General features: G+C 40.3%; 44 protein-coding genes and 1 pseudogene. 25 read left to right on the forward strand and 20 right to left on the reverse strand.

Going from position 1 to position 43,659, the window contains the following annotated elements; translation table 11 throughout:
* The first annotated feature begins 201 nt into the window (after positions 1-201).
* Positions 202-507 carry a putative quinol monooxygenase gene (locus tag JZ787_RS17435; RefSeq protein WP_346312985.1) on the forward strand — a complete coding sequence of 102 codons (306 nt, stop codon included), beginning with the start codon at positions 202-204 and terminating at the stop codon, positions 505-507.
* 73 nt (positions 508-580) lie between these two features.
* On the opposite strand, the pseudogene JZ787_RS17440 reads toward JZ787_RS17435, so the two are convergent.
* Positions 581-1,299, reverse strand: a pseudogene (locus JZ787_RS17440) (SDR family oxidoreductase).
* A gap of 695 nt (positions 1,300-1,994) precedes the next feature.
* Between JZ787_RS17440 and JZ787_RS17445 the strand changes: the two are divergent.
* The 3 genes from JZ787_RS17445 to JZ787_RS17455 all read left to right on the forward strand — a co-directional run bounded on the left by JZ787_RS17445 (position 1,995) and on the right by JZ787_RS17455 (position 4,078).
* Positions 1,995-2,264: a YARHG domain-containing protein gene (locus JZ787_RS17445; protein WP_004697032.1), complete on the forward strand. Its 270-nt coding sequence runs from the start codon at positions 1,995-1,997 to the stop codon at positions 2,262-2,264.
* 30 nt (positions 2,265-2,294) lie between these two features.
* Entirely contained in the window at positions 2,295-2,708 is a 414-nt protein-coding gene (locus JZ787_RS17450) for an HIT family protein (protein ID WP_004697031.1), read from the forward strand.
* 272 nt (positions 2,709-2,980) lie between these two features.
* The gene (locus tag JZ787_RS17455) at positions 2,981-4,078 is read left to right on the forward strand and encodes a porin (protein ID WP_286407091.1); all 1,098 of its coding nucleotides are present in this window, start codon (positions 2,981-2,983) and stop codon (positions 4,076-4,078) included.
* A gap of 101 nt (positions 4,079-4,179) precedes the next feature.
* Here the strand turns inward: JZ787_RS17455 and JZ787_RS17460 are convergent, their stop codons facing one another.
* Positions 4,180-4,800, reverse strand: a complete 621-nt coding sequence (locus JZ787_RS17460; protein ID WP_346312986.1) for a YidB family protein — start codon at positions 4,798-4,800, stop codon at positions 4,180-4,182.
* A gap of 108 nt (positions 4,801-4,908) precedes the next feature.
* Complete coding sequence (locus JZ787_RS17465) at positions 4,909-5,376, reverse strand: DUF6231 family protein (RefSeq protein WP_004697025.1); 468 nt, start codon at positions 5,374-5,376, stop codon at positions 4,909-4,911.
* A 34-nt stretch (positions 5,377-5,410) separates the two neighbouring features.
* Here JZ787_RS17465 and JZ787_RS17470 point away from each other — a divergent pair, with 34 nt between their 5' ends.
* Complete coding sequence (locus JZ787_RS17470) at positions 5,411-6,280, forward strand: DUF2797 domain-containing protein (RefSeq protein WP_010326785.1); 870 nt, start codon at positions 5,411-5,413, stop codon at positions 6,278-6,280.
* Between the two features lie 81 nt (positions 6,281-6,361).
* Here the strand turns inward: JZ787_RS17470 and JZ787_RS17475 are convergent, their stop codons facing one another.
* From JZ787_RS17475 to JZ787_RS17485, 3 genes are all read right to left on the reverse strand, one after another.
* A complete protein-coding gene (locus tag JZ787_RS17475; protein ID WP_346312987.1) occupies positions 6,362-8,227 on the reverse strand; it encodes a SurA N-terminal domain-containing protein in 1,866 nt (621 codons plus the stop codon).
* A 131-nt stretch (positions 8,228-8,358) separates the two neighbouring features.
* Positions 8,359-8,631: an HU family DNA-binding protein gene (locus tag JZ787_RS17480; RefSeq protein ID WP_004697018.1), complete on the reverse strand. Its 273-nt coding sequence runs from the start codon at positions 8,629-8,631 to the stop codon at positions 8,359-8,361.
* A 168-nt stretch (positions 8,632-8,799) separates the two neighbouring features.
* Positions 8,800-9,267, reverse strand: a complete 468-nt coding sequence (locus JZ787_RS17485; protein ID WP_004984677.1) for a phasin family protein — start codon at positions 9,265-9,267, stop codon at positions 8,800-8,802.
* Between the two features lie 193 nt (positions 9,268-9,460).
* On the opposite strand from JZ787_RS17485, the gene JZ787_RS17490 reads away from it, so the two are divergent.
* The 8 genes from JZ787_RS17490 to fdx all read left to right on the forward strand — a co-directional run bounded on the left by JZ787_RS17490 (position 9,461) and on the right by fdx (position 15,649).
* The gene (locus JZ787_RS17490; protein ID WP_087013627.1) at positions 9,461-10,108 is read left to right on the forward strand and encodes a hypothetical protein; all 648 of its coding nucleotides are present in this window, start codon (positions 9,461-9,463) and stop codon (positions 10,106-10,108) included.
* 113 nt (positions 10,109-10,221) lie between these two features.
* Positions 10,222-10,695 (forward strand): Rrf2 family transcriptional regulator, encoded by a 474-nt coding sequence (locus JZ787_RS17495; RefSeq protein ID WP_004697011.1) that lies wholly within the window; start codon positions 10,222-10,224, stop codon positions 10,693-10,695.
* Between the two features lies 1 nt (position 10,696).
* Positions 10,697-11,914: an IscS subfamily cysteine desulfurase gene (locus JZ787_RS17500; RefSeq protein WP_004697009.1), complete on the forward strand. Its 1,218-nt coding sequence runs from the start codon at positions 10,697-10,699 to the stop codon at positions 11,912-11,914.
* Positions 11,915-12,018: 104 nt separating this feature from the next.
* Positions 12,019-12,405 carry a Fe-S cluster assembly scaffold IscU gene (gene iscU / locus JZ787_RS17505; RefSeq protein ID WP_004697007.1) on the forward strand — a complete coding sequence of 129 codons (387 nt, stop codon included), beginning with the start codon at positions 12,019-12,021 and terminating at the stop codon, positions 12,403-12,405.
* A gap of 36 nt (positions 12,406-12,441) precedes the next feature.
* On the forward strand, positions 12,442-12,762 hold the full coding sequence (gene iscA, locus JZ787_RS17510) for an iron-sulfur cluster assembly protein IscA (protein ID WP_004697006.1): 321 nt from the start codon (positions 12,442-12,444) through the stop codon (positions 12,760-12,762).
* 119 nt (positions 12,763-12,881) lie between these two features.
* A complete protein-coding gene (gene hscB, locus JZ787_RS17515) occupies positions 12,882-13,397 on the forward strand; it encodes a Fe-S protein assembly co-chaperone HscB (protein WP_004697004.1) in 516 nt (171 codons plus the stop codon).
* Between the two features lie 37 nt (positions 13,398-13,434).
* On the forward strand, positions 13,435-15,294 hold the full coding sequence (gene hscA / locus JZ787_RS17520) for a Fe-S protein assembly chaperone HscA (protein WP_346312988.1): 1,860 nt from the start codon (positions 13,435-13,437) through the stop codon (positions 15,292-15,294).
* Positions 15,295-15,310: 16 nt separating this feature from the next.
* Entirely contained in the window at positions 15,311-15,649 is a 339-nt protein-coding gene (gene fdx, locus JZ787_RS17525) for an ISC system 2Fe-2S type ferredoxin (RefSeq protein ID WP_004697000.1), read from the forward strand.
* A 75-nt stretch (positions 15,650-15,724) separates the two neighbouring features.
* Here the strand turns inward: fdx and JZ787_RS17530 are convergent, their stop codons facing one another.
* The 5 genes from JZ787_RS17530 to JZ787_RS17550 form a co-directional block, all read right to left on the reverse strand.
* Positions 15,725-17,188: an adenylate/guanylate cyclase domain-containing protein gene (locus JZ787_RS17530; protein WP_168159206.1), complete on the reverse strand. Its 1,464-nt coding sequence runs from the start codon at positions 17,186-17,188 to the stop codon at positions 15,725-15,727.
* A gap of 58 nt (positions 17,189-17,246) precedes the next feature.
* Positions 17,247-17,681, reverse strand: coding sequence for an HIT family protein (locus JZ787_RS17535; RefSeq protein WP_004696995.1), 435 nt, complete (start codon positions 17,679-17,681; stop codon positions 17,247-17,249).
* A 231-nt stretch (positions 17,682-17,912) separates the two neighbouring features.
* Positions 17,913-21,371 carry a transcription-repair coupling factor gene (gene mfd / locus JZ787_RS17540; protein ID WP_346312999.1) on the reverse strand — a complete coding sequence of 1,153 codons (3,459 nt, stop codon included), beginning with the start codon at positions 21,369-21,371 and terminating at the stop codon, positions 17,913-17,915.
* A gap of 140 nt (positions 21,372-21,511) precedes the next feature.
* Positions 21,512-21,877, reverse strand: coding sequence for a hypothetical protein (locus tag JZ787_RS17545; protein WP_346312989.1), 366 nt, complete (start codon positions 21,875-21,877; stop codon positions 21,512-21,514).
* 340 nt (positions 21,878-22,217) lie between these two features.
* Positions 22,218-22,364: a hypothetical protein gene (locus JZ787_RS17550; RefSeq protein ID WP_205630083.1), complete on the reverse strand. Its 147-nt coding sequence runs from the start codon at positions 22,362-22,364 to the stop codon at positions 22,218-22,220.
* 670 nt (positions 22,365-23,034) lie between these two features.
* On the opposite strand from JZ787_RS17550, the gene putP reads away from it, so the two are divergent.
* Positions 23,035-24,558 carry a sodium/proline symporter PutP gene (putP, locus tag JZ787_RS17555; RefSeq protein ID WP_346312990.1) on the forward strand — a complete coding sequence of 508 codons (1,524 nt, stop codon included), beginning with the start codon at positions 23,035-23,037 and terminating at the stop codon, positions 24,556-24,558.
* 63 nt (positions 24,559-24,621) lie between these two features.
* Here putP and JZ787_RS17560 read toward each other — a convergent pair whose 3' ends face one another.
* The gene (locus JZ787_RS17560) at positions 24,622-25,116 is read right to left on the reverse strand and encodes an Lrp/AsnC ligand binding domain-containing protein (protein ID WP_087528326.1); all 495 of its coding nucleotides are present in this window, start codon (positions 25,114-25,116) and stop codon (positions 24,622-24,624) included.
* 117 nt (positions 25,117-25,233) lie between these two features.
* Here JZ787_RS17560 and putA point away from each other — a divergent pair, with 117 nt between their 5' ends.
* From putA to JZ787_RS17585, 5 genes are all read left to right on the forward strand, one after another.
* A complete protein-coding gene (gene putA, locus JZ787_RS17565; RefSeq protein ID WP_346312991.1) occupies positions 25,234-28,989 on the forward strand; it encodes a trifunctional transcriptional regulator/proline dehydrogenase/L-glutamate gamma-semialdehyde dehydrogenase in 3,756 nt (1,251 codons plus the stop codon).
* 267 nt (positions 28,990-29,256) lie between these two features.
* On the forward strand, positions 29,257-30,339 hold the full coding sequence (gene trmA / locus JZ787_RS17570; RefSeq protein WP_346312992.1) for a tRNA (uridine(54)-C5)-methyltransferase TrmA: 1,083 nt from the start codon (positions 29,257-29,259) through the stop codon (positions 30,337-30,339).
* 243 nt (positions 30,340-30,582) lie between these two features.
* Entirely contained in the window at positions 30,583-30,807 is a 225-nt protein-coding gene (locus JZ787_RS17575) for a hypothetical protein (RefSeq protein ID WP_004984703.1), read from the forward strand.
* A 208-nt stretch (positions 30,808-31,015) separates the two neighbouring features.
* Positions 31,016-31,264, forward strand: coding sequence for a hypothetical protein (locus tag JZ787_RS17580; protein ID WP_346312993.1), 249 nt, complete (start codon positions 31,016-31,018; stop codon positions 31,262-31,264).
* Positions 31,265-31,462: 198 nt separating this feature from the next.
* A complete protein-coding gene (locus JZ787_RS17585; protein ID WP_078426565.1) occupies positions 31,463-32,002 on the forward strand; it encodes a lecithin retinol acyltransferase family protein in 540 nt (179 codons plus the stop codon).
* On the opposite strand, the gene JZ787_RS17590 is transcribed toward JZ787_RS17585, so the two are convergent.
* The 3 genes from JZ787_RS17590 to JZ787_RS17600 all read right to left on the reverse strand — a co-directional run bounded on the left by JZ787_RS17590 (position 31,996) and on the right by JZ787_RS17600 (position 35,287).
* Positions 31,996-32,457: an SRPBCC domain-containing protein gene (locus tag JZ787_RS17590; protein ID WP_058869690.1), complete on the reverse strand. Its 462-nt coding sequence runs from the start codon at positions 32,455-32,457 to the stop codon at positions 31,996-31,998. The genes JZ787_RS17585 and JZ787_RS17590 overlap by 7 nt on opposite strands.
* Positions 32,458-32,574: 117 nt before the next feature.
* Positions 32,575-33,486, reverse strand: a complete 912-nt coding sequence (locus JZ787_RS17595) for a bestrophin family protein (protein WP_346312994.1) — start codon at positions 33,484-33,486, stop codon at positions 32,575-32,577.
* Positions 33,487-33,568: 82 nt separating this feature from the next.
* Positions 33,569-35,287: a glutamine--tRNA ligase/YqeY domain fusion protein gene (locus JZ787_RS17600; RefSeq protein ID WP_346312995.1), complete on the reverse strand. Its 1,719-nt coding sequence runs from the start codon at positions 35,285-35,287 to the stop codon at positions 33,569-33,571.
* Positions 35,288-35,522: 235 nt separating this feature from the next.
* Here JZ787_RS17600 and JZ787_RS17605 point away from each other — a divergent pair, with 235 nt between their 5' ends.
* Together JZ787_RS17605 and JZ787_RS17610 are read left to right on the forward strand one after the other, a co-directional pair.
* A complete protein-coding gene (locus tag JZ787_RS17605; RefSeq protein WP_346312996.1) occupies positions 35,523-36,032 on the forward strand; it encodes a peptidylprolyl isomerase in 510 nt (169 codons plus the stop codon).
* Positions 36,033-36,121: 89 nt separating this feature from the next.
* Complete coding sequence (locus JZ787_RS17610) at positions 36,122-36,841, forward strand: UDP-2,3-diacylglucosamine diphosphatase (RefSeq protein WP_346313000.1); 720 nt, start codon at positions 36,122-36,124, stop codon at positions 36,839-36,841.
* Between the two features lie 62 nt (positions 36,842-36,903).
* On the opposite strand, the gene JZ787_RS17615 is transcribed toward JZ787_RS17610, so the two are convergent.
* Positions 36,904-37,131, reverse strand: a complete 228-nt coding sequence (locus tag JZ787_RS17615) for a transposase (RefSeq protein WP_346312997.1) — start codon at positions 37,129-37,131, stop codon at positions 36,904-36,906.
* A gap of 417 nt (positions 37,132-37,548) precedes the next feature.
* On the opposite strand from JZ787_RS17615, the gene nfsB reads away from it, so the two are divergent.
* Positions 37,549-38,202: an oxygen-insensitive NAD(P)H nitroreductase gene (gene nfsB, locus JZ787_RS17620; RefSeq protein ID WP_346312998.1), complete on the forward strand. Its 654-nt coding sequence runs from the start codon at positions 37,549-37,551 to the stop codon at positions 38,200-38,202.
* Between the two features lie 101 nt (positions 38,203-38,303).
* On the forward strand, positions 38,304-38,537 hold the full coding sequence (locus tag JZ787_RS17625; protein ID WP_346313001.1) for a hypothetical protein: 234 nt from the start codon (positions 38,304-38,306) through the stop codon (positions 38,535-38,537).
* Here JZ787_RS17625 and JZ787_RS17630 read toward each other — a convergent pair.
* The 4 genes from JZ787_RS17630 to JZ787_RS17645 all read right to left on the reverse strand — a co-directional run bounded on the left by JZ787_RS17630 (position 38,497) and on the right by JZ787_RS17645 (position 42,218).
* Positions 38,497-39,354 carry a DMT family transporter gene (locus JZ787_RS17630; protein WP_339401011.1) on the reverse strand — a complete coding sequence of 286 codons (858 nt, stop codon included), beginning with the start codon at positions 39,352-39,354 and terminating at the stop codon, positions 38,497-38,499. The two genes, JZ787_RS17625 and JZ787_RS17630, sit on opposite strands and share 41 nt — an antisense overlap.
* A gap of 89 nt (positions 39,355-39,443) precedes the next feature.
* The gene (gene fba, locus JZ787_RS17635) at positions 39,444-40,481 is read right to left on the reverse strand and encodes a class II fructose-bisphosphate aldolase (protein ID WP_004984718.1); all 1,038 of its coding nucleotides are present in this window, start codon (positions 40,479-40,481) and stop codon (positions 39,444-39,446) included.
* Between the two features lie 121 nt (positions 40,482-40,602).
* Entirely contained in the window at positions 40,603-40,878 is a 276-nt protein-coding gene (locus JZ787_RS17640; RefSeq protein ID WP_004696954.1) for a hypothetical protein, read from the reverse strand.
* Between the two features lie 149 nt (positions 40,879-41,027).
* Positions 41,028-42,218: a phosphoglycerate kinase gene (locus JZ787_RS17645; RefSeq protein WP_058869696.1), complete on the reverse strand. Its 1,191-nt coding sequence runs from the start codon at positions 42,216-42,218 to the stop codon at positions 41,028-41,030.
* Positions 42,219-42,357: 139 nt separating this feature from the next.
* Between JZ787_RS17645 and JZ787_RS17650 the strand changes: the two genes are divergently transcribed.
* The gene (locus tag JZ787_RS17650; RefSeq protein WP_004696950.1) at positions 42,358-42,744 is read left to right on the forward strand and encodes a DUF2237 domain-containing protein; all 387 of its coding nucleotides are present in this window, start codon (positions 42,358-42,360) and stop codon (positions 42,742-42,744) included.
* Positions 42,741-43,334, forward strand: coding sequence for a Maf family protein (locus JZ787_RS17655; protein WP_178927958.1), 594 nt, complete (start codon positions 42,741-42,743; stop codon positions 43,332-43,334). Before JZ787_RS17650 ends, JZ787_RS17655 begins: the two co-directional genes overlap by 4 nt.
* Positions 43,335-43,659 lie beyond the last annotated feature (325 nt).

The raw sequence follows: 43,659 nt of genomic DNA on the forward strand, positions 1-43,659 counted from the left end.
ATTTATTAATGCACTGTTATAAGAAGACCAATTGGTTGTACGATAGATTTTAGGTGTGGGCTTATTCATTTGAGAATTATATTGTGGAATAAGCCTTTATAGATAGGTTTGTGCAACAAAGCCGTAGAGCTCTATATACTCAATTAATTCAGTACATATACTTGTGTATAAAAAACGAATTAAATTTAGGATAAACAATTTATGCTCAAAGTCATTGCTCAGGATTTTATTAAATTAGAACATATTGATAGAGTCATGCCTTTATATCGCGAACTTGTAGAAAAAACAAAAGCTGAATCGAGATGTATATCCTACGACCTATTTATTGATCAGAAAGATGCTGGGCATTTTATATTTATTGAAGAATGGCCTGATCGAGCTGCGCTAGATGCGCATTGCGAAACGGAGCATTTTAAAAGACTAGTGCCGTTGATTGACCAATACCAAAGAGCTGCAGGAACGTATATATTGATGGATGAGTTTTCACACCAAAGCAGCTTCACCTAAATCGAATATGGTATCGAAAAATAAAACTATCCGATAAATACGTCCATGTAAAATTACAGCGAAACATCTTGATTTAAATATTTTCATCTTTCATTGCAGGCATGAGGATTTCTTTAACACAAGATGCATACTGGTAGAGATGATAAATTTTATGGCTAGAATGACATCAGATAAAGGAATTAAAGCATGATTGGTCTCTGCCAATACAGTTGCAGTTGGAACATCTACTTCATATTCTGTCGCCAAATACCCTAGATTTAAAACACTCACCCCAATCAGGTCGTTACGCAAAATCTCCCGCAATGATTGAGCAATTCCACGCAAAGCATATTTCGTTGCAGAAAAGACCAACTCTTTGCCATTATGATTATCTACACCCCACGTAGAACCAATCAATATGACTTTAGCGTTATCCGATAACTTTAAATTTTCTATCTAGGACTGAAGAGACTGAATACAAGTATTAATGTTTGTATTTAGAATGGTATTTAACTCGGCAGATGAAACCTCTTCAAAGTTATAATTCTCTGTAAAAGCATTATTTTCCCAGATTCCAACATTATAAATAAGAACATCTATTTTCTCAGCTGTGAGTGCTTTTTTTACTTTATCCACTGCCTCTTCAGGAGTAGATAAATCTGCACAAATCCAATTCAATTGAGCATTATTTTTAGGAATAGAACGGGAGACACCATAAACTTTGTCCTGAGCTTCAGGCACTAAGTTTACAATCGCTTTGCCTAAGCCTCTACTTGCGCCATAAATTAGAAATGTTCGACCTAAACCATTCATATTTTAATTCATCCTTTCATAACTAACTGCATAATGATTTAAACTTAAGTTAAGTGTAAAACAAGCTTTATTCGTCATTTTATATTTTACTCGATGGTTTATATTTAGCTCTTAAAGACTATAATTCTCTAATCCACAGAAAATAAACTACGTTTCCATAATTTATTTTCCACCCACTTATTTTGAGTAGATCATTGACACAAGTCATTAAAAAATAAAACAGTAATAAATAAAGCTTTTAGACTGTCTAAAATAAGCATGCAAAAGAGTCCATTTAAGACAGCAAAATATCATTAAACGATAATGATGCATAAGTACTTAATTCAGAAAAAATGAATAACTTAAAAAATTCATTGCTAATCGTATAAAAATGCCTGAAATAGAATTTGAGATGAGGCGAACATTAAAGGTTAAAAAAGCTGACGCACCGAAGCACTGTGTCCCTCTCAATGAAATTTAAAAATGTTAGAGCCTAAGAAAAGTTGTAAAAATAGACTAAATTACATAAAAAACTTAAATATCCATTTCTATCTGCCATTTTAAAAGCTATTGATATATATAAATTTTATGTATTATATGCAGTAATTATGAAGTAAAATTACAATTGAGTAAGAACTCACCATTGAATAAACAGAACAAACCCCTATAAAGTAATAGCGTGACTACATACAATGTTACAAACTGAGGAAATTCTCATGAAAAAGTTGACTGTAGCGGTTTTTGCCAGTCTTGCAACATTAATCGGGGCGCAAAGTTTTGCGGCATCACCTGAGCAAGAGTGTCAAAAATTAAAAGATGATCATGATGTCATTTATGCATCTAAAGGTTTCTGTTTTAAGGACCCTGAAGCGAAAGCAAAATTTGGCAATGATAATTGCTACACCACTAAACCGAAATTCTCTGAAAAAGAGCAACAACGTCTTGACGCGATTAAAGAACGTCAAAAAGAATTAAACTGTAAGTAAATCAGTTTAAGCGAAACTTAAGGAATAGACATGGCTTACGATGAGCAAAACATTTTTGCACGAATTTTACGTGGTGAACTTCCAGCCATTAAAGTATATGAAGATGACCAAGTTCTTGCATTCATGGATATTATGCCTCAAGCAGACGGTCATACTTTAGTCATACCCAAGACACCTGCGGTGACTTTACTCGACCTCCCTGCCGATGCTGCTGCCTACACCATTCAAGTGGTACAAAAAGTAGCAAAAGCCATTGAAGTCGGTTTGGATGCCCAAGGCATTGTCCTCATGCAACTGTCTGGAGCTGCTGCTGGCCAAACCGTTCCCCATGTACATTTCCACCTCATTCCGAGTTCGGTACATGAGCTAGGTAAGCATGCCTTACAAATGGGTGATCAAGAAAAAATCAAAGCACAAGCAGAAAAAATTCGTGCTGCTTTGTAATTCCACCTATTCAATCAAGGAGCTTCGGCTCCTTTTTTTAGGTCTAAAAGTAAATAGAATCAATAATCTAAGTTCTCAAAATAGATATTAACAATTTATCGCGGAAATGCATTTGACATTGAGTTGTTTAATATTTTTGTAATATTCCCTTAATATTAATGACTTATTTGTAATCAATAATGAGCGCCAAGAGACAGAAGTCTGATGAATAAAAAGACGACTGAATAACCTTTTATAGACGAATCAACAAAAAGTCTTTCTTGGAGCTACACATGAAAAAAACACTTTGCGCATTAGCAGTTGGGGCAACTTTACTTACACCAGCTTTAGCGATGGCTGCTGACGTAAAAATTTATGGCCGTGCGCATGTTTCTTTAGACTATCTGGATGATGGCGCTGACTATAACGAAATTGGAATCTCTTCAAACTCGTCACGCTTAGGTTTCAAAGTAGAGCAAGAACTTGAAAATGGCATGACTGTATTTGGGCAAATTGAGCAAGAAGTTAACTTCGCAAGCGGCTCTGCTGATGATAAAGGCGTAGATTTTGCAACACGTGATACTTTCGTAGGTTTAAAAGGTGACTTCGGTCAAGCACGTGTAGGTCGTTTTGACAGCCCATTCAAGGCTGCACGCGGTCCAATCAACTTCTTTGGTGACATGGTTGGTGACGTACGTAACGTAACACGTGTTGGTGATTTGAAGTTTGATGAGCGTAATGACAACACTATTGAATATAAATCACCTAAATTTGGTGGTGGCTTCAATGTACTTGCAGCACTTTCAATGCACAAGGGTACATCTATCGCTAAAGATGGAACAACAAAAGAAGGCGTTGAGGACAATAAAGCTTACGATCTAGCTTTAACTTACAAAGAAGGTAATGTCGACTTTGCAGCAGCATATGAGAAGTATGAAGATAACTCTGCAACGACATCGCAGAATGTTTCATCAACAGGAATTAAAGCTGAACGCGATGCTTTCCGACTAGCTGGTTCATACAAAATCACACCTGATTTTAACCTAGGTGCAATGTATCAAATTGCTCAATACGATCATGATGATCTAAGTGATTTTGATGCTCAAGTATTCGGTATTGCAGGTGAATACAAACTTACGCCAAAAACAGCTCTACGTGGTGAATACTTCTACCGTGATGTCGATGCTGATGATGCAAATTCAAGTTTAGTTGCAATTGGTGTTGAGCACCGCTTGGATAAAGCAGTACGCGTTTATGCCAACCTTGCAACCATGCTAAATGATAAAAATGCTAATCTTACGCCATGGAAAGAGGGTCGCTCATACTCTGTTAGTGGTGAAAAAGACGAAAATGCTACAGCACTTTCTTTAGGTTTCCGTTACGACTTCTAAGTTGTACTCCCCTAAAAATTAAAAAACACGCTTCGGCGTGTTTTTTAATTTAGAATTTCAAGTAATAAAAAGCCATTCTAGAATGGCTTTTTATTTCGGATTTAGCGCTTTAAGAAACCTGAAACCAAGTTTAATACCTGTTGAATATCCGCGTTGGCTTCTTGAGGGTTGGTTTGTCCTGCTTGCGGGGTGAGTGAATCAATAATTTGCGGTAACACTTGTGAAATAGCACTATATACATCTTGTTTAGGCGCATTCGCTTGCTCTGCAACCTGCTCCACCGCGGCATCATCAAACAAGTTTTGCACTTGCTCTGGATTTACACGGGCGTTTTCTCCTGGTCCTGTAGAAACCCAGTCCTCAACCTGACTGCTTAACCCTTGCCCTTTGAGTTTATCTAAAGCTGCCTGCAAACCACCTTGCTGTTGAATCCATGCCAAAATCAAAGGCAATACCGCAATCAATAAACTTTTTCCACCGCCTGCGAATCCTGAGTTCTGTGAATTTGGCACTTGCTGCGACTGCCCACCAGTCAAACCACCCAACACTGAACCTAAAATATCGCCCAGACCACCCTGTTGTGTTTGGCCCGTACTACCTGCTCCGAGTTGCCCAAGCACCGAACCCAAAATCCCGCCCAAACCACTTTGCTGGTTTGACTGTTGCTGACCGCCCATGGCCTGCTTTGCCAAAATTTCTATAATATTATTAAGGTTCGTCATCACTTTATTCCATCTAGGTTTTTTAAACAGCATACGATGTTTAAAAAAACCCTATAGAGATAAATTGTTAATTTTTGCTATGAATGAAAAAATAGAGTCGTAGTTGAATCACCAACGGAATTTATTCCAGTTTTCAGGATTCGCCCAAAATTTTGAATTGAACCAGTCAGGCACGTGCTTATAGGTCAAAATATTAAATTGCCATAAAGCAAAGTCTTTACCATGCGTCGTTTTATCGATCAGTTGAGTAAAACCTAAAGCACGAAGCAGTTGTTCATCCTGCAATTGACTCACCACCACAATACGCTTTGCCATCAAATCTCTTAAACGCACCAATAGTTGTGATTTTTGTTGTGAGCTTATATTTTGCATTTCTGCCGTGTCAAAAAGCACAAAACCTAAATCATAGCGCTGGGTAAAAGGCAGACTTAAAAAGTCAGATACGCTAAAATATTGCCATTGAATAGATTGATGATGATTTGGGCTGAGATCCTGCCCAATGCACAATGCAGTTGAAATAGGCTGTTCTTGAGATAAATCGTCTAGCATAGAAGTAATGACGTTCAGTTCAGCCATAACCGCATCCTTAATATTGAGTGAGTAATTCTGTATGGAACTTCAAGGCATTTGCCATAAAATGCATGCAGGTCTTAAGGACCTTAGTGTAACTGATCAACATACACACAAGGCAAATGTTGAATATAAATTCATCCTAGATCGTTCAGAAGTTGACCTTCCTTTTAACTTGGGTCAAGAAATCGAGATTGAATGGACTGGTAAAATCTTCTGTGTTTCATGTGGTGCTAAAACATCTAAATCGTTTTCACAAGGCCATTGCTTCAAGTGCTTTAAAACCAAAGCCTCTTGTGACATGTGCATCATGAAACCTGAAACCTGTCACTACCACTTAGGCACCTGCCGAGAAGACAGCTTCGCGCATGAAGTTTGCTTTCAGCCTCATATTGTTTATTTAGCCAACTCAAGTGCCCTAAAAGTTGGGATTACAAGGATTAGCCAAATGCCAACCCGTTGGCTCGATCAAGGTGCAACCCAAGCCCTTCCAATTATGAAAGTCGGTTCGCGCCGTCTTTCAGGCCAGCTCGAAATTATGTTTGGCACACAAGTGGCAGACAAAACCGATTGGCGCAAATTACTCAAAGGCGAAGCTGAACCACTCGACTTGATTGAAGTTCGCGAACAACTCATCGAAGAATTTGCACCTAAAATCCAAACCATTCGTGAGGAATTTAGTCAAAATCTTGAATTCAATGAAACAGTTGACCTTTTGGAAACTGAACTGCCACGCGAGTTTGTTTATCCAGTTGAGCAATATCCTGAGAAAATTAAATCCCACAATCTGGATAAAACCCCAGTTATTCGCGGTAAGTTACAAGGGATTAAAGGTCAGTACCTGATTTTAGATACGGGTGTGATTAATATTCGTAAATATTCAGGTTATGAGCTCAAAATCCGTGCCTAAAGCTACTTACCCTTAAGTAGAATTTGACTATCTCTATACATAAAAAAACCTGCACGAATGCAGGTTTTTTATGACATGTGATTATTTAATTTTCGCATGTGCTTTTAAGTATTGCACATAATCTTCAGCTTCTTGCTGACCACGAAGTTGTTGATATAACTTCGAAAGCTCAGCCAACTGCTCATCCGTCAACGCACTAGACGTCGTCTTGTTTACGTTTGATACCGCGACTACCACCATTTCTGTTGGCAATAATGCTGTTGTTACAGACCACTGTCCTGCTTTTGGTGCCGCTTGGCTAAACGCCGCACGCTCAACTGCACGTGGTAAGCCTTGTGAACGAATAAACACTTGCGGTGCAGTAAAGGTCAAACCGCTCTTGGAAACAACTGATACTGCTGGTTGAGTTTTAAAGTCTTTTAAACTTTGAGCAATTTTGGCTTTAGCAGCATCATAAGCTTTTTGTTCAACCAATTTTGCTTTCACACGTGGTGTTGCTTCTTGAAGCGTTTGGACACCTGCCGCATGATAATCACGTACTTTTGCCCAAACCACATCCCCATTTGGAAGTTGAATGCTGCTGGTCGCGTTACGATCACCGTTTTTCACATCATCATTAAACAGTTTCACTTTTACCGCAGCATTACTTAATACAGGATGCTGTGTAGATAAGGTCATACCTTTCACAGTTTGAACTTGTACACCTTTAACTTCTTGAGACACCACATCTAAAGCATCTGAGTCTACAACCAGTTCATTTAAGCTGTTTACAGTATCAGAGAATGCATTGGCTGTTTTATTCTTCTGAACTTCCGCAGTCAAACGTGCTTTTTCATTTTCAAAAGATGGCAACTTCACAGCTGGCGCATCAGTTTCAATGACATGGTAACCAAATTCAGTTTTTACAGGCGCTGACACTTGACCTGATTTAAGTGATGCTACAGCTTGGTCAAAAGCATCACCAAAAGTGCCTTTGTTGTAAACTGCTAAAGCACCACCATTCGCTTTAGATGCAGTATCTTCAGAGTATTGAGCCGCAGCTGCAGCAAAGCTTGTGCCTGCTTTAATTTTTGCCACAACTTCTTCTGCTCGTTTTTTCGCTTCAGCATCTGTACGTGCATCCGTCGTAATCAGAATATGTTTAACCAATGGCGCAACATTATCTTTTTGTGCTTCAACAAACTGTGTATAGGCTTGCTGTAACTCCGCATCTGTAACAGGTGAAGCAGCAGCAGGAACATTGGCTGGTGTTAACAACACATAGTCAACATCCACACTTGCCACTTGTTTAAACATAGCTGGGTGTTGCTTGTAATAGTTTTCAATCTCTTGTGCTGAAACCTTGACGTTCTTTTTATATTCATCAAGATTTACATTGGCAAACTGCACAGTACGCTGTTCTGTTTGTAAGTTAGCAATTTGTTGAATATCTAGTTTACTCACCAATGCATAATCAACAAAAGTCGAACGCATCATTTTTAATGCATGGTCTTGACGTAAGTTTGCAACGAGCGCATCACTACTCATACCCACAGACTGCAAATAGCTTGAATAACGCGTTTCTGAAAATTTCCCATTTTCTTGAAAACTTGGCTGTTGAGCAATCATCTGTTCAATTTGAGTATCACTGAGTGAAATGCCCAGCTTTTCAGCCTGTTGTAATAACAAAGTATTAGCAATCAGTTGGTTCATCGCTTTATCTTTAATAAAGCTTTGGTTGAGTAAAGTTTCATCCCCATTGGCATAAGCTAAGAATTGTTCTTTAAAGGAAGCGGTTAAGGTCTCTAATTCCTTTTCAGAAATATCTTGGCCATTGACTGATTTCACAGCGTCTTTTGATCCGCTACTAAAATATCCTTCAATACCTACAAGTGCTAAAGGGGTCAAAAACAAAATGAGCAAAGCCTTGCCCAACCAACCCTTAATAACTTTACGAAAAGATTCCATAAGTATTCCAATATTTTATTTGCCCGAGATTTTAACTGAAAAGCAGCAATGAATGAATGTGTTATCGACACATTTTCTAATGTTTAATAAAAAACGCGCCGAAAAGGCGCGTTTAGTATTTATTTAAAAGATTAAGCAACAGAATCTTTTAAACCTTTACCAGCTTTGAAGCTTGGTACTTTGCTTGCTTTAATTTCTAAAGTAGCACCAGTTTGTGGGTTACGGCCAGTACGTGCAGCACGTTCTTTCACGTTGAAAGTACCAAAACCAACAAGTGTAACTGTATCACCAGACTTAAGCGCTTCAGTGATTGAAGCAATTGTAGCGTCTAAGGCCTTACCAGCATCAGTCTTAGACAATCCCCCTTTCTCTGCAATTGCATCAATTAATTCTGATTTATTCATGTGGATCGCGTCCTCTTAATATCGTTTATTTAAGGTCCAAAAATTTAGTATAAATTACCGTAACGCCTTTATAGCAATGCTTTAGGTGAAAACGCAATACTCTGTATATGCTTTTTTGGAAAATAAATCACAAAAAAACGTTGAAAAAGGTACAAAAGCACAACCAGATCACTTTTTATTCACTTTTTCGTTTAACTTCTTATTTTCTTCAATCAAAACATCGATTTTATCATTCAGTTGAAGAATCAGGTTTTCTAAGTACTGAATGTCTTTCACTGTGACCAATCCAATGCGGTTTAAGGAGTGATTTACTCCACGATCCACGATCTTCTCAACCTTGTCTTTAGTATCTGTCACCGATTCACGTGCTTTCTCAGATACCTTTTCAACCGTTTGGTCAGCAATTTCAGTGGTTTTAGATTCTAACTCTTCGCCGACTTGGACCAAGGAGTCAAATAATTTATTCCCCTCTTCCTCTGCACGTGAAAAAGCACCCAAACCAGCTAACCAGATTTGCTTGGTATACTTTCTAAAATCCAAACTATTTTTACGGTGAAAATGATGCTTAGTTTTTGTTTTTTTTAGTGTTTCATCTTCTTGCGAAATATCATCTAACTCTATATCTGCTTTTTCCATTAGCACCATCTCCTGCATGATTTATGTGCAAAAACATCCAAAAAATCTTATAGATTGCACTATACTAGCAAATATTAGACTTGATCGATTTGTAAAACTGTTCTACAAAGCATCTTTATTACATTTTTATTTTTAAGTCTGAAGTTTTTGCGAGCAGGATGCTCATTTCAGGTCAGGATTTAGGTTACTACTTATGAGTGATTCTCAAAAAGAACACAATCAAACACATATGCTACTCACTATGGTAATGATTGTTCTTGAGACGATCTTTTCTCTTATTTTAAAACACGACCGCGTGGTTGCACTTCACTGTAAAAAGTTTGTTGAGCAAAATATTGCGATTAAAATAAATAGCTACCTGCCTTATTTTGACTTCTATATCACCTTTACCGCTCAAGGTGTTTTATTTGATGCCAAAGCACCTGAAAAACCGGTCGACCTAGATGTACGCACCACATTGATGGATTTAATTAAAATTTTCGTCTTTGGAAACCGTCGTAGCATTAAAACCATGCGTATTGATGGTGACATCACCTTAAAAGATGAATTCCGAGATTTAATTTTACATTTTAGTGCACCTAAAGTTCTTGCTGACTGGAAAAACTGGTTAACTGAACCAACTGATCCACAAAATGTCGTTGCATCCAAAAAACGTATTGCACCTCTTTTAGAGAAAATTGAAGAACAACGTTCTAAAATCAACACTCTACAAGTTGAAGTGAAACAATACAAAAATCGTATTCGCCGTATCGAGCAACGTCAAAAACGTATAAATGTCACATTTTTTGTGTTTTCTATACTTTTGATTAGCTTATTGGTATATAATATTTGGCTTGCATAACTACATAATATTTCAAGCAAATTAAATACGCACAATCCCTATTAAAAAAACTTGACTATTTTAGTCAGGATTCTTAAAATCGGCACATCTAGTCTAATCATGTGTATCGAATCATGCGCTTAACAACTCGCGGACGCTACGCAGTGACTGCTCTACTTGATTTAGCTTTGCAGCCAACTGAACAAACGATCACGCTTGCAGAAATTGCAGCTCGTCAAACTATCTCTGTTGCTTATCTTGAACAGTTATTTGCGAAATTAAAGCGCCACGGCTTAGTTTCTAGTATTCGTGGTGCCAACGGTGGTTACCACTTAGCTCGTCGCGCTGATGAAATTACAGTATTAGCAGTTATTGAAGCTGTAAACGAAACAGTTGATGCCACTCGCTGTGACCATAAAGGCAACTGCCAAAATGGCGCAATGTGCTTAACTCACGATTTATGGCAAGAACTCTCCCATCACATTGCCGACTATCTCGCTAAAATCACTCTTGCTGACCTTGTAGCACGTGACAACGTTCAAAAAGTTGCCATTCGCCAAAACACAGCACCTTCAGATTCAGCCCTTTTATCGGTAACAGGTATTTGACATGAAACGTCCAATTTATCTTGATTATGCAGCAACAACTCCTGTAGACCCGCAAGTCGCTGAACGCATGATGGAATGCCTGACATTTGACGGCACATTTGGCAACCCAGCATCTCGCTCTCATGCTTACGGCTGGCAGGCAGAAGAAAAAGTAGAATATGCACGTGAACAAGTTGCAAACTTGATCAAAGCAGATCCACGCGAAATCGTTTGGACCTCTGGTGCAACTGAATCAGATAACTTAGCTCTTAAAGGCGTAGCACAATTCTATGCCTCTAAAGGCAAGCACATTATTACAAGTAAAATTGAACACAAAGCTATTTTAGACACTTGCCGTGAGCTTGAGTCTGAAGGTTTTGAAATCACTTACCTTGAGCCACTTCCAAACACTGGCTTAATTACCCCTGAAATGGTTGAAGCAGCTATTCGTCCAGACACTATTCTTGTTTCACTTATGATGGTAAACAACGAAATTGGTTCTGTGACTGATGTTGCGGCAATTGGTGAAATTACTCGTGCACACAAGATCTTCTTCCATGTCGATGCGGCGCAAGCTGCAGGTAAAGTTGAAATTGACCTTTCAACTATGAAAGTTGACCTTATGAGCTTCTCTGCTCATAAAATTTATGGCCCTAAAGGTATTGGCGCACTCTATGTACGTCGTACTCCACGTGTTCGTTTAAAAGCGCAAATGCATGGTGGTGGTCATGAACGCGGTATGCGTTCTGGTACACTTGCAACACACCAAATCGTTGGTATGGGTGAAGCATTTGAACTTGCAGGTAAAAACTTAGCTTCTGAACAAGCACGCATTCGCGTACTTCGTGACAAGCTTTGGAATGGCTTACAAGACTTAGAACAAATTTTCTTAAACGGCCACCCAACACAAAACGTTGCGAACTACTTAAACGTAAGTTTCAACTTTGTTGAAGGTGAATCGTTAATGATGTCGTTGAAAGACGCTGCTGTATCTTCGGGTTCAGCTTGTACTTCAGCAACATTAGAACCTTCTTATGTATTACGTGCACTAGGTTTGTCTGACGAACTTGCGCACAGTTCAATTCGTTTCAGTTTTGGTAAATACACCACTGAAGCAGACATTGACCATGTACTTACAGTGACGCGTTCTGCAGTGGAGAAACTTCGTGAACTTTCTCCACTTTGGGACATGTACAAAGACGGTATCGACCTTTCTACAGTTGAGTGGGCTGAGCACTAATTTTTCCCATTGAAGTCATTCACATACTGGATGGCTTCATTGAAAAATCAAGTTTTGACCCCATATTTAATATTAACGCTGACCCCGAGGTTTGGAGACGCATCATGGCTTATAGCGAAAAAGTAATTGACCATTACGAAAACCCTCGTAATGTAGGTGTATTAGACAAAAATGCTGAAAACGTAGGTACAGGTATGGTCGGAGCACCTGCATGTGGCGACGTTATGCGTTTACAGATTCAAGTAGATGACAACGGTGTGATTGAAGAAGCACGTTTCAAAACTTATGGTTGTGGTTCTGCTATTGCATCAAGCTCTTTAGTGACTGAATGGCTAAAAGGCAAAACTTTAGATCAAGCTCAAGCGATCAAAAACATTGATATCGCAACTGAACTTGCGCTTCCTCCAGTAAAAGTACACTGTTCTGTACTGGCTGAAGATGCTATTAAAGCTGCTGTTGAAGACTACCGCAGCAAAAAATCTAAAGCTTAATTGCTTCGCATTTTAAAGAAAGATTAGGGAGTTTTCATGATCAACTTAACTGAAAATGCTGCAACTCATATCAGCAATTATTTAAAAAATCGCGGTAAGGGTGAAGGTATTCGCGTTGGCGTGAAAACTTCAGGCTGTTCTGGTTTGGCTTATGTGCTTGAATTTGTCGATTCAATTGATGCACATGACACCACCTTTGAGCAGTTTGGGGTGAAAGTATTTGTAGACCCAAAAAGCTTGGTTTATCTCGATGGTATGGAGATGGACTACGTGAAAAATGGTTTAAACGAAGGCTTTGAGTTTAATAACCCAAACAAAAAAGGCGAATGTGGCTGTGGTGAATCTTTCACCGTATAACAGTTCATTAACTTGCTTTTCAACATTAAAACAGTGTGTATCACACTGTTTTAATTGCATTTACATAGAGTGTTTTTGCTTTCGCAATGACCCCCAATTTAGCGCGGAATCCCTCTCCTATGAATCATTTTGAGTTGTTTAACCTCCCAGTAGCACTCGATATTGATTTAGCAACCTTAAAATCAGAATTTTTAAAGTTGCAGCAACAATATCACCCAGATAAAGCTCTCGATAAAGATCAAGCCCTCATAAAATCAAGTGAGATCAATCAAGCATTTAAAGTTTTATCTCAGGTTGATAGCCGTGCAGGATATTTATTAGGATTAAAAAAACAAGATTATCATCTTGATCAATCCATCAATGATTTTGAATTTCTCCAGTCTGCCTTAGAAATCCGTGAACAACTTGATGAAGCACGTTCAGCAGATGAATTACAATCACTCAAATTAGACGTTCAACAATGGATTGATGGTTTAGTCCGCGAATTCAAGATTGATTTTGAAGAGGAAGATTGGGCTGAGGCACGTGATGATGTCCGCAAACTTCGCTTCTTTGTAAAAGTCATGCATGACATTGATAAAGCTGAAGATCGTTTTGAAGATGACGATAGCTTTGATTTAGATGATGAATTTTAACTTATTTTTAATTTTTGACGCTCAAAGGATGTAACACATGGCTCTCTTGCAAATTGCAGAACCTGGACAATCAAGTGCGCCACATGAACACCGTATTGCCATTGGTATCGACTTAGGTACAACTCACTCTCTAGTTGCAACCGTACTTTCAGGCAAGGCAAAAGTTTTGCATGATGAACAAGGTCGTGTCTTACTTCCATCGATCGCGCATTATGGTGTAAACCAAATCCAATATGGCGACGAAGCAAAACCATTTTTGACCGCTGATCCTAAAAACACCATCGTTTCAGTCAAACGTTTTATGGGACGCTCTAAAGCCGACATTAAGTTTCAACACCCCTACACCTTAGTGGGTGAAGATAATCAAATGCCTGCTTTTGAAACCGCTCAGGGCCGCAAAACCCCTGTCGAAGTGTCCGCTGAAATCTTAAAGCAACTGAAAGATCGTGCTGAAGCAAGCTTAAAAAATGAAGTCAATGGTGCAGTGATTACTGTTCCTGCATACTTCGATGAGGCTCAGCGTCAAGCAACACGCGATGCCGCACAACTTGCGGGTTTAAATGTACTACGACTTTTAAATGAGCCTACTGCTGCTGCGGTTGCGTATGGTCTTGACCAAGAAACCAATCTTGCGCATGATCACAACTATGTGATTTATGACTTAGGTGGCGGTACCTTTGACGTTTCAATTTTACGCTTTTCACAAGGCGTCTTTGAAGTGTTAGCAACGGGTGGTCATACCGCATTAGGCGGTGACGACCTTGACCGTTTAATCGTAAAATGGGCAAAAAAAGAACTTAATATTGAACAGTTTAATGACACTGAATATGCACACGTTTTAGTTGCTGCACGTAAAGCCAAAGAAGCTTTAACCGATGCAGAAAGTGTTCATTTACAAGTTCTAGAGCACAGCTTAACGCTTGATCGTGCGATATTTGAGAGCATTATCAAAGTTGCTTTAGATAAAACAATTAGTGTGTGCAAACGCGTCCTCCGCGATGCCAAACTTGAACTCAACGACATTCAAAACGTGGTTTTGGTAGGTGGCTCAACTCGCTCTTATGCTGTACAAAACGCTGTACGCGATGTATTTGCTCAAGAGCCATTGTGTACCATCAACCCAGACGAAGTTGTTGCTATTGGTGCATCAATTACAGCCAATCAGCTGATTGGAAACACAGCCGATGGTGCATTACTGCTTGATGTAACTCCGCTCTCGCTAGGACTAGAAACCATGGGCGGCTTGGTTGAGCGTCTTATTTCACGTAATACAGCAATTCCAGTCGCACGTCGTCAAGAGTTCACCACCTACCAAGATGGCCAAACAGCGATGCTGATTCATGTGGTTCAAGGTGAGCGTGATTTGGTTGAGCATTGCCGTAGCTTAGGTCGTTTTGTCCTTCGCGGTATTCCACCAATGACTGCGGGGCAAGCGCGTATTGAAGTGACCTTCCAAGTGGATGCCGATGGCCTACTGACGGTTTCAGCTAAAGAAACAACCTCTGGCGTACATGCACAAATTGACATCAAACCATCATATGGTTTGGCTGATAGTGACATGGAACGCTTACTGCTTGATGGTTACAAGTTTGCTGAAGAAGATAAAAATCTTCGTCACTTACAAGAAACCAAAGTTGAAGCAAAACGCGAACTCGAAGCTTTAGAGCAAGCCCTAAAAGTGGATGCTCACCTGCTCACGAATGAACAACAAGTTGCATTAAATGCGGCCAAAACTTCATTAGAAGCAACACTTGAAACAACAGAAATCAAAGCAATTGAATCTGCTGTTGAACAGCTTAAAATACACAGTGATGCTTTTGCAGCAGCACGTATGAATCAGCATATCGATGCAGCGCTGAAAGGCACAAAACTCGACGACTGGTCAAACTCAAACTAATTTATAGGTAAAGACTATGCCACGTATTAAAGTTCTCCCACATGCGCAAATCTGCCCAGAAGGTGCTGAGTTTGAAGTTGAACAGAATGCGAATCTTTGTGAAAGCTTACTGAAAAATGGAATCAAGATTGAACATGCGTGCGATATGTCCGCTGCATGTACAACCTGTCACGTTGTAGTACGTAAAGGCTTTGACAGCTTAGAAGAAATGAATGATGTTGAAGCAGACCTCCTAGATCGTGCTTGGGGCTTAGAACCTGACTCTCGCTTGTCTTGCCAAGTGAAGTTAGTGGATGAAGACTTAGAAGTTGAAATTCCTAAATACACGATTAACCACGCGTCTGAAAATCACTAATTTTCAAAGCGTAAAAAAGCCACTCATTGTAGTGGCTTTTTTACGACTCTTACTTTTGTATCTCACACCATCAAGTTAATGATATTCATTTTTCTGAACAGACTCTATTACTTCATCTTCAAGATTGAGTTTGACGATACCTTGTGAGTTGGTCATCTTTTGTTGGGTTTGAATGCGTTGAATCATTTTTTCCAAGACTTGAATCAACTGCGGATATTCAAAATTCTGCACTTCATCTAAGTTAAGCAGTAAATGAAACCCTTTATATTCATAATCAAACCAGCGCTGATAGTCTGATTTTTGCGAGGTATATTTTTCAACGACTTGCCACGTCTTCACAGCACCTTTAATCCCCTTAAGGAAAATTGGTGCTTTCGGCGCACAAAGATAATCATTTTTTACTAAATTATGTGTATCGTCCGAAATTAAGATTTCATCCACTTGTGCTGCACTTTGTAAACGTGCAGCAAGGTTTGCATCACGACCAACAATGGTATAAGCCATACGGTGCGATGCACCATAGTTCCCTACGTGGCAATACCCTGTAGAAATCCCCATACGAATATGCAATGGCGGATAACCCATTTTCACCCAACGCTCGCGTAGGATTTTCATTTGCTGGCGCATCGCCATAGCCATTTCCAAACAGTTTTGAGCATCACGCTCCACACCTTCGGAATTAGGGTCACCAAAGAACACTAAAATTGCATCGCCCATGAATTTATCGACAGTACCTTCATATTGCTTGGCAATCTCGGTCATGTGTTTTAAATAATCATTGAGCAGGAATGCTAAATCATCTGGAATTAAGCTTTCAGAAAGCTCTGTAAAACCCTGAATATCCGAAAAGAAAACTGTTAGTTTTTTACGCTTGTATTCAATTTTAGCTTCTGACTCCCCCTTCATAATCGATTGCCACAACTGAACAGGTGCATAGCGACTCAGTTGATTGGCAAACTCCATGTAACGGTTCATCTGATCGAAATAGTGATTTTTGCGGCGGTAAATGTCTTGCATTTGGTTACGCTGATAATAACTACCGACGCCAAAATAAGTGGTGAGGCACAAAAAGCCCAATACGATCAGCTCAGTACTGGTAGCCTCAAAATATTCACCAAAACCAAAGACAAAAATAATTGAGATATAAAAGACAACCACCCCAATCAGGCTGGCCAAAGACACCATCAAAAAAGAAATTTTATTGCTAATAGCCGTGTAAAGCATAGCAAAAATGGTTAAAAATGTGAGTACGATACTGAGATGTACAGCGGCTAAAATGATCGCTGTAATGACAATATCAATCACAAACATCACACCGCGTCGCATCGTATTATTGAAGCGATAACCTAACCACCTTGAAAATGGCGGTGTGATCAATAACACAATGAGCAACAGCAGCGGCACATAAATCTGATATTGCGTATCTGCCATCGTATAATGATAGACGATGGTTATTAAAGACAGCATGCCATATCCCATCACACGATGGAAATACTCAAATTGTTTGGGCTCTTTAGATAACCAATCGTCTAATGGCACTGCTCGTTCCCCACTATGCGCACGATCAAATCATCCCTGATTTGATTTCTCACGTGTATTAGTCCATACGCCAATCGAATGGCATATCACCTTGACCACGTAGTGCAAGCATTAAAGTTTGACGCATATGCGCAAGCACTTCATTGCTATAAGGAACAGCGGGTGTACCCCAAACTGGTTTTGGCCATGCGACGTCGTTTTGATAACGTACAACATGGTGAAAATGGAGCTGCGGAACCATGTTACCTAAAGCAGCAACATTCATTTTGTCAGCACGGAATACACGAGCCAATTGGCTTGATAACCAGCTTGACTCACGTAAAAACTGTTCTTGGTCGGCTTGACTGAGTTCATATAACTCAGTGATGCCTGGCACGCGTGGAATTAAAATTAGCCACGGGAATTGCATATCATTCATTAAGCGACATGTTGAAAGTGGAAAGTCGCCTACAAAAAACGTATCTTGAGCAAGTTGTGGATGCAAACTAAACATATCTTTATAAATGATGCAAATTAGAATAATGGCTAATACTATCACATCCAATCAGAGGTGAATATTGCAAGCAATGTGTTTCAACACAAATAAACTACGTTTTACTTTGAACTACATCACATTTATTACTTTAATAAATTTCATCAAAAAATCAAGTCTTTCTTTTTATAGCGCAAGTCCGCAAGAAAGACCTGATATCTGTATGAAATCACAGCAAATTAAAGCTAAATTTTAATGCAATTCTTTCAACAAACTTTCCAATAAGTCATTGATAAATTGAATCCGTTTTTCATATTCCTCTAGCATCACCATGACTTTTAAGCGCTGACCACCCTCCATCCTAAAAAAGGTCGGGTGTTTTTGCATCATCTGAATAATACTAATCGCCTGAACAGGAGTATCTGGTGAAAATTCAATCGCACCACCATTGGCAGCAATATCCACTTTGGTAATACCCAGTGTTTCCGCTTTCAAACGCATCTGATGCACAGCAAAAAGCTGTTTCACAGGTTGTGGTGGTATCCCAAAACGGTCAATCAACTCCATACGAATGTTATCGAGTTTTTCTTGACTGTCCGTATTACTAATGCGCTTATAGAACAATAAACGCTGATGGACATCTCCCAGATATTCATCTGGAATCAAAGCTGGCATATGTAAATTGATTTCTGCGGTCAGTGAGAGTGGCGCATCGAAGTTCGGGGTTTTGCCTTTTTGAATGGCTTTGGTCGCCTTTTCAAGCATCTCCATATACAAGCTATAACCAATGGCTTGCATGGAACCACTTTGTTGCTCGCCGAGTAGCTCTCCCGCTCCGCGAATTTCTAAATCTTCCGTCGCTAACATAAAACCCGCACCTAATGTCGATGCCCGCTGAATCGCATCTAGACGTTTTTCAGCATCGCCTTTCAACCCTTTGATGGATGGCACCAACAGATAGGCATAAGCTTGGTGATGCGAGCGCCCTACACGCCCACGTAGTTGATGCAACTGCGCCAAACCCAGCTTATCTGCCCGTTCAATTAAAATGGTATTGGCATTCGGAACGTCAATCCCTGTTTCAATAATGGTTGAACAAACCAGCACGTTATATTCTTTATGGTAGAACTGCTGCATGACTTGTTCTAACTCGCGTTCACGCATTTGACCATGTGCAACAGCCACACGTGCCTCAGGGACCAATTCTCGAAGAGTCTCCGCTGCACGTTCGATGGTTTCGACTTCATTATGTAGAAAATAAACTTGGCCACCACGCAGTAACTCACGCAAGATGGCTTCCTTAACTGAATCACCCGTATGTTCTTGCACAAAAGTTTTTACCGCTAAACGTCGTGCAGGTGGTGTGGCAATAATCGATAAATCACGCATGCCACTAAAGGCCATATTTAAAGTCCGTGGAATTGGAGTTGCAGTCAGAGTCAACATGTCCACATCTGCACGCATCGCTTTAATCCGCTCTTTATCACGTACACCAAAGCGGTGTTCTTCATCCACAATCATCAAGCCTAAGTCTTTAAACTGGACACCTTCTTGTAGAATTTTATGCGTACCAATCACGATGTCGACTTTGCCCTCAGCTAAATCCTCAATCGTTTTCGTATGTGATTTACTGCTGCCAAAACGTGATAAAACTTCGATACGAATAGGCCAGTCTGCAAAACGGTCTTTAAAAGACTCATAATGCTGTTGAGCCAGCAACGTCGTCGGCACCAAAACAGCCACCTGTTTATTGTTCTGTACCGCTAAAAATGCTGCGCGCATCGCAACTTCGGTTTTGCCAAAACCCACATCGCCACAAACCAAGCGATCCATGGGTTTAGCCAATTGCATATCATACAAAGTCGCCTCAATCGCATTGGCTTGGTCGAGTGTTTCCTCATAGGCAAAGCCACTGGCAAACTGCATATATTGACCTTGATCTAACTCAAAACCAAAACCTGGTTTGGCTTGACGACGAGCTTGGATATGCAATAACTCCGCTGCTACATCATGGATTTGCTCCAACACTTTGCGCTTTGCTTTGCTCCAAGCATCAGTACCCAGCTTATGCAAGGGTGCCAAGTCTGGATCACCGCCACTATAACGACTGATCAAATGTAAATTGGTGACGGGAACATAAACTTTGGCAGCATCGGCATAATCGAGCTGCAAGAACTCATAGTCTTGAGCATCAATGCTTAAAGTAACTAAGCCCGCATAACGCCCTACACCATAGTCGATATGCACCACCGGCGCACCCATGCTCAGTTCAGCCAAACTGCGGATGAGAAACTCTTCCGAAACCTCTTGCTGACGTTTACGACGACGCTGTACAACGCGATGCTCATACAACTGATTTTCAGAAATGATGCTAATGCTGTCTTTTAATACCAAGCCACGCTCTAAGGGCGCACTGGTAATTGCAATGGCATGCAAGGATTTTTGAAATTCCGCAAAATTCTCGACATTAGAAATATCTCCCAATGTTGCACGCAAGGCATCTTTTAAAGTTTCACGACGCCCCGCGCTTTCAGCAACCAGTAATACTGGATGGTTAGCAGCATCAATATACTGTTTAACCGCATGAAAGGGCTTTTCATGCTTAGGATCGACCGCTAAACGTGGCGGAAGCTCAGTGTTTAAATTGATCACACCTGCTTTTAAATCAAAAGCCTCGACTGAAGCGATAATGCGGGGAAAGGTATTGAGCTGTTCTAAAACTTGATTGGTCGAAATAAAAAGATGGTTAGGGGCTAAAATTGGCTGGTCAACATTATGGCGACGGTCTTCATAACGTCGATCGATTTCTTTCCAAAAACTATCTAAACCATCATCAACCTGCTTATCTGTAATGACAATGGAATGACTTGGTAAATACGAAAGCAGTGTACTTTGGGTTTCCATCTGCGCTGCACTGAAAAATAGTGGGAAATAGAACTCAATCCCTGGCGATGCAATTCCTTCTAACACATCCTGATAAATTGGATTTTTCTTTGGATTTGCCGTCGGAAACATTTCTGCATAGCGATCACGAAAGATGCTGCGTGCCTCTTTCAGCGGAAACTCTTTAGCCGGTAATACGGAAAATTGTTTTAAGTTTTGCGTAGTACGCTGCGTCTCAGGATCAAAAAATTTAAGGGTTTCAATTTCATCATCAAATAAATCTATGCGAATTGGTGCAGCTTGACCTGAGGCATAGATATCCATAATGCTACCCCGAACCGCAAATTCACCATGGTCATATACTGTGTCGACCAAATGATAGCCTGCTTGAATTAAACGCTTCTTTTGCTGTTCCAACTCAAACTTTTGACCAACATGAATATCAAAGTGTTCTCCCAACACCCACGACGTCGGCGCTACACGCTGCGCCAAGGTCGAAGCCGAAATCAGTAAGACGCCTGTTTGCGGCATATTGGATAAAATTGCGAGACGCTCAGACACAATATCCTGATGAGGAGATAAACGATCATAAGGCAGAATTTCCCAGTCTGGAAAAATGGTCGGTCGAATACCGTAAAATTCAAATTCACTTTCGAGTTGTGCTAAGTGTTGATTATTTTTTGCCACAACTACAAAAAGCTTTTTATTTTGTGTGCTTAACGTTTGAATGAATAATGCAGCTGAAGAGCCGAGCAAATTTCCCAGCCAACGTTTTTCGCCTGCTTTTAGTTGTTGCACATTCAGTTGGGAGATTTCTTCTTGGAACATGGACATGGCTTTAGCGTTTAAAAACATGCGTCATATACTAGCATGATGTCCTCTCGCTGCATGTTATTTTTCACGACAAGAACAACATCAATCTAGCGCTAAGTCCTTTTTACAACTCAAATTTATGGCTTTTAAAAGACTTATTTTTTGTCACGTATAAACTGGTAATAATAGTCATTAAGTAGCTTAATCATTCGCTTTAACTCAGTTAAGTTTTCTAGATTATTACCTAAACGTGCGACAAATCGTTCATTGGCAATTTCCAAGTCGATCTTTTCATTGATTAGCATAGCACTATAAAAAAGTGCATTAAGGTCATTAAACTGACTAATTCTACGATTTGAAAAATAGGCCAAACGTTCAGCATGTATGGCATTTAGCACAATACCTTCAATGATAAAGCCTTTTTCATCATCATATTCAATCTGATGCTGCTGCAAAAAAAGTTGTTCTGGCGCATCTTTCTTTAATTTAAATAATTGGCTTAATTTACTCAGCATAGACATCTAATCATGGTTCTTCACTCAAGCATATTGTAGTTCTAACTGCTACCTTTTGTTAGCGTGTATCGGCTAAAAAGTATAAAAGCAGCGCATTGACTACGTTTATACCTATATATAGTTATAAATGTTCTAGCGAACTTATGCTAAAGATACAACCTTAGGCGTCACCTCAGCAGCCAAGTTTCAAATGAGAAAATGTGACCTAAGGGTTATTAAGTCAACAACCCTTTCTCCAATACCACTCACTGAACTGTTTTGTTTTCCGCAATACACTGTTTACCCATTTCATCACATTTCGCATGACCTAAGATTCGATTAAACAAAGTGAGAATACCAACACTAATTAATTGCTAAACATAGCGCCACTGTAGAAAGTATTGGTCGATTGATATTTATTGACATGATCGTTTTTGAAAATAAAATCATATTTACCTTGAGGAAGTGATAGATGCTCCAATGCAAGATTGGCCAGCACTTCGTTGCTATCCATTTAATTGAAGTGCCCACTCCACCTTTATAGGCATCTATGGTTAGATGCAAGGGAAAAGCGTGTAACCAACTTTCAGATGGTTGGCCCAATTGCTCACATGCCCCCGCAATGGCCTGCACAATTTCAGGAGAAATTTTGTCAAATTTGCAGGTAATTTATACCGACTCTATTTTCACTTGTTCCAAAGCAAGCAGAAAATGCCATTGAATTCCTATTTTCTAATTAGAAATTTGAAAGTTTTCCAATGCATTCAAAGTATGAATGCCTTAACAAAATTAGTTCAATGGTGAAATATTCGTCTTTTCTACCTATTTCACGACTGTAAATACATTTCATAAATGAAACACTTTATATGTAAATATGCCTATTTTGCAGGTAATGTAATTTTTCGTAAGCAATATAAAATCATAAATTATAACTAGCCTGCTGATTTTACGAAATAAATGCTTAGAATTTCATTTACCCTATAAAAAAGAATAATAATTGACCAATAAACAACATATTTTCAACAACTTATTGTTTAATTTTAAAAAACAATTAATAATTACACAAAATATACAAAAACACCTCACAACTGTTACAGAGTGTAATTTTATTTTTATGCTTGAATCGCCGTCTCAAACAAAGCGATTAAAAAATCTCCCAAGTCGGATTTTGCCAAGGAATGCCTATGAGTCAAATTAACCCCACCCTCGTCACATTTTTAGTTTATATCATTGCCATGGTTGGCATCGGTTTGTATGCATACAAGTCTACAAACAACTTTGATGATTACATCTTAGGTGGTCGTAGTTTAGGAAGTGTGGTTACTGCACTTTCCGCAGGTGCATCAGACATGAGTGGCTGGTTACTGATGGGCTTACCGGGCGCAATTTATTTGTCTGGTTTGTCTGAAGCGTGGATTGCTGTAGGTCTGATCATTGGTGCATGGCTCAACTGGTTATTGGTTGCAGGACGTTTACGTGTACACACTGAAGTCCAAAACAACGCCCTCACCCTGCCTGATTATTTCACAGGTCGTTTCGCAGATCGTAAACGTATCTTGCGTATGATCTCAGCGATCGTTATTTTAGTATTCTTCGCGATTTACTGTGCTTCCGGCATGGTGGCTGGCTCACGTTTATTTGAAAGCATCTTTGGCTGGGACTACACCACTGCTCTTTGGATTAGCGCAATTGCAACCATCAGTTATGTATGTATCGGTGGCTTCCTTGCAATTAGCTGGACAGATACCTTCCAAGCAGGCTTAATGATTTTTGCTCTGCTGCTTACCCCAATTATGACTTATCTTGCGATTGATGGTAATGCTGCACAGTTCACAGTCCTACTTGAAACGGCTCGCCCACAAGCAATGCACATTGTCTCTGAGCTCAGTACTGTTGCCATCCTGTCATCATTGGCATGGGGCTTAGGCTATTTTGGTCAGCCACACATTTTAGTGCGCTTCATGGCTGCAGACTCTGTGAAAACAATTCCTGCTGCGCGTCGCATTGGTATGACATGGATGATTTTATGTTTAGGTGGTGCGGTAGGTGCAGGTTTTATTGCGATTGCTTACTTCCAACAACACCCTGAACTGGCGGCTGTGGTTTCTCAAAACCCAGAAACTGTGTTCATGGAACTGACTAAAATATTATTCAACCCATGGATTGCAGGCATTATTTTAGCTGCAATTTTAGCTGCGGTGATGAGTACATTAAGCTGTCAGCTACTGGTTTGTTCTACAACATTGACAGAAGACATGTACAAAGCATTCATCCGTAAAACCGCTTCTCAAAAAGAATTGGTCTGGGTGGGTCGTTTCATGGTTCTTGCAGTTGCTGTTCTTGCAATTTGTTTAGCAAGCAACCCTGACAGTAAAGTTTTAGGCCTTGTAGCTTATGCATGGGCAGGCTTTGGTGCGGCATTTGGTCCACTGATTATCTTGTCTTTGTTCTGGAAGCGCATGACTTTGAATGGTGCTATTGCAGGTATTATTGTTGGTGCGGTAACTGTAATTGTATGGAAAAATGCATTAGGACACTTAGGTCTATATGAAATTATTCCAGGCTTCATCTTCTCTTGGATCAGCATTGTAGTTGTAAGCTTAATGGGTAAAGCCCCTGAAGCAGAAGTGGTACAACGCTTTGAACAAGCAGACAGCATGTACAAACAAGCCATGGCTGAAATGAAAGAAGAATCTACACAACGTTAATTGAACGTGTAGACCAACAAAAAAGGGGCTTAAAAGCCCCTTTTTTGTATCTCATGCACTCAATTATTTCGACAATGGTTTGTACTTAAGTTGAATACGTGAGCTTTCTTTGATGACTTCCATCACGGGATAACTGCGCGTTTCTTTAACGCCCGGCAGTTGCCACAAGACTTGACCTGAGATTTTTCGGAACTCATCCATACTGGCACAGCGAATTTTCACCACAAAATCAAAGCCCCCACTAGTCATATGACATTCCACAATTTCATCATGCTGTAACACGGCATGGCGAAAATCGTCCAAGACATGTGGCGTGGTTTTATCCAAAAGTATCTCCACAAAAACTACAAAACTAGCATTCAGCATGTTTGGATTTAAGCGTGCTTCATAACTCAGAATAAAGCCTTCCTTGGTTAATTTTTGCACCCGCGCCAAAGCAGCCGTCGCTGATAAGTTCACTTCTTCGGCAAGTTTAATATTCGATATTTTTCCATCTCTTTGAAGAATATCTAATATTTTGATATCTGTTCGGTCCAAGCTAAAAATTGGGCTCGTCATCTGAATTAATCTCTAAATATCATACAAATTATAGTGAGTTATTCGGCATTCTTTCTGTAATCATAAATTAATTACTATAGATCTCTCAACACATTATTGTATGCACAGGATGTAGGCATGAATATGATGGAAAGCAATACGCATTTCAACGAAGCTCAAACTCAATTTGAATATATTACCGAATTCAAAGAAAAAAGTGAGCTTGAAGTTGAAATCAATACCGCTTGGCGACGTGCCGAAACTGACTGTGTTCAAAACTTATTAGACCACAGCAAAATCTCTGACGAGATGAATCAACGCATTCATGAACTTGCGTTTGATTTGGCTCATACTTTACGTGAACGTAAAAGCGGCAGCGGTAAAGCAGGTATTGTACAGGGTCTCTTACAAGAATTTGCACTGTCTTCTCAAGAAGGCATCGCGCTGATGTGTTTAGCTGAAGCATTGCTTCGTATTCCAGACATGGCGACACGTGACCTATTGATTAAAGACAAAATCAACCAAGGCAACTGGAAAGAGCACGTTGGTCAAAGCAACCTGATGTTTGTCAATGCGGCAGCATGGGGTCTCATGTTGACTGGCAAACTGATGGAAACACCAAAACAAAATAGCTTATCAGGCACTTTAACAGGCTTATTGGCACGTAGTGGGCGTGGCATCATCCGTAAAGCGGTTGATGTGGCTATGCGTATGATGGGCGAACAGTTTGTGACTGGTGAAACCATTGGTGAAGCATTACAACACGCTGAACGTCTTGAAGAAAAAGGCTTCCGCTATTCATACGACATGCTGGGTGAAGCGGCACTGACCGATCATGATGCTGATCGTTATATGAAAGACTATACCGATGCCATTCATGCCATTGGTCAAGCGTCAAAAGACAAAGATGTTTATGACGGCCCAGGTATTTCAATTAAATTATCTGCTCTACACCCTCGCTACCAACGCGCGCAAGTTGCACGTATGCATGAAGAGTTGTACGGCAAAGTCTTTACTCTTGCTAAATTAGCACGCGGCTACAACATCGGCTTAAATATCGATGCAGAAGAATCTGAACGTTTAGAAATTTCTTTAGAAATGCTTGAACGCCTATGCTTTGAACCAGAACTCAAAGACTGGAAAGGCATTGGTTTCGTTATCCAAGCATATCAAAAACGTTGTTTCTACGTGGTTGACTACATCGTAGACTTGGCTAAACGTAGCGAAAAACGCTTAATGATCCGTTTAGTGAAAGGCGCGTACTGGGACAGCGAAATCAAGAAAGCGCAAATTGAAGGGATGACTGACTACCCTGTATTTACTCGTAAAGTACATACAGACTTGTCGTATATCGCATGTGCAAAAAAATTATTGGCTGCACCAGAACAAATCTACCCACAGTTTGCAACACATAATGCGCAAACCTTGGCGACCATTTATGAAATGGCCAACCCAGAAAAATACTACGTGGGTCAGTATGAGTTCCAATGCTTACACGGCATGGGCGAGCCACTGTATGAACAAGTAGTTGGTGAAAAGCAAGATAAAAAGCTGGGTGTACCGTGCCGTATTTATGCGCCTGTTGGTAACCATGAAACACTATTGGCTTATCTTGTACGTCGTTTACTTGAAAATGGTGCAAACACTTCTTTTGTCAACCGTATTGCAGACAAGTCACTCGCAATTGATGATTTGATTGAAAACCCAACTCAAACCATTTTAAGCAGTGCAAAACGTGAAAATATCGTGGGTCAAAAGCACCTTTCGATTCCACTTCCTGCTGAGCTTTATGGGCAGCTGCGTGCAAACTCTAAAGGTTTAGACCTTGCAAATGACTCTGCATTAGTTCAGCTGAACCAAACAGCTCAACAGTTTGCTAAGCACCAATGGTCTGCTGCACCAATGGGTGAGCACATTCAGACCAATGACGCCGTTGCTCCACAAAGCATTATCAACCCAGCACGTCACTCAGATGTTGTCGGTTATGTACAAGAAGCAACAACTGAACAAGTTGAGCAAGCATTAAACAATGCACAAGCTGTTCAAGACATTTGGGCACGTACGGCTAAAGACACCCGTGCAAGTTACCTACTTCGCGCTGCTGACTTAATGGAAGCTCGCTTAGAAGAACTGATTGTTTTACTTTGCCGTGAAAGTGGTAAAACGTATGCCAATGCAATTGCAGAAGTTCGTGAAGCTGTAGATTTCTTACGCTACTATGCAACGCAAATGATTGATCTAGATGCAAACGCAGAAGTTGAACCTTTAGGCACGATGCTGTGTATTAGCCCATGGAACTTCCCATTGGCCATCTTCACAGGTCAAGTCGCTGCTGCATTGGTTGCGGGTAATACCGTGATTGCTAAACCAGCTGAACAAACACCATTGATTGCAGCGCAAGCAATTCAAATCTTATGGCAAGCGGGTGTGCCTCAAGCGGCTGTACAGTTGATGCCGGGTCGCGGTGAAACTGTGGGTGCACAACTCAGTGCAGCCGAGCAAGTTCAAGGCATCATGTTCACAGGTTCTACTGAAGTTGCTAAGATTTTGCAAAAAACTGTGGCAAAACGTTTGAGCAAAACTGGTGAAAGCATTCCTCTGATTGCTGAAACAGGCGGTCAAAATGCCATGATCGTTGACTCATCAGCACTAACTGAGCAAGTTGTACTCGACGTTGTAAGTTCGGCTTATGACAGCGCAGGTCAACGTTGTTCTGCCCTTCGCGTACTATGTGTACAAGAAGACAATGCTGATGCTGTGATTCAAATGCTTAAAGGCGCAATGCAGCAACTCCAAGTGGGCAACCCATATCTACTTAAAACAGATATTGGTCCTGTAATTGATGCTGAAGCGCAAGAAAACATTCAAAAGCACATCGACAAAATGCGCCAAAAAGGTCATCGCGTACACCAGTTGATGCGTAATGATGCTCAAGACTCTGAACTAGATGCAGGCACGTTCATTACACCAACATTAATTGAACTGCCAAATCTCAATGATTTAGAGCGCGAAGTGTTTGGTCCTGTGCTGCACGTGATTCGCTTTAACCAAGGTTCACTCAAACAGTTACTTGAGCACATCAACAGCAAAGGCTATGGCCTCACTATGGGTTTACATACTCGTATTGATGAAACCATTCAAACTGTCATGACCCATGCTGAAGTAGGTAACCTCTACATCAACCGTAACATCGTGGGTGCAGTTGTCGGTGTACAACCTTTTGGTGGCGAAGGTTTATCAGGTACAGGCCCTAAAGCGGGTGGTCCAATTTATCTATATCGCCTAATGCAAAACTGTTCTGCGAAAAAGTTAAATAAACCATTTGCAACAGGTGCTGTCTTAAACCCTCAAGTCGAGTTCAGCAACTCTACATTGTTCCTTGAGTGGGCAGCTAAAACCTTCCCAGCTGTAAAATTGGCAAAAATTGAGAACTTCTGTTCAGGCCATCATTACGAGCTGCAAGGTCCAACAGGTGAAAGCAACCAATACATGGTAATTCCGCGTCATGCAGTCTTGTCATTAGCAGAACAAGAAGCGGATCAACTACAACAGTTGAATGCGATTTTTGCAGTTGGTAGCCGTCCAGCAGTACTCGCAGATAACAGCTTTGTGTTAAAACACATGCCAAGTATGCCTAAAGCATTGGCTCAAGCGTTCCATGTCATCAAAGACATCAAAACTGATGCTTTTGATGCAGTATTACATCATGGTACAACGGCGCAGCTTTTAGCTCTGCAACAGCAGATTGCTGAGCGTCAAGGTGCGATTGTAGGCATTACTCACCTTAGCCCATCACAAACAGCCATTCCTTTGGAACGTTTTGTGATTGAGCGTGCTATTAGTGTTAACACTGCAGCTGCTGGTGGTAATGCAAGTCTCATGACTTTGAACTAAGCCCAATTTAAACCTGTAGTCCTCATTGGGACTGCAGGTTTATTACTGTGTTTCCTCTATTGCCAAGTCAACATCTCCTGGTCTGTTTACTTGGCATTTTTTATGCGACTCGGTTTGACTTAATCTGCTCGAAAATTTCCGATATAGCAAAGTATCAAACCATCTGTAACATGAATAAACCCCACGCTTTTGCTGAATATCTTTAGGCTAATTCAGCAAACTTTGTTACCATCTCTTTTTTCAATATGTTTGCGATTTTTACTGCATATGACTTCTTCTTATCAACAACAACTTGACGCCAAAATTGAACGAATTACAGCTCAATTTGCTGAATTCACTCCACCTTCGCTTGAAGTTTTTCATTCTCCTGAAAAACACTTTCGCATGCGTGCAGAATTCCGTATTTGGCATACCGAAGATGATATGTTTTATGCCATGTTTGAACGCGATGAAGACAACCAGAAAAAAGTCATTCGTATTGATGACTTCCCAATCGCTGATGCCAGTATTAATCAGCTCATGCCTGTTTTATTGGCAGAATTAAAAAGCAATGATCTCCTCTCAAAACGCTTATTTGAAGTGCATTTTTTAGCAACCTTAAAAGGTGAAATGCTGGTTTCGCTGATTTATCGCTGCCCACTCGATGAACAATGGCAGGTTTTAGCCAAACAACTTTCAGAAAAATTAAATATTAAGTTGATTGGTCGTAGCCGTGGTCAAAAAGTGGTACTCACCGATGAATTTGTGGTGGAAGAACTACAAGTTTTTGAGCGTAAATATCAGTACAAACAAATTGAAAGCAGCTTTACGCAGCCCAATGCGCAAGTCTGCCAAAAAATGCTCGAATGGGCCTGCAATGCTGCACAGCATTCAAATAAAGATTTATTAGAACTTTACTGTGGCAATGGTAACTTCACCCTACCGCTTTCCACCCGCTTCAACCGTGTTTTAGCCACTGAACTGGCTAAGTCTTCAGTGTATGCAGCACAGTGGAATATCGAACAAAACCACATCGATAATATTCAAGTCGCGCGTTTATCGGCAGAAGACTTCACGCAAGCCTATAACGGCGAACGCGAATTCCGCCGCTTACAAGAAGCAAATATCGAGATGAGCAGCTATGAGTTCGATACGGTGTTTGTTGACCCACCGCGTGCAGGTATTGATGATGAAACCTTGAAATTGATTCAGCGTTTTGAACGAATCATCTATATTTCGTGTAATCCGGACACCTTGCATGACAACTTAAAAACACTTAGCCAAACCCATAAAATTTCACAGTTTGCGCTGTTTGACCAATTCCCCTATACCCACCATGTCGAGTCTGGGGTTCTACTAGAAAAAATTTAAACAATTTGTTGCAACTTAAACCGTATAAACAAAGAAGCTCAAATGAGCTTCTTTTTTAAATTTCATGAAAAAAGATAAGCTTATATAAAATGCAAGTATTTCAACTGTCATAATAACGTTAATACCTTGCGCTATAATCGGAATTTTTCGACATCGATCGCTGCTTTTATCTCTCATGCTGACTTGCATTATTTTACAGATTGGTTATATTTCACCCTATGTTAGGTTGTAAATGAAGTCTATATGAGTTTTTGGCAAAAGCTGTTTTCGAATGAACAGCAAAACGAGCATAAAAATCAAATTGCTTGTGTTGAAAATGACTGCTCTTGTAAAACCAATGAACAGCTCATCGAAAAGCTTAAAACAGCGACCGATGAAGACGTGATTGTTGGGATTAAAAAAGTATTAGCTTCTCGTGGCTATGGCCGTAAGGAGTTAAATGAACTTCAGCATCGACCTCTACAGTAGTAGAGTCACTGAATATTCATCAAAAAGGCACTTAGATTGATCTAAGTGCCTTTTTTAATGGCTGCACATCACTCTGCCTATAAAAAACCAAGGTATATGAAGCACAGCACACTGTGTACGTTTAAATATTATACAAAGCCTTAAATTTTTGTTACCTTACAGGCTCAATATAAAAATCAATAATGTTTGAAAATTAAAGGTTTAAGCAATGAAAAAATTACTTATGGTCAGCACATGTATCACACTTTTATCTTTAACAGCATGTAGCAAAATGCCGAAAGCTTGTGTTGAGTCTTGGGAAAAAATGGAAAAACTTGCCGCGCAGATGGGTCTACCTGAAGAACAACTCAAAGAACAAAAAAAGAAATTTGAAAAAGACGTGAAAGCGATGAACACTGAAGAAGCAACACGTATGTGCAGTACCCAAAACTCACTTTTAGGCCTAGTGGATCAATAAACATCGCTTCTAAAAAAAGGATGCTTGCATCCTTTTTAATGCGATCAGAAAAGCTAGATACTCCTTTCCAATCGGTCTCTTTTATTTTTTATCATCGTAAACTCAAATAACCGAAACCCACTAAACAGTCGATTATTCCCAGCAGAAGCTTTAAAATACAGATAAAAGACAACTGTAATGAATTAGCACGTATTAGGCATGCAACAACAAAAAGTCCACTACCCCTTGGGGGCTCATCTTATAGTCAAACATTTTGGCTATACGCATCACGGCATATATGCTGGGCGTGGACGTGTGATCCATTATTCAGGTTTTGCACATCTTTTTAAAAAGCACCCGATTGAAATCACTTCCATCGAGAACTTTAGCCATGGACGCAAAATTACAGTCAATCAGTACCAAGATCCCAAATATAAAGGCCGTAAAGTGGTTCGCCGTATGCGCTCACGCATGCATGAAAACAACTACCATCTTATTATTAATAACTGTGAACACTTATGCACGTGGGCCATTACAGGCGTTGAAAGTAGCCCCCAAGTCATCAAAATGATGAACCGACTTACCACCATTGGCTATGTCAGCTCTATGATGAGTTTCATGAACAGCCTAATGTTAACGCTCACCACCACCTGTTTTGCCTTGGTGCTTTATATCAAAAAGAAATTACGTGATAAGGCCAAACAGCAGCTCGGCAACTATTTTGAGTTTAAAGAAGAGCGCTCTAAAAAAGATCACTGATGTGAACGCAGTTCAAAAGGTGGAAATTTATCTTCAACCAAGTTGAGCTGGATATCGTATTCAAGCCATGCCTTGGCACCATCTAGCACTGTAGTAAAGCCACCTGTTGCATCCATCACATAATGAATCAGCTCATTACCCTGTAACTCAATATCATAGTTTCGAATGATCACATAGGTATTCATGCTGTCGATTTTTTCAAATACAAAATCTACTTTAGTTTTAGGCGTGCCCCATTCGATGCAGATCAACTCATTTTCAACGACTTGTAGGACATGAGTCGAATGTGTAATTTGGTATTTATCCCATGTCCAATCGACCATTGCACCTTTTTCTAAATAGCCCGAAGACTGACTAAACCAAAACTTGGTGGTTATGAGTGGATCAACAAAAGCATTAAACACAATATTGACAGAACGCCGAATCAACATCTGAGTTTCGATCACGGTAGTCATTGTTATATTCCTATCACTTTTAAACAGTGATAGCACATCTCAACAAACCAATCATATCGAAAATTTGTTATGGCTCAGGCAATCTGCTGATTTTCTGTTATGGATTTGTTCACTGCTTTAACTTAAATTGGCTCTATGCGCACTCACTGGTTCTGGCAAGGACTCATTTAAAGAACTCAGCATTTCACGCTCTATGCCTCGTACAATAGCATCTAAAGGCAAGTCATTTTCCTGAAGCCCGAAGGGTTCTTCTAATTCTGCACTCAATGCATCTAAACCCAATAAGAGATAGGCAATTAAGGCCACGATCACAGGCGACCAAAAACCAAGACTGGAACTTAAACTAAAAGGTAAAATGAGACAGAAAGAGTACACGGCACGGTGTAACAAAACCGAATAAGAAAATGGCAACGGCGTAGATGAAATACGGTCACAACCAGCGTGAATATCGCCCATTGCCACTGTATGCTTGGTCAACATACTGTAAATAATATCGCTAATCTCACCACGCTTATACAACACCGCCAGATCTTTCTGCGTAAGCTCTAATAGATATTGCGGTGGATTAATATGCGTAGCCAATACCTCCCACTGCTCTACTGTCAGTTGTACTTTGGCTTGATAGTGGTCATAGGTATGACTTTGCTGCCGTAAACGATCTCGAAGCAAATGACTAAATAACATCACGCGATACATCAAAACTGTACGCTCTGCATCATTTAAGACATAACTATCACGGATTATATGCCGTGCGTTGGCAATCATTGCGCCCCATAGCTTACGCCCTTCCCACCAGCGGTCATAACACGCTGTATTTCGAAAGCTTAAGAAAATCGAAAGAATCACACCAAATACAGTAAAACCAATGACAGGCACTGCAGGAGCAGTCACGTAATGTTGAGTCGCTAGATAAACCAACAGTGTTGAAATTAAAACACCGACCATCAGTGCCGGAAACACTTTCGGTAAAATGGTGCCGCGCCAAGCAAAGAGTAATGCAAAGCTATTGGTTTTATCTCGAACGATCACAGTGTATTCCTATTGGTTTCGCTACGAAAAGGCTCAACCGAAGTTGAGCCTTATATCTATATCCACATCAAGCAAACAGCGCTTATTTAGGCTTAAAACTGTCTTTTAAGTCTAAAATACGGTTAAACACAGGTTTCTCTGCTGTATGGTCGTATTGATCTGCAACAAAATAACCTTCACGCTCAAATTGGAAACGGTCTTCAGGCTGTGCTTGCGCCAATGCAGGCTCAATCACTGCTTGTACAATTTTCAAAGAATCAGGGTTCAAGTTCGCTAAGAAATCATCACCCACTTCAGGGTCTGACTCTGTAAACAGACGATCATAAATACGCACTTCAGCAGGAATGCCTTTAGTCGCAGATACCCAGTGAATCACCCCTTTAACTTTACGACCTTCTGGATTTTTGCCCAAGGTTTCAGGGTCGATTGAACACTTCAACTCAACCACTTCACCGTTTTCGTCTTTAATTACTTCATCACACTTAATGACATAAGCATGACGCAAGCGCACTTCACCACCCGGAATTAAACGCTTGAAGCCTTTTGGTGGTTCTTCTTCAAAGTCTTTACGGTCAATGTAAATTTCAGAGGTTAACGGAATTACACGTTCACCCATGTCGACATTTGGATGACGTGAATGGGTTAAATCCATATCGTTAGGCAAGTTGGTGAGCGTAACTTTAAGTGGGTTCAACACCGCCATACCGCGCGCCGCAACATTTTCTAAAGACTGACGGATGCAATATTCAAGCATTGCAACATCAACAATACCATCTGACTTCGACACACCAACACGCTTACAGAAGTCACGTAGACCTTCTGGGGTAAAACCACGACGGCGCATACCTACAACAGTTGGCATACGCGGGTCATCCCACCCATTCACATAACCACCTTCAACCAACTTACGTAATTTACGTTTAGAGGTAATGGTATAGTCGATATTTAAACGGCTAGACTCATACTGACGTGGTACTGCTTCCGAGTGAACTTTCTCAACCACCCAGTCATAAAACGGACGGTGGTCTTGGAATTCCAAAGTACACAGTGAGTGAGTAATGCCTTCAATTGCATCGGATAATGGATGCGCATAGTCGTACATTGGGTACATTTTCCATTTATCACCTGTTTGGTGATGCTCTGAATGGAGTACACGATACAAAATAGGATCACGCATATGCACATTTGGAGATGCCATATCAATTTTGGCACGCAGAACAGCTTCACCTTCTGCAAACTCGCCATTGTTCATTTTTTCAAAACGCGCAAGGTTTTCTTCAACTGAAGTATTGCGGTAAGGCGAGTTTTTACCTGGCTCAATAAAGTTACCACGGTTCAAACGAATTTCTTCAGGTGACTGCAAATCCACATAAGCATCACCCTGTTTAATCAGTTGAATCGCCCATGCATGAAGTTGATCGAAATAGCTTGATGCATAGCGCGGTTCGCCATTCCATTCAAAACCCAACCATTTAACGTCATTGGCGATCCCATCTACATATTCTTGTTCTTCTGCATCTGGGTTGGTGTCATCAAAACGTAGGTTGCAAAAACCATCAAACTCGTTGGCAATACCAAAGTTTAAGCAAATCGCTTTCACGTGACCAATGTGTAAATAACCATTCGGCTCTGGCGGGAAACGCGTGACTACTTTTTGCGTACGACCTTCAGCCAAATCATCGGTAATCACTTGGCGAACAAAGTCTAAGCCTGGCTGTTGTTCTTGCTGCGCTGCGACAGAGGCATTGTTACTTGGTGTCGGGTTATTTGGCAGTGTTGAAACAACATCATTCGGCTTCATAGTTTAAAAATCACTTTGATGAAAAAAATTAAGGAAAAATAGGGTCCTGCTATACGAGCATAATTCTAACTGATCTATCAGTCGATTTATGAATATTTTACAGCCCCTTAAACGATATTTGATCTATTTTACAAAGAAAATAACGTTTTTACTTGCCTTGTAGTTTACAGTTTGCTTATGCTTCTCACAACCAAAAAACCCATGGCTTTGATGTCCATGATTAGGAGATTACACAATGAGTTTTCCTCAAGTCGAATTAAACACCAATAAAGGTCGTATTGTTCTTGAACTTAACAACGAAAAAGCACCGATTACTGTTGCTAACTTCTTAGAATACGTACGTGACGGTTTCTATGACGGCGTAATTTTCCACCGCGTGATCGATGGTTTCATGATCCAAGGTGGTGGTATGGATGAAAACTTCAAAGAAAAAGCAACACGTGATGCAATTGAAAACGAAGCTGATAACGGCTTAACCAATGACCTTGGTACAATTGCAATGGCGCGTACACAAGCACCTCACTCTGCATCTGCGCAGTTCTTTATTAACGTGGGTAACAACTCTTTCCTTAACCACTCTGGCAAAAATGCACAAGGTTGGGGTTATGCAGTTTTCGGTAAAGTAACTGAAGGTCTAGACGTAGTAAACGAAATTAAAAGCGTTCGTACTGGCAACCGTGGCTACCATGCTGACGTTCCACTAGAAAACGTTGTGATTGAATCTGCTAAGATCATTTCTGAATAAGAATCCCTCCTAACCTCCCTTTAGAAAAGGGAAGAAGTCCCTCTTTTAAAAGAGGGATTTAGGGAGATTAAATTAAAATGGAAACTTCCGTGACCTATTTGTTTATCGCTGATTTACACTTGTCACCAGATCACCCTCGACTCGTTCGGGGGTTTTTAGATTTATTAGATGCTTATAAAAACCAGAATACCCAACTGTATATTTTAGGCGACTGGTTCAATGCATGGATTGGCGACGACTACACAGCCCCTTGGATAGATGAAATCATTCGCGCCTTAAAACAATTTTCAAATGCAGGCAATCACATCTATTTCTTAACAGGTAACCGTGATTTTGCCCTAGGACAACAGTTCCTCGACCAATTTAATGGTCAACTGTTAGCCGAAGTTTGCACACTCAAACTTTCAGATCACATCATACGTATTGAGCATGGTGATTTGCTCTGCACGGACGACGTATCCTATCAGCGTTTTCGTAAAATCATCCGTAATCCACTTCTGCTAAAGTTTTTAAAAAGTACACCGCTTGACTTTAGACAAAAATTGGCCAATGGATTCCGTAAAAAAAGCCGTCAAGCACAACAGTTTAAAAGCTATGAAGTCATGGATGTGAATCAAGATGCTGTTCAATCAGCATTAAGCAATGCTGATTTACTGATTCACGGACACACCCATCGTGCCAATATTCATGATATTGATGGGAAAAAGAGAATTGTACTCGGTGACTGGAAAGAAGATTCAGCTCAGATTTTAGAAATTAATGCGAATGGTCATCTACAAAATTTGGCATTAAAAAAATGGCAGTATTAATGCCATTTTTTTACTATACCAATCAATATTATACATAATGCTTAACTCAAGTACTTATCGCCTTAGTTCAACTCATTTAGACGATACAATTGATTAACACCGGTATAAAAGCTCAAACCATCTAAGTTCATTGGAAGAGTTTCGCCAGATTCAAGTTGAATCATATGCCCCACTTCAACCCAAATTAAACCGTGATTTGTATTCTGTTGACGTTTAAGTGGCACCAATTTTACATTGATTTCACTACCATTTACGGCTGTAGCAACACGCCATGTATCTAAAGTTTTCAAAATTTTAACTCACTAAGTGAGCTTTTTGTGATGGAACAAAGAGATTAATAAAACGGGTTTTGAATAATAATTCTGTAGTTACAACGATGATATTCAAGCCAAATGCCTGAACTCAGATAGATCACAATCAGCTATATCATAGAAAAGTAGGAACAATACCTACTCGTAGTCTGCATTATACTAGGTTGTCAAGATTTAAGCAAAAGTAGCCCATTTTTTAATAGAATGACTTTTTTATTATTTTATCTGTTTGAAATAAAAAACTTTTCATATAAATACTTTATTCACAGGCGCTTAAATGCGTTTTCAGCCAGTACACATATTCAACTAAAATCTAAGTCTGTTCGAGTTGTAGCGTGATCACAAGTCTCCTTTCATCGGTTAGAATGAGACATCAACAATAAATTGAGTGCGATTATGGATCTGCTAAATATTTCAAAAAGTCGTTATACCACCAAAGCTTATGACCCAAATAGAAAGATCCCTCATGAACAGTTTACTCGATTATTAGAAATTCTCCGCTTAACGCCATCGTCTATAAACATCCAACCTTGGCATTTTTTCATTGCAGAAAACACAAACGCCAAAGAGCGGATTGCAAAAGCGCTAGTGGGTAAATACGCATACAATGCACCCAAAGTGCTAGATTCATCACATACGATTTTATTTTGCACCAAAGCCGATATTTCTGAGCAACATTTGGAAAATTTATTGCATCAAGATGACCTACATGGTCGTTTTAAAGATGATGCCGCTAAGCAAGGCCAAAAAGACAGTCGTTCTGGTTATGTCAACTATTACCGCAATGAGAAAGGTGACATACAGCGCTGGGCTGAAAACCAAACCTTTATTGCTTTAGGTCAGATTCTATTGGCTGCAGGTATTGAAAAAATTGATGCGACACCGATTGGTGGTTTTGATGAATCCATTATTAGTGAAGAGCTAGGTTTAACCGAACAAGGTCTAGTCCCTTCTGTATTGCTCACACTAGGCTATCGGAGTGATGCCGACTTCAATGCAAAATTGCCAAAGTCTCGTTTAAGCAAAGAAGATATTTTCACGCAGCTGTAATGCTATTTGTATATAAAAGGGACTTCAGTCCCTTTTATATTTTGGGCCTGAAAATTGCTTCATCATGTTCAATGTCAAAAACAAAAAAAGTGAGGTTGCTGATGTCTGTTAAGCCCAATATGCCGATGAAATTTGAATGTGCACATTGCAATAAAATCTATTTAGGTCAGTATCAACATATTATGCGCCCCCACTATCCTGATTGCCCCAGTTGTGAGCAACCAGGGCTGTTATTAGGAATTGCAGTGATTGAAGATCTGTTCAAACACCCTTTTTCCTTTGTGCAGAACTATTTTAAACAGACATTGCGTAAGCTAAACAAGCCACGCTTGTAATACCCAACACCAATCCGATGGCTGTTGCGAGTTTGAGCTTCTCTTTAAAGAAAAGTAGTCCGCTGAATACGCCTAACAGCACCACCATAATATTCATGCCCGCAAAAACCACCGCTGGGCTATCCTTGAGTAGCAGATGAGCTTTGACATAAAGTGCAATATTGGCAAAGTTCAACACCCCAAGACATAGACCTGCCACGACGTTCTTGGTTAAGCCGATATTTTTCGTAGTCACGGCAACATAACCGACTGACAATAAAAAAGCGCAAATAAACATCAGGTTTAACGCAACAGAAAACTGCACACCCAGCCCTGTTGTATATTTGAGTAAGACATCAATCAGCGCATAACCAAACCAGACTAGTGCTAGATACCACACGGCCTGTTTTTGACCTTCTCCACCACCAGAGGCATTGGTAAATAAAATGCACATCACGGCGGCAAGCCCCAAGACTACCCCGACAATTTTGAGCTGATTAAACTGTTCTTGAAAAATAAAATAAGCCGCCAATAAAGATAAAATCACAGACAAACGCTGTGCAATTTCTGTTTTGACAATGCCTGCATATTGTAAAGATTTAGCTAAAAATAAAAATACACTCGGCAACAAGACACCAAGCGCTACAATCAGCCACCACGGAGTATTTGAAATAGAAACGTGGCTTAGATCAGGTTTAAACCAGAAGTAACACAGTAAACTGGCTGAAGCATAGTTCCAGCTGATCATCTGGATCGGATCAAATCCTTTGTTTTTGCCCCATTTTAAAAGAATGGAGACCACCACACTACAACAGGCCGCAGCAAATATCAGTTCCATAGCACACTCTTATTATTTTCACTTATATTACACACATAGAAAAGCCCACATCAGGGTGGGCTTTTCCAATATAAATCATTCAAAAAGAATTATTTATAACGATCAACCATTTTCTCTAAAGAAATTGGACGAATCTTGTCGGCATTGCCCGCTGTACCAAATGCTTCGTAACGGTCAACACAAATTTGTTTCATTGCGTCTACAGTTTTCGCGAAGAATTTACGAGGGTCAAATTCACTTGGTTGTTCAGCCATCATACGACGCATTGCACCAGTCGATGCTAAACGCAAGTCTGTATCGATGTTGATTTTACGAACACCGTGCTTAATTGCTTCAACCAATTGCTCAACAGGAACACCATAAGTTTCTTTGATGTCGCCGCCGTACTGGTTAATGATCGCTAACCATTCTTGTGGTACAGAGCTTGAACCGTGCATCACAAGGTGGGTATTTGGAAGCGCCGCATGAATTTCTTTAATACGGTCAATCGCCAAAATATCGCCTGTAGGTGGACGCGTGAACTTATATGCACCGTGTGAAGTACCTACTGCAATTGCAAGTGCATCGACATTGGTATCTGCAACAAACTGACGTGCTTCTTCAACTGAAGTGAGAAGTTGAGAATGATCGAGAACACCTTCAGCTCCAACACCATCTTCTTCACCCGCCATACCCGTTTCAAGGCTACCTAAACAACCGATTTCACCTTCAACTGAAACACCGCATGCATGCGCCATTTGTACTGTACGACGAGTTACATCAACGTTGTATTCATACGTTGTTGGTGTTTTACCGTCTGCACCCAATGAACCATCCATCATCACAGATGAGAAGCCCAATTGAATTGAACGTTGGCAAACGTCTGGATCTGTACCATGGTCTTGATGCATTACCACTGGAATGTGTGGCCATTCTTCAATTGCAGCCAAAATAAGATGACGTAAGAATGGAGCACCTGCATATTTACGCGCACCCGCTGATGCTTGTACGATAACAGGTGAATTTGTCGCATCTGCTGCAAGCATGATTGCGCGCATTTGTTCTAAGTTGTTTACGTTGAATGCTGGTACGCCGTAAGCATGTTCGCCGGCGTGATCCAAGAGCTGGCGCAATGAAATAAGAGCCATAATGTCCTCCCAGTTGATGCGACATATTCTACATGCTCAAAGGTTTCAATTCAGCAACAAATAACACTATTTAAAAAAAATCCCCGCAATTGCAGGGACTTTTTACGAAATTCGCATGTATTTAGTGTGCTGTGGCTGCCGAAGCCTCTACCGCAGGATCCGCAGTTGCAGCATCTGCAGGTGCATTTGCAACTTCAGCAGGAATGTCTTTGTTCTTTTCATCCAATTCTGGCTGATCAATCGCATCAATTGCCGCTTGTTGTTCAGCCGTTACAGCTTCTTCAACTGCTGCTGTTTCAGATGCCGCAGCAGTTTGCTCTGGTGCTTCATTTTTCTTACAAGCAGTCAGTGCCAATGGTGCTAACAAAAGTGCAGCAAGGGTCATTTTTAAATTCATAATGTTTTCCTAGAACAGATGATTTAATGCCCTGTAGTTTATTTCAGCATTATTTCATTTTCATGACTGAATGATGAATAGATTTGTTAAGCCCATAAAAAAAGGTTGACCGAAGTCAACCTTTTTACAACAGCATGAGCACACAATAATTATTGTGCACGCTCTATCAGCGCTGCAACTGCCGGAAGTGTTTTACCTTCGACAAACTCAAGGAAAGCACCACCACCGGTTGAGATATAACCAATTTTGTCTGCAACTTCGTATTTATCAATAGCAGCTAAAGTGTCACCACCACCTGCAATAGAGAAGCCAGCAGATTCAGCAATTGCTAAAGATAATGTTTTAGTGCCTTCGCCAAATTGATCGACTTCAAACACACCTACTGGACCATTCCATAGAATCGTTTTCGACGTTTTTAGAATGTCTGCAAATGCTTTTGCTGTTTCTGGACCTACATCCAAAATCATGTCATTGTCAGTGACATCTTCAACTTTTTTCACGACAGCCTTTGCTGCTGCCAATGAACCCAAGAAGTCTGCAAAATCGATTTCAGAAGCATCAGCTACTACAACATCCGTTGGAAGCGGTACAGAAACTTTTGCAGCAATTGCTTTTGCTGTATCGATCAAATCATTTTCACACAATGATTTACCGACATTGAAACCTGCTGCTGCCAAGAACGTATTGGCAATACCACCACCCACGATCAATTGATCACAAATATCAGAAAGTGATGTCAACACATCTAACTTAGTTGATACTTTAGAACCCGCAACAATAGCAACCATTGGTTTTTCAGGCGTTTGCAATGCACGGCCAAGTGCATCTAACTCAGCCGCCAATAAAGGACCAGCCGCCGCAACTTTCGCTAAACGTGCCACACCTTCAGTTGATGCTTCTGCACGGTGCGCTGTACCGAATGCATCCATCACAAATACATCGCATAGTGCTGCATATTTTGCAGCAAGTTCTGGATTGTTTTTCTTTTCACCCGCGTTAAAACGGCAGTTTTCAAGGAGTACCACTTGACCTGCTGCAACTTCAACACCATCAAGGTAATCCGTCACTAATTGAACGTCTTGACCCAATGCTTCAGTCAAATACGCAGCAACAGGTGCTAATGATTGTTCTGGTTTTGGCTCACCTTCAACTGGACGACCAAGGTGAGAATAAACCATTAGGGCTGCGCCTTGTGCTAACGCTGCTTTAATTGTTGGTAAAGCGGCACGTAAACGTGCATCACTTGTAATCACACCATTTTTAACAGGAACGTTTAAATCTTCGCGAATAAGAACACGTTTACCCGTTAAATCGAGGTCAGTCATACGCTGAAAATTCATGTAGAGCTCTCTTTCTATATATAAAAATCGCGTCGATTTTAAATGATTATGCAGAAAAAGGTTAGCTTCTTTTTCAGAAAAGCAAACGAAAGGCAAAGTTTTGCTATCATAGTGAAAAGTCTCACTAGATTTAGCACTTATGTCTATTCATCCTGATCCAAATCTAAACCGTTTAAACGTTTTGGGTGAACCTTTATCCAGCTGTTGTTATTCCCCGATCACGGGTTATTTCCGTAATGGTTTTTGTCATACAGCACCTTCCGATTTGGGACAACACACGATCTGTGTCGAAATGACCTCTGAGTTTTTAAATTTTTCTCAGCGAGTGGGTAATGATCTCATTACCCCCGTACCTGAAGTTGACTTTCCAGGTCTACAACCTGGCGATTTTTGGTGTATTTGTGTGACCCGTTGGGTAGAAGCATATCAGGCCGGTTTTGCGCCTCCTGTTAAAGTTCAAGCTTGCCATCAAGCTGTACTGTCCTATGTCCCGCTGAATGTGCTTATGGAATATGCAGTCGAATGAATACTTCAGAAATTATCTTGGCATCAAGCAGTCAAACTCGTAAAGACCTCATGAACCGTTTACGTCTAGACTACCGCTGCGTTGTCCCTGATATAGACGAATCGCCTCGTGGTGAAAGCCACGCCGATGATTTAGCCAAGCGACTGGCTTTTGAAAAAGCGCATGTCATTGCGTCACAAAATCCTGAAGCAATCGTGATTGGTTCAGATCAAGTGGCATGGCGTGAAGGTGCACCCGATATTTTTATTGGGAAGCCATTGAGTACTGAAAAAGCCATTAAACAGCTACAGGCCAATTCGGACAAGATTGTCTACTTCAGTACCGCACTCAGCGTGCAGCAACATTCAACAGGTTTTGAACGTAGTCTGGTTGAGCACTATAAAGTTAAGTTCCGTAAACTGGGACTGCCTGAAATTCAGCGTTATGTTGAAGTTGAACAACCACTGATGTGTGCTGGAAGCTTCAAGTGTGAAAGCCTTGGTATCAGCTTATTTGAACAAATGATAGGACAAGATCAAACTACATTGATGGGTATGCCTATGATTCAGTTGTGTCATATTCTGCGTGAATTAAAAGTGCTTGTGCCTTAATTCTGTAGCAGTATTTTTAGTTGCTTCCCCAATAAATTGAACGGCAGCAGATGTTGCCGTTCAATTCTGATATTAAATTTAACAACAGCATTAATATAATTATGACCAATCGCTCAAAGCTTTTTAGACGAATTTGCTGAGAGATAAGCTTGAATGAGTCGTTTAAAGTACATTCGAATGAATAGACTACGGTATAGCGTAATTGGACTGCCACCACTCTCCTAGACAAATATGGTCTATTCTTTTTGCATAGGAGAAAACATTATGAGTGGACAACGTTATACCCCAGAATTTAAAGATGAAGCTGTAAAATTGATTACTGATC

This window comes from Acinetobacter sp. BWR-L5 (assembly GCF_039655985.1).
GTDB classification, from domain to species: Bacteria; Pseudomonadota; Gammaproteobacteria; order Pseudomonadales; family Moraxellaceae; genus Acinetobacter; species Acinetobacter johnsonii.

Excerpts from the sequence above, each read along its gene's own strand:
- JZ787_RS17435 (WP_346312985.1), top strand. The coding sequence starts at position 202 with ATGCTCAAAGTCATTGCTCAGGATTTTATTAAATTAGAACATATTGAT.
- JZ787_RS17445 (WP_004697032.1), top strand. The coding sequence starts at position 1,995 with ATGAAAAAGTTGACTGTAGCGGTTTTTGCCAGTCTTGCAACATTAATC.
- JZ787_RS17450 (WP_004697031.1), top strand. The coding sequence starts at position 2,295 with ATGGCTTACGATGAGCAAAACATTTTTGCACGAATTTTACGTGGTGAA.
- JZ787_RS17455 (WP_286407091.1), top strand. The coding sequence starts at position 2,981 with ATGAAAAAAACACTTTGCGCATTAGCAGTTGGGGCAACTTTACTTACA.
- JZ787_RS17460 (WP_346312986.1), bottom strand. The coding sequence starts at position 4,800 with ATGACGAACCTTAATAATATTATAGAAATTTTGGCAAAGCAGGCCATG.
- JZ787_RS17465 (WP_004697025.1), bottom strand. The coding sequence starts at position 5,376 with ATGGCTGAACTGAACGTCATTACTTCTATGCTAGACGATTTATCTCAA.
- JZ787_RS17470 (WP_010326785.1), top strand. The coding sequence starts at position 5,411 with ATGGAACTTCAAGGCATTTGCCATAAAATGCATGCAGGTCTTAAGGAC.
- JZ787_RS17475 (WP_346312987.1), bottom strand. The coding sequence starts at position 8,227 with ATGGAATCTTTTCGTAAAGTTATTAAGGGTTGGTTGGGCAAGGCTTTG.
- JZ787_RS17480 (WP_004697018.1), bottom strand. The coding sequence starts at position 8,631 with ATGAATAAATCAGAATTAATTGATGCAATTGCAGAGAAAGGGGGATTG.
- JZ787_RS17485 (WP_004984677.1), bottom strand. The coding sequence starts at position 9,267 with ATGGAAAAAGCAGATATAGAGTTAGATGATATTTCGCAAGAAGATGAA.
- JZ787_RS17490 (WP_087013627.1), top strand. The coding sequence starts at position 9,461 with ATGAGTGATTCTCAAAAAGAACACAATCAAACACATATGCTACTCACT.
- JZ787_RS17495 (WP_004697011.1), top strand. The coding sequence starts at position 10,222 with ATGCGCTTAACAACTCGCGGACGCTACGCAGTGACTGCTCTACTTGAT.
- JZ787_RS17500 (WP_004697009.1), top strand. The coding sequence starts at position 10,697 with ATGAAACGTCCAATTTATCTTGATTATGCAGCAACAACTCCTGTAGAC.
- iscU (WP_004697007.1), top strand. The coding sequence starts at position 12,019 with ATGGCTTATAGCGAAAAAGTAATTGACCATTACGAAAACCCTCGTAAT.
- iscA (WP_004697006.1), top strand. The coding sequence starts at position 12,442 with ATGATCAACTTAACTGAAAATGCTGCAACTCATATCAGCAATTATTTA.
- hscB (WP_004697004.1), top strand. The coding sequence starts at position 12,882 with ATGAATCATTTTGAGTTGTTTAACCTCCCAGTAGCACTCGATATTGAT.
- hscA (WP_346312988.1), top strand. The coding sequence starts at position 13,435 with ATGGCTCTCTTGCAAATTGCAGAACCTGGACAATCAAGTGCGCCACAT.
- fdx (WP_004697000.1), top strand. The coding sequence starts at position 15,311 with ATGCCACGTATTAAAGTTCTCCCACATGCGCAAATCTGCCCAGAAGGT.
- JZ787_RS17535 (WP_004696995.1), bottom strand. The coding sequence starts at position 17,681 with ATGTTTAGTTTGCATCCACAACTTGCTCAAGATACGTTTTTTGTAGGC.
- mfd (WP_346312999.1), bottom strand. The coding sequence starts at position 21,371 with ATGTTCCAAGAAGAAATCTCCCAACTGAATGTGCAACAACTAAAAGCA.
- JZ787_RS17545 (WP_346312989.1), bottom strand. The coding sequence starts at position 21,877 with ATGTCTATGCTGAGTAAATTAAGCCAATTATTTAAATTAAAGAAAGAT.
- JZ787_RS17550 (WP_205630083.1), bottom strand. The coding sequence starts at position 22,364 with ATGGATAGCAACGAAGTGCTGGCCAATCTTGCATTGGAGCATCTATCA.
- putP (WP_346312990.1), top strand. The coding sequence starts at position 23,035 with ATGAGTCAAATTAACCCCACCCTCGTCACATTTTTAGTTTATATCATT.
- JZ787_RS17560 (WP_087528326.1), bottom strand. The coding sequence starts at position 25,116 with ATGACGAGCCCAATTTTTAGCTTGGACCGAACAGATATCAAAATATTA.
- putA (WP_346312991.1), top strand. The coding sequence starts at position 25,234 with ATGAATATGATGGAAAGCAATACGCATTTCAACGAAGCTCAAACTCAA.
- trmA (WP_346312992.1), top strand. The coding sequence starts at position 29,257 with ATGACTTCTTCTTATCAACAACAACTTGACGCCAAAATTGAACGAATT.
- JZ787_RS17575 (WP_004984703.1), top strand. The coding sequence starts at position 30,583 with ATGAGTTTTTGGCAAAAGCTGTTTTCGAATGAACAGCAAAACGAGCAT.
- JZ787_RS17580 (WP_346312993.1), top strand. The coding sequence starts at position 31,016 with ATGAAAAAATTACTTATGGTCAGCACATGTATCACACTTTTATCTTTA.
- JZ787_RS17585 (WP_078426565.1), top strand. The coding sequence starts at position 31,463 with ATGCAACAACAAAAAGTCCACTACCCCTTGGGGGCTCATCTTATAGTC.
- JZ787_RS17590 (WP_058869690.1), bottom strand. The coding sequence starts at position 32,457 with ATGACTACCGTGATCGAAACTCAGATGTTGATTCGGCGTTCTGTCAAT.
- JZ787_RS17600 (WP_346312995.1), bottom strand. The coding sequence starts at position 35,287 with ATGAAGCCGAATGATGTTGTTTCAACACTGCCAAATAACCCGACACCA.
- JZ787_RS17605 (WP_346312996.1), top strand. The coding sequence starts at position 35,523 with ATGAGTTTTCCTCAAGTCGAATTAAACACCAATAAAGGTCGTATTGTT.
- nfsB (WP_346312998.1), top strand. The coding sequence starts at position 37,549 with ATGGATCTGCTAAATATTTCAAAAAGTCGTTATACCACCAAAGCTTAT.
- JZ787_RS17625 (WP_346313001.1), top strand. The coding sequence starts at position 38,304 with ATGTCTGTTAAGCCCAATATGCCGATGAAATTTGAATGTGCACATTGC.
- JZ787_RS17630 (WP_339401011.1), bottom strand. The coding sequence starts at position 39,354 with ATGGAACTGATATTTGCTGCGGCCTGTTGTAGTGTGGTGGTCTCCATT.
- fba (WP_004984718.1), bottom strand. The coding sequence starts at position 40,481 with ATGGCTCTTATTTCATTGCGCCAGCTCTTGGATCACGCCGGCGAACAT.
- JZ787_RS17640 (WP_004696954.1), bottom strand. The coding sequence starts at position 40,878 with ATGAATTTAAAAATGACCCTTGCTGCACTTTTGTTAGCACCATTGGCA.
- JZ787_RS17645 (WP_058869696.1), bottom strand. The coding sequence starts at position 42,218 with ATGAATTTTCAGCGTATGACTGACCTCGATTTAACGGGTAAACGTGTT.
- JZ787_RS17650 (WP_004696950.1), top strand. The coding sequence starts at position 42,358 with ATGTCTATTCATCCTGATCCAAATCTAAACCGTTTAAACGTTTTGGGT.
- JZ787_RS17655 (WP_178927958.1), top strand. The coding sequence starts at position 42,741 with ATGAATACTTCAGAAATTATCTTGGCATCAAGCAGTCAAACTCGTAAA.